We start from the raw sequence: 56,213 nt of genomic DNA, 5'->3' as shown, positions 1-56,213 counted from the left end.
GGCGCCGCCACCGCGCGACATTGCCTGGCCGCGCCGCATCGCGCTGGGCCTGGCCATCGCCCTTCCCGCACTCGCGTTGGGCGCAGTGACTCTGATTGGAATGCGCCGTGACCGCAGCAACCCCTAACAACAGGCAACCTCGATGGGAGCCGGCCCGGCCTGGCTGGGTCAGGCTGTCGCTGCTCACCTCAGTACTGCTGATCGGATGGGCACTGCTGGTGCCGCCAGGACATCGGGCCCAGTGGTGGCACCTGGCGCTGGCACTGGCCATCACCGCCGCGTTCCTTGGCTCCTGGCACGGCCAGTCATTGTCGACGATCGCGCGGCGATCGGTTCCGATGGCGCTGCGTAACCGCCAGCGTCGGCGGCGGCCGCCATCGTCAGCGGCTCATCGCAACCGCGGCCTCCCACGCACATCTGATACCCAGACAGCAGAACAATCCAGCGGTGATGACGAAGCGACGATCGTTATCCATCTCCAACCGCACCCCTATGAACTCTCCGGCCCCAATGACACCAGTGATCAACTGCCGTGGGAGTTGGTCATCAGCTGGCTCGACCGCTACGGGATCCGCGCCAACGCCCTCACTGTGACCTCAGTGAACACCACCCCGCCCGCCAGCAGCTTGCGCAGCGACCACTCCTCGCTACTCAGCGCAGCCACACCACAGAACCGCCACACGTGGATCAGCTACACACTGGGCGCCGACGCCAACCTCGCGGCCATCTCGGCTGGACGTGTTCAGCGGATCGCTCGCCGCTCCTCGAGCGATCCGCAAACTGATCCGCAAACTTCTGACGACGACACCGACTCGCCCCGCACCGCAATAACCGAACTCGCCGCGATCACCGCACGCCGCCTCGTCGCCGAGCTCAGCGAGCAAGGATGGTTGGCCAGCGACGTCACCAAGACCCAACTGCCACGGTTCGCCGACGCCACACTGTCTGTGCGCCGCGAGTGCTGGACCGGAGCCGAGTACGCCGACGGCTTCCGCGCCGTTTACCAGATCGAACCGCACGCCCTGGGCACAGCTCTTGACGCCATCACTCGTCTACACACCAAATCCTCGTGGGTCTCAGTGACGGTGCGCCAGCACGGCTTCCAGCCGCCCACCATCGAGGCTGCCGCTGCCTTGCTGACCACGGCACGCCCATCACGACGTGTCGCGGCGGGGATGCATGGTATGCACGGCCTTCATGCCCAGAGCGCCGAGAGGTTCACCGTCACCGGACTGGCAGGCGTGAATCTGCCGCGGACACCGGTCGTCATGGACGACCTGCGCGCCGTGTTGTGGCGCACCAGCTCTGCCGGCGTCCCTCTGGGATCCGACCAGCACGGCGACCCCTTCTATTTGACTCTCGACTCTCCAGAACCGACACGCATCACCATCACCGGTACCCCGGAGTTTCAGTGGGGAATATGCAGCCGTTTGGTGCTGCTGGGGCGCCCGACAGGCATCTATGCGCCCAACGCGCGACCGTGGGTGTCCCTCGCCAATCTCGCTGCCCCCCACCAAGTCTCGCTGAACCCTTCCGAGCTGCCGCCTGATGCGATCGCCATCGGCGCCGACGGTGCGGCGATACCGCCGGCGGCGATCGCAGTCATCCTGCGGCCCAGCACGCCCACTTACGCGACATCGACCCCGATCATGATCACTCAGCACCCGCGCCAACCAGACTGGTTCACTGTCAGCACGCCGCGCCTTCGTGAGCGCTCCTCGCCCCGTCTGGGCGAGCTTGTCAATGACTTCCGCGCCAAGTACGACCGTGACCCCGACGCCGCACAGCGCAGAACGCTGGCCATCCAGGCCAGCAGCGTGTGGCTCAATACCCGATTGCCGACAACCGGGTTCTGATCGCGCCACACGTGCAGTGCATGGTCGCCCGGCTTTCGCGCTTGTCGATTTAGGCCTGAAAGGGTCTTCTAACTGCTGCGAAGATGCGTGTGGGGCGGCCACCGGAATCGGTGACCGCCCCACACGTCTTCAACCGCGTTTGGTTAGCCCGCCCACTTCGCGCCCTCGGCCTGGTCGCGGGCCGCCATCTGGATGGTGCCGTTGCGGTAGGCATCGGTCATCGCCCGGTAGCCCATCCGCATGTTCTCTGAGGCTGAGTTCCACTGCTGCTGCCATTGCTGGTAGCTCATCCCGGTGTCACCTTGCCAGCCGCCGGCCAGCGCGGCTTGCTCGGAGGCGACTGCGGCCGATGCCGCGGCCAATGTGCCGTTGTGTGCGTCCATGGACTCGGCGAGCGCGAGCATCGCCGGGTAGGTGAACATGATCTGCGACATGAGAAAGTCCTTTCAGTAGTTTGCCGCCGTGGGGTGGAGGCTAGAACGCTCCGCCGGTTTGCCCAATGTTTTCCGACATTTCCGCATCTGCGGCGGTGTAGGTGCTGGCGGAATCGCCCATGTTGGCCTGAGCGATGTCGAGCAGCTGATTGATCTGCTGGGCGGCATTGACGAACCGCGCGTGTCCGGCTTGAAACGCCGTCGACGACTCGCCCATGTGGAAGCCCTGCGCGGCAGTCGCATCAGATTCGGCGCTGGCGATCGCCCCTCGCATCTGTGCTGACGCGTCACCCACTCCGGCCTGACTTGCCGCGAGGGTAGGGATCGTCACGTCTAGGTGTGTCATGATTTGCTCCTTTTGTTGTATTGCGGTCTAACCGTTGGTCATTGGCTGTCGTTTTGTTCACAGGGTCATAGCGGTCCCCTCACGCCGACCGCCTCGTCGTCGCTCTCATCGACAACGGCGTCTTCGGGGTAACCGCTGGCGTGGCTGGCGCGTTCGCTGGTGCGTCGCTTGCGGGCGCCAGGCCCCATCATGGCCCCACCGGCTCCTGCTCCGCCGGGTGTCGCGCCGCCGGGCAGCGCGCCGCCGACCGGCGCCGGGCTGCGTGTGCTCGCCACGTCTTCTGCCGGGGTGGCACCCCAGGTTGAGGGAGTCAACGGCCTACCTGGGCCTGACCCAAACGCGCCGCCGGCCAGCGTGGTCAACCCGGCAGGGTTGATCCCGCGCATCGCGGTGGTGCCGGCGAACCCGAGCGGCGTCGCGGCGGCGCTGGGGTTCGCACCGCTGATTCCGCTCAACATTCCGCTCAACGTTTGAGGGGCTGAGGACAGCAGGGACGGCACTGAGGAGAGGAGTTGGGCAGGGGCCTGAGTCGTCGACGTAACGGCTTGCCCCGCTGATGAGCCGACCGACATGAGGGGGCTCAGGGCGCTGCTGAAGCCGTCTGAGGATCCCAACAGTTGTGCTGTGCCTTCGACGTCGGTGGCGGTGTTCTCGGCGCCGTCACCCGGCGACGCCGACGCTCCGTCAGCCAGTGATGACGGGCCGGTGGCAGCCTTGCCGACCATCAGTTTGGTCGACATCAGATCGGCCGCGGTCAACCCGGAGCCAGCGAGTTGCCCTTCGCCGACGGTCTGAGCGCCAGCAGCATCGGCCGCGGCACTACCGCCCTCGCCGACACCGGGCGCGATGATGAACGGTGAGGTGGGGGTCATGGGGATCGAATCGGACGCGGCGCTCGACGCCGAATCCCAGCCCAACATCACGTCACCGGCTTGGATCCACATCCGCGCGTAGTCAGCCTCGTTGAGCCCGATCGGGATCGTGTTACAGCCCAAGAAATTGGTGCCGACCAATACGCCGTGAACGACATGGTTGGTCATCAGCTCAGCCAGCGTAGGCATCGTGGCGACCGCCGTCTCGTAGGCCATCACCACCGTTTCATGCGCCAACGCCGCGGCCGCTGATTTACCCGCCACAACCTCCAGCCAGGCCAGCATCGGCGTGTGAGCACGCAGGAATTGTTCGGCTGACGGACCGGAGTAGACGCCGGAGACCTGGCCGAGAATGGCGCTGAGTTCGGCAACGCCGGCCTGATATTGACCGGCCAGAGCGGTCCACGACGCCCCCGCTGCAGCAATACCCGCTGAGGTGCCACCGTAGTTGAGCAGGGTGGAATGCACCTCGGGCGGAGCGGCATGGTAGATGGGGGTAGGCAGCATGGGGGGTGTTTAGACCGCCGCGGCACCCAAGGCGGCTGCGCTGAGCGCATCCCCGGTCAGGTAGCTGACCCCGGATTCTGCGACGCCAGCGCCGGAACGGCCTAGCTCCTCGTTGCCCATCATGGCCATCGCCTGGTGTTGGGCGTGGTGGCCGTGCAGTGCTGCTGCCACCTCCAGCGACGGCTTGTCCGATCCCGGTGGCAGGATCGCGGCGCACGCAGCTGCATGCGCGGCACCTGCGGCCGACAGCTGCCCCGTCAACGCTGCAACCTGTGCGGATGCGGCCAACAGGCCTTCGGGTATCACATCCAATTCCACGGTAAACCCCTCCCGTTAGCTACTTGTGCTGATGTGGCTGTCATCCGGGCCGCAATGCCCGGGATAATTCACGCTAGCGCTGGTAAACAGTCGTTTCCAGTGAAACCAGCCCAGTTACACGTGTCAATAATGCACCCCAATTCTTTTAACGTGTTGGTAACAATGTGTCGGCTTCGGCGATTTGTACAAGCAATCCACCACCGCCGCCGGCGGGCAACCATCGACCGCGCCCCGGAGGCAGTTCTTCGAATTTGTGGCCTGCCACATTTTCTTTCGTGGCGCTCGACCTGAGAAGAATCCGGTTGAGCAGTGCTGGTTGAGCCGCCATCTGGCCCGTCAAGGTATTCGTCGCCATGGCACTCATCATGGCGTTCACAGCGCCATGGGTCAGGATCACCCGCAGCCCGACCTCGTCGGCTTGCCCCAGATAGGGCAGCAGGGGCGCGAACACCGTCAAGGACCGCTGTTGTGCAGTTTGGCCCGGGGCTAGGACTCCCGCGCGGATCATGTCCTCGTCGGTGATGTCAACGGTCTTGGGAATCACGTTGACGTCGTCGACAAACAGGTAGATCTTGGGGCCTTCGTATGACCACGTCCGCGCACTTTCCCAGTCATCAGGTGCCCGGCGCTTCTCGAGTTGATGGGCTAGCTGCAGGATGCGCATCGCCATGCGCGCCGGGCTGGTTTCATAAATGTCGACCTCTTTGCGCATTCGGTTCGTCTCGTCACGCAGCCGACGGTTGATGTCGAAGACGACCACCATCGGATCGTCCCCGTCGCCGCGCCGATCCGTGACGGCCCGCGACAGCACACGCACCAGGTTCGTCTTGCCGCCTTTGTCACCGTAGACCGCCAGAAGCGGAGCGGCCGCGAAGTTAATGACGGCCGGGTCTAAGGTGTCGCCGCGCTTCCCGAACGCATAGTGTTCACCGCTCAATCCGTCTTGGGTGATCTCGTCGAGGGCCAGGGTGGAGGGCAACAGCATCGGCGCCGGCATCGTATCGGTGTGCCGGGCCGCGATCTGAGCGACGGCCTCGCGCAGCTTGTCGTCGAGACCCTCGACACTGTCGACGTCGTCGAGGCGACCCACCGCGAAACGCAATGTGTCGCCAGGTCTTTCGCCGCTGGCGGTGATGCCGCGCCCTGGCTGGCCGACCGGGATGGAGTCTTGCGGTCGACGCTGCCAGTTGTCGTCGGATGAGGGTTTCACCATCGACTGGGCCATCGGCTCGAGTTTGAGCTCCCACCGGCACGTCAGCTTCAAACTGTTCACCTCGATCCAGTCTGCCGCGGTGACCAGTACGTGCACCCCGTACCCACTACCGCCCTTAATCAGCCTGTCGACTTCGTCTTTCAGCGGGTTCTTGCGCGTCATCTCTGAGAGGTTGTCTCCGATGAATCCTTCCCAGCCGTCGATCACCAGGAACACATCAGTGGGGTACGCGTCGTGCACGCGCGGGTCGCCGGCCCGGCGTAGCCGCCGGAACTCACCTGTAGACCCGATCCCGACCTGGGTATACATCCGTCGGCGCCCGGCCACCATGGCGGTCAGGTCGTGCAGGATCCGCTCGTTGAGTTCGGGATGGTCTTTGCCGCCGACTGCGCCGACATGCGGAAGCTCGCGCAGCACGTAACTGGCAGGGCCCCCGTAGGCCAGGCAATAGAATCCCACCTCGCTTGGGGCGTAACGCGCCGCCGCGGCCAGCACGAAGGTCTGCGCCGCCGTCGAACGTCCCGACTTCTCAGCGCCCAGAATCAGTGCGTTGCCTTGGTCGATGTTGTAGGTCAGCAATCCGTGGTACAGGGTGCGGGGCCGGTCGACCTTTCCCAGCGGCCACCACGGTGCACCGTCTGTATGACCGTTGCTGTGGGCGGCCTTCAACACCGCGCCAAGCGCAATCGGCTCATCTAGGGGCTCAGACCACACCGTGTCCCGTTTATCGCCCCAGTGCGCGCGGAGTTGCGGGCCGACGGTCATCACCAAGGACCGGGGCGGCCCTTCAATTTTCGACGGCGCTGTCGTGATTTGTCTTTTGACGGTGCCTGGGTCGGGTTCGACACGTCCCGCGGTGAACAGCCGCGTCCGCGGCTTGGCGTTGATCACCTCTTCGGTGATGACCTTGGGCGGGTCGTAGCGCGCCGGCAGCAGAAATCCTCTGAACTGCTGCGGGGTAGCGCCGGGAGACCGAACGAAAACCCTGTGCCCTTGTACTTTTCGCCAGCCATGATCGCGCTGTAGGCGTCCTCAGTCCCGATGATTTGCCGCGAGATGGGGGCACTGGCCACTTTCAGGCAGATCTTGTAGGCGATGTTTTTGTCGATGTCTTTGATCTTGCCGATATCGAGGGTTTGGCTGGCGAAAAGGACGTGGACGCCCAGGGTTCGGCCTTTGCGGCACACCGTGTCGAAGACACCGACGATGGCGGGGCGCGCATTGATCATCAGCGTGAATTCGTCGGCGATGATCAGCAGGGTGGGCAGCGGCGGGAAATGCCTGCCTTTCGCGGTGGAGCGGGCCTCGTTGTATGCGGCCACCGATTTGAACGCGGCGCCCTGGTATTCGCGGCCCGCCTCACGCAGCAAGGTCTCGCGGCGGTCCAGCAGGCCCAGCATGGTGTCTGCGAAACGCTCGACTAGGGACACCTTCTCCTGCATGTTCGACAGCACCGCCAAGACCTGCGGGAAGTTGACGAACTGGTCCATCTCTGCTTCACCTTTGAAGTCACCCAGGATCACCAGCAGCTCGTCGGGGGAGTGGGTCAGCAGCAGCGATAACACCAGCGAGCACAGCGTTGTGGACTTCCCCGAGCCGGTCATACCGACCATCAGTCCGTGCGGACCCATACCCCCTTCAGCCTCATCTTTGAAGTCCAACCACACCGGTGATCCGTCAGGTTGCAGACCCAATGGCACACGCAGCCTGTCGTCAGGGGATCGGGGCTTGCCCCACAGCTCGTCCATGTCCAGTGCAGCGGCATTGGATATACCCAGAAGCTCCAGCAGCGTCTGCGTCGCCGTGGACTGGCGGTCTTGGCCGCCGCCCCCTGCCAGGAAATCCCACCGCGACATTCGTTGCGCCAGGTGGCGGGCCGCCGGCGCCGCCATGGCGTCAGGCTCCGCGCAAAACATCGCCCAGTCGAAGTTTTCCCAGCGGCGCATCACCAACGCGCCACCGGAATCCGCGCGGTCCAGCTCCAGCACCAACTCCCGCTCATGCGGTATGTAGTCGCGGCCCGGGCCGGCGCCGTCGCGGTAGCAGATCAGCGTCACCGCATCGAGCGCGGAAATTCTGCGTAGCTCAGCAAAGTCGACGCCGGGGTCATCGACGACGATGACCAGGTGCCGCTGTTTGACGCTGGAGCGGGACTCCTCAACGATCTCGCGTCCCTGCTCGATTTTGACCAGCGAAGAACGTTTCTCCAGTAGCGGGGCCAATACCCCGGTGACCTCGGCAAGCGAGGGCGCTAAGCACCGCACGGCACCGACTGCGTCGACAGCATCAGCGCGTTCGGTGTGCGGCAACCACTTCACCCAGTCCCACCGCGACTCGAGCTCGGGGGATACCACCGCAAGGCATACGTCGACAGGCGTGTGCCAGCACGCCAGCTGGCCGATCCATGCACGCATCGCCGCCCTGAATTGCTCCCGATCACCGTAAAACGCGATCCGCCCGAAATTAGGGAAGTCAATCGCCTTGGGGCAGTGGTGAATCGACTGCCCTGATGTCAACAGGTTGTGCAGCGCTGTGCGAGCGACCGGTTCGCGGTCCAGCTGGGATTCGACAGGTTTCACGCTGAGTTTGGGGTCAAGCGCAACTTCGTCGAGCCCCGCCCGGATCATCAGATAATCAGGATCGGTAGGTCCTCGCTCCCACATGCGGTGTGACCCCACGAACGCGTCCAGAATCTCTGGATCGGGATGAGACCATTCCCGATTGGCGCGCAACGCTTCTAACTGTTCACGGATGAGGACCGAGCTTTCCGACAGGTACCGCAGATAGTCGGCCCTTTCAGCGTCGACCTCGTCGGGTGAGATATCCCCTTGCCCGCCCCCTCCTAACTGACCGCCCAGCGCAGCGGCGATCATGCTGAAATAAAACAGGAAATACATGGGATTCTGTTGGCGCAGTCCGGTCGCGAACATGATGACGATCAGCACGAGCACCCCACCACCAATGGCCCATGGCAGCGCCTTTTTCCACCACCGTTGTTCGATGATCCGTGGCAACTCAGCGGGAGGAACGAACACAAATTTGTCGGGTTTGTATGGCGGGATTTCACGGCGCCGGCCACGCTCGAACGGTTCACGCATCGTCTGGTTCTCCGGTTCTCTAGTGCGCGATCAGCGCATCAGCTTTCGACAGTGGGGGTCCGGCCGCAAACAGGCTCAGCACCGACCAGGGCACCGGCAGCGGGTTGGCCAATCCCAGCGCTTTGGCGGGCGCGGCGGTTTCGTTGGGTGTCGACTCCAGCCCGTAGCGCACCCCCAGGTCTGACAACCAGAACAATGATTCCTTGGTCATGGATTTCGGTTGCTGACCGGTGACTTGCACGAAATATCCCCGCCCTTTGGGCATCACCACTCGCGCCGCTGCCCCCGGCCCGCCACCGGCAAGTGACACCGGCGCAGCATCGGCAGCCACAGGCAGCGACTGCCCGACCAGCAACGTCAACGTCGAGGTCGGGGCGCCATCCAATTTCACCCATTGCCCGCAGATGACCGGGTCAATTCCCGGATCGAGCACCGTCAAAGGCTGCGCGGGGTAGTCCTCGACCGGGATGGGGTGCACCGACGGGGCTTTGGCGACCTGATCGGGCGTCAACACTGGGGGATCGACCAAGCCATGGGCGTTGTCGGCGCGCAGGATAGCGGCGATGACCGGCGAAATCGGTTGCAGCCCTTGGATTGTGACCGCGTAGTGGCGCACCTGATCACCTTCGTGGTCGACGACGACCGCGCCGATCACCGGCGCCGCGCCGGGCGCAGGCCACACGAACTGCGGGGGATCACCCGCGTTGGCGATAAACGGCACCGTCAGCGGCGGTGACTCAGGAATCATGTTCAACACCTGGCGGTTGATAGGCCGCGGCGGCGGAGTATCGGTATTGATACCCAGCGCCGCGCTCACCGCGGCGTTGGTCAGATCGATTTGGCTGCGCTTGTTACCCCAGATCAGCCAAGTGGTTCCATCACCACGACTGGCCAGCACCGCTGAGGAGTCTCCCAGCGGCGACGCGTGCCCGGCCCCAGGCACCGGATCGCCCACGATCATCGTCACGCCCGGTGCAGCGCCCGCTACCGAATCGCAGGCCACCCAGCGGGCGTCACGTACCGGGCTTTGCACCATACGGGACGGGGCCCCCGGTATACCCAGAGTGTTTCCCAGCGGGAACTTGTCGATCTCGTTGGACTTGACCCCGGTGGGGTCGTCCGGCTTGCCGACAATCAACCGGGCGCTGGTGAGGTTGAGTACCGGGTGCAGTTCGTTATTGACCACCACATACAGCGCATTGGACGAGCGTTCCGCCAAGATCGGATGGGTTCCGCTCACCCCGGCCGGCTTGAGGATGTGAAGCAGCAGAGCCCCACCGCACAACACCACGACCCCCACCAAGCCTCCGATACTCAGCGCCCGGCCCTGCCTACGCAGCGGATCGGTGATCATCCCGGTGTCCTGCAGTGCCACCCCGTTGCTGATTCTGCGGATCAGGAACCGCCACCCCGAGATCTGGTGCTTGGTGACAAACCCCCACGGGCGGCTGCGCACCGCGGCGGGACGCTGGATCGCGCTGCGTGATTTGAATCCCTGCCGCTCATATCCCGGCGGAACCTTGGTCGTCATCGGCCCTCTCCTTCGTCGACCGGGATGAGGGTGTGGCCCTGAAGTAGCCGCTCGGCCGCCGCACGCACGTCAGCTCCGGTCAGCGTTTCCAAGTCCTCTTCGCTGCCGGTGTCGAGCAGCCCAGCCTGGTCGAGGCGGAATTCACGTTCTTCTTCAGCGAGCCCGACCAGCATGTTGACGAATCGCCCGTTGCCGACGACATCAAGCGCCGAGCGGAGCACCCCCTGGGTGTCCAGCAGTACAGAGCCTGCCAGCCGGGTGAACACCTCACCCAGAGGCTCAAGATCTTCGAACACGCTGGCCCCGCGGGCAGCGACCCGCACCGCGATCTCCACGAGCTCGTCAACGGTGTAGGCGGGCAGAATGATTTCGCGGCCAATCCGGGACCGCAGGCCTTCGTTGGAATCCAAAAATGCGTCCATCTTGTCGGCGTATCCCGCCACGATCACCATCACTTTGTCGGCGTAGTCGACCATTACGCGCATCAACTCCGTGATCACGATCGGACCGAAATCGTTCTTCGATCCCGAGTCGGTCAGCGCGTAGGCCTCGTCGATGAACAGAATTCCGCCACCGGAGTCGAGCAGGCGCTTCACGACAGCCGCAACCTTGTTTTCACTTCCGCCGATCTTGTTGTCGACAAGATCTCCACGCCCGACCTCAATGAATGTCGCGCTGGGCAGCACCTCCGCGGCGCACAGCAGCTTGCCGATCACTCGCGCGATGGTTGTTTTCCCTACTCCGGGAGGCCCTTTGAGGACCAGGTGCAGCGGTTTGCTCCGTGTCGGCATCCCACGCGCTTCACGCGCCTTCGCCGCCCGCACACTCGATTCCAGCCGCGCCACTTGGTTTTTGACGTCTTCCATGCCGACAAACTCGGCCAGCTCCTGCGCCGCTTCGGCTCGCAGCTCGGCGCGCCGGTCCGCGCCGAGCTGCCACTGATATTCGCGTTCCCCCGGCTCACTGGCCTGATCCCAGTAATCCGTGCGCGCCTCGATTCGGGTCGCCGTTGTCGGCTCGATCCCGAAATCGGGATTGGACAACGCATCGGCAATCCGTGAGCGGGTCTGCTGGCTGACATCAGGCACCGAGTAGGCATCGTTGAGCAGCCTGGTTGCCACCTCGGTTCGATCCAGCGCCCGCGCACTCAGCGCCGCCGTCAACAGGGCATCGGCGCTGGCCTCGGCGATCGGACCCGACCCCTGCTCGGCCAGCTCATTTGCTGCTTGGTCCCACATTCCCAGGTTGGCCGCGGCGATCCCGTGCGCCACCGTCACCGCCTGACGTAGATATGCATCCACCTCGCCGGTATTGCCGATCATCCATTCGCGCTGCGGCAGCGCTAAGAGCCGGCCCAGTACGCGCCGCACATCATGCCAGCGCCCCGAGAGCCAAAAGACCACACCCAGAACCCATCCCGCGTGCAGGGGAGAGGCGGCCAGAAGACGGTCGTCGAGGAGCGCGTGGGCGGCGTCGAACTCACGTGCCTTCGCAAGTTCTGCGGCATAGGCAAGCCGGATCCCGTCGGGACCGACGGCCGGCAAATTCACATACAAGCCCGTCGAGAAGGCGAAATCAAGTCCGTAGCCGGCGACATCGGTTTCCGATAGCAGCTTCCCGAAACTGTCCAGGGTGCGGTACGCCTGCTCGATGACTTCCCGGGTGGCCTCACCGGCAGCCGCTAATCCCCGCCAGCCGTCGCATTGAGCCGGAAATTCAGCGGTTAGCCGCGCGAATCCGGCGCGAGCTGCCCCCTGGTCGACGACTTGCCGCCGACCGAACACCTCCAATCCCAGCGCCGCGCAACTGGACGTGAATAGACGTTCAGCGGCAAAGCTACTACTCATGTCGCCGATCCTCGCAGGGCTTGCGCGATCGCGGCGTCAACGGATTCATCAATTGCGGTGTAACCCTCTTGGCACATCGTGGTCAGCTGCTCGCCGAGTTGATCACCGGGATAACGGTCAAAGATGTCCTCGACGAACACCGCGGCAACCACCATGCCATCCCCATCGAAGGTGATCGTGTTATCGCCATCGGGGCACACGACCGTGCACTCGGTCTTGGCCACCGCGCGCCGCGCCGCGGTGACCCGGTCGAGAAAGTCACGGCCGCGAGCCATTTCGGCGACCACCAGCGGATGCAGGGGGATATCCATGGGCGACAGGGTTACACGAAAGTAGGACATTTCTGAAACATGCAGATCGGCCTACAAATCCAGGGCGTCGTCGGTGCTCGATTTCTTCCTCCGGGCCACCCGCTCACGACGCGATTTGTCCTGCGCTGGATCCAGCACTGATCGGTCAGCCTGCGCGGGGTCGCGGCCGACTATTCCGGCACGTCCGGTACCGGCGGGCTGCGTCTGGATCGGCTCGGGGTAGATGTTTGGTTTTACGGACGGCTTGGCTCCCTTGCTGCCGGCGCCCATCGGCATCATGCCCGCACCTCCCATCCCTGACCCGGCCGCGGTGCTGGCGCCCTGCCCGCTGCCCGACGCACCGCCCGGGGGCGGGCTCGCGGGCGTGCTCTTGGCGGCCGCCGGATGCACCGAGGCGCCGACGTGACCGAGCCCGCCCCCGCCTTTTGCCGCACCGCCTCCAAGGTGTCCGGATCCGGGATGGTGCGGCGCGGCGTGCGTCAACGGCGTCAGCGGATGACCCTTGTGGCCGCCGAATTGTTTCCCGAGTTGCTGTTCCAGTGATTGCGCCACTTGCCCCAGCGATTCCAGAGGATTACCGCCACCGCCACCGCCTTTGCCTAATGCACCCATCGCCGGTCCGGCCGCACCCATGAGCGGGCCGAGGAGATTTTGCATACTGTTCGGCCCCGATTGGTCGCCGTCGTCACCGCCGGAATGCGATGTCGCATTGCCTGTCTGGTCGTCATCGTCGGGATCACTACCATCGATGGCTTCCGGGTCCTGGCCGGGATCTACCCCTCCCGGCTCACCGGCCCCAGGGTTCGGTCCGTTACTTGCGTTGGGGGAGTTGGGGTTAGGGCTGCCAGCAGGCGATCCCGCTGGCGCCATGCCACCGCCGAGCCCCGAGGCCGCCGCACCGCCTGGGCTGCCCGTAGGCGACGCGCCACCAGGCAGTCCAGCCGGGCGGAAAACCGCCCCGCTGCTGCCGGATGAACCGGAACCGCCTGCTGCCGGGATGCCCGGGCTCAGTGACCCACTGAGCGCTTGAACCGCGGAGCGGGCCGATCCCGCCGTCGCAGTACTTATCAGGCCTCCCAGGTTGGTCGTGCCGGTTCCGGGCATGCCCGCCGGCGGCGGCGCGGAAAGGATCTCCGGATCTGCTGCAGCAGCTGGACCGGGGTCCGGCGCAGCAGCCGGGCCATCAGGACTGACGTGGGGGTCCAGCAGACCCACAGTGGGGATGCTGAACAGTTCCCCGGCCGACTGGTAGCCACCCATCGCGGCGACGGCTTCCTGCTGCATCGAATCCAGCAACGTTTTGAGCGCCTCCACGCGCTCTTGCATCATCCCGCCGGTCGCTTGGTTTTCGGCAACCGCTTCGTTGAAGGAAGTTTTGGTCATTTCCCATTCCTGGGAGGACCTGACCGCACCACATGCGGCGATGTGGCTTTGGGCAGCCGCGGTGTAGCTCTCAGCGAGATCTTGCGCGTGCCCGGCCACTCCCTGCGCCCACACTTGCGCCCTGGCCAGACGCGCCAGCATCGGCCCGTGCGCTTCGGAGGTGCCCGACGCGGTCAACAGTGCTTGCGCTCCAGCGAAATGGGCTGCTGCCTGAGCAGCTTTGCCGGCCAGGGCGCTGCATTGCGCCGCCGCGCTCACCGCGGGGGCGGCTCCGGCGCCGGATTCCAATTGCCGGGCCAGCGATTCGCCGTCGCGGCCACTGATGTCGGGAATGGGGTTGACCGACGGCATGGGCGTCGCGCTGGACCGCCCCGGTCCGCCGCGACGTGAACTGCCGCCATTGCTCACGCCGCCGGCAGCGCCGCCGAGTATGTCGGCCATCGCCGCATCGCCGTGTTCGAAGGATGTTGCGGTGTCATCGGTCGCAGATGCAGCACCCCAGGCCTGCTCGTGCCCTGTGCGCACATGATCAGCCAACCATTTACGGCGGGCGTTGAGGTTGTCCATGATCGTCTGCGAGACTTCGTCGCCGCCGCAGCCTGGGGTTGCCGACTGGGTGGTGTCGATGAGCGCTGTTGCAGCGTCGCGCACCGACTCCGCGACACCCCGCAGAGTGTCGGGGTTGACGTCGAGCATCGGTCAGCCCCTGCGATTACACGGTGTCGAAAGCGATGCCACGCAGGCCGTCGGCGGCATCGGCGTCTCCACTGATGTAGCTTGCCGCGTGTTCACTGAATCGTTGCGCATAGCTGGTGAACGCTGCGGCCTTGGCGTTGACTTTCGCTTCTCGCGGCGCCAAACCGGTGAGGATTCCCACTGCCACCGGATATCCCATCACGCCGTGGGTGGCGATGATGCGGCTGATTTCCTCGGCAGCGCGGGGGCTGATCACCGCAGCCGCTGCCGCCAGCTGGGTGTATTCCTCGGCGGCGCCTGCCAGATCGGCGGGATTAACGTTGAGATGTGCCATCGGGGCCTCGCTCTCTTGACGGTGTGACCGAGACAGTCACGCTTGGGGTAGTGAGTCGTAGCGGCTGGCGAATGCCGCCTGGGCGCAGGCGACAAATAATTCACTGAAGCCGTCGACACCTAGTGGACGCATCCGCTGCGAATCGACGTCGACGTCGACGATTTCCCCGGTGCGTAGCACCGACACCGACAGCGCCTCAGGATCGGTGCTCGCAGTGGTGATCACGTCGTCATCGTCGTCGACAAACTGGCTGAGGATGATTTGGTGCATGTCTTATTCCGCCCTTCCGATGAGTTCATGAACGACCGGATCACGGTCGCAGACAGGCACTTTGGCAAGGTAGTGCGCGCGTAGTTCACGGAACCTGACGTGGTTGCCGCTCTCACCGGCTGACCGCAGCGCAACGGCGAGCAGATCTTGACGCAGGGCGTCGTACCACAGCCCTTTGCTGGCAACTTCCAGTGCCGCGCTGTAGTTCCGGGCTTGGTAGAAACGTTGCGCCAGCTCAGCGGCCGCCTCGGGGACTCTGCTCCGCAATTGGTCACGTAGTGACGCAGCCCAGATCCAGTCGTGGTCGCCGATCCCGCCTAACGGCGGCCCGGTGACGAGTTCCATTGCGGCGACGAGATGTTCGGTTTCTGACCGGGCGGGGATCAAGTCGACGAGCCGATCGAATTCCATCCAATCCGAGCGCACCTCTTTAAGGAGATGGTAGTAGCCCTCGCGGTCAGCGCGGGGGAACGCGTCGCTGCCGCCGGGATGTATCGGCCCCAGTCGCCGACGCAGCATGGACAGTTGCTGGGTGACTGTTCTTGTTTCAGCGGCCCCACCGCAGACGTCGTCGACGATGTCGCCGATCTTCACCGAGCCCTGATCTTGCAGATACACCGTCAGCTCGCGTAGCCGCGCCTCGCGGGGCAGTTCTCCGGGGCTGTGTGGGGGGCACAGGGTTACCGGGCCCAGGATGCGGTTCCAGATCACCGCGACCCGTGGCGAACTCCCCGCCGCTGACCTGCCGGGGTTTGAGGCTGCGGGAGGCTGCTCGGCCGGCAGGTCTGGCGCGGCGGGCACCGATGACGCCCGATCGATATCACCGGGCCCGGCTTCCACGGCGGAATCGTCGACAGCCGCCTCGCCGCCTGCCTCTATGACGGTGTCGTCGACGGCGCTTGCTTCAGCCGTGAACACGCTGGGCGGCTCAAGGGATCGCGTATCGATGTGCAGGTCATCAGAGGGCGGTGGACTCATCGATGCCAGCTCTGACCACTGCGGCGGCGGCCCGTTGTCGGCGGCCTCACCGTCAACGGGATCGTCGGTGTCAACGGGATCGTCATCCTTGTCGTAGCCGAGGTCGACGTCGTCGACAGGCGTCGGCTTGGTGAACGCCGCGACGGGCGTCGGCGAGGGCTTTGTCAGCAGTTCGCGGCACATGTCGATGACATCACCGTTGGGAATGATCAGCGTGGCGCTGACCGTGCTGCGACCGTTGCTGAGTTCGCCGCGCTGATCGGCCCCACAGTTCACCACCCACGTCGTCGTGACGGCAGCGTCGGCGCCCAGGTCGATCAGGATACGGCTGGAAGCCGACGACACGATTTGCGCGCGGTCGGCGTAGCTGACGTCGGGCCCGCAGATCAGCACATCGACATCGGGGACCTTGCCGGCGGTCACCGACCGAACCCAATGGGTCGTGGGACCCGGCCAGATGTCATCGGTGATGCCCACGGTCGTTGCGGGATGGGTGGCGATCAGCTCGAACACCCATCGCGTCACCAACCGGCGCGCGATGTCGGGATCTCCGCAAATCCTGATGCGGGAGAACGCCCCCAGGTTGAGCACGACCAGCGCATCGGTGTCCTCTTGGACTCCCAGCACCACCAGATAGACCGGGTGATGGGGATCGGGCGGGCTGCCGGAATCGACATCACCCCAGTCCAGACGCGCCTCGCCGCCGGCGGGCTGCCAGGGTGTCGGCAGCGGCGAGGCAAGGGGTTTTTGAAATGCCACGCTCAAGTGCCCACGCGACACCGTGACCGCCCCAACCGGTCCCGGCGCCGGGGTGAGCTCATGCAGTGTCTCCAACCGCCGCGCGACCTCGACCGCGCGTCCCTGCCCATACCACCAAGAGGTGACAGCGGTGTTGACGACCGGCGCGGACATGACAGCCATGGCAGTGGTTTCGGTCGTTACCCTGCCGCCGGGTCGGCGGGCACCGAGGTGTTATCGCCGGTGGCGAAGGCCGACAGGTCGGTGCTGGTGGCGCCGGTGGTTTTCGCCTCCGAGTTTCCACCGTTGTTCTGCGCACCACCGCCGGCGGCCGGCTCACCGCTACCTGCGGGTTCACCAGAGGTGTTGCCCACAGTGCTGGCACCAGTCGATGGGGTAGAGGCGAACGGGTCGGCCGAGGTGCCCGCTGAAGCCCCCGTGGTGTTGCCGGCCGCGGCACCGATGGGTGTGCTGGCGAAAGGGTCAGCCGCAGCAGGTGCGGCTCCGTTTGCTCCAGCGGTCATGGCGTAAGGGTCAGACCCGTAGGGGCTCATACCGCCGCCCATGCCGCCCATGCCCTCGGGGCTCATCATGCTGCCCAGTCCGCCCATTCCGCCACCCCCGAGCAGCGAGGAAAGAATGTCCATCAGGCCGCCCCCGCTACCTGATCCCATGCCTCCGGAGTCGTCATCATCGTCGTGGTGATGGTGATGGTGGCCGTCATCATCGTCGCTGCTGTCGTTGTCGCTACCACCGGTCGCGGCCTGCGCCCCGTTGGCTTGCTCGCTGGCCGACGTGTCGGCCACGGTGCCTGAACTCTGTGATTGGTATTTCTGGATGATCGCCAGGATCGACGCCTTACCGGCGGGGCTGTTGGGGTCGGGCACGGCGGCGATCTCAGCGGCTTCGGCGTCGGCGTTGCCGGCGACAGCGTTGCCGCCGTCGACGTTGTTTTGGGCGCTGCCATCGGCCGCGATGCCGCCACGGCCGGCCGCGCCGCCGAACCCATCCAAAGGAAGGTGGTCCCACCCGGTCTCCTGGGCGAAGGGGCCCATCACATTCGTGGAGAAGTCCAGCCTCATCACCCCGTCACGGACGCTGGTGGCCTGCTTGCCGACCGAGCGGCTGTAAGTGCCCAAGTCCCGCAGCCCGTCGCCGCCGGCCGGGTTATGCCCGAACAAGCCGTGATAGCGGCGGTGCTGTTCCTGGGATTCGATGATCAGGTCGTCAATACCACCGCCCATTAGTGCTGCCCTCCATCTGTACCTGCGCCGACCCCCGCCAACACGTCCGTCCTGGCGTCGCCTCCATCTCCACCAGTGTCCGCCGCAGGCTCGGGTTCACTCACGGCATCAACGCCGGCCCTATCTGTGATGCCGCCCTCGTCGTCACTCGTGGCGCCTCGACCTGCCTTGGCGCTTGAATCCTCGGATGCGGGCAGCGTCACCGTCTTAGTTGTCTTGCGGTAGCCCAGTTGATCTAGTTGTTCACTGGTCGCCGCGCCGTTCTTGATCGCCGCCGCCCGAGCCTGCTCATAGCGCTCACGCTGCGCAGCAGCCGCCGTCAACGCCGCCGTCAACGCCTCGAATGTGTCACCGACATCGCCGACAAGCCGCGTCTTGTCGCGGATCAAGTCCGCGTACGCCCGTTCGGCAGCGGCACGACCGGATCGCTTCTTGGGCATTCAAGTCCTCCTGTAATTGTCGGTCGACACATCCCCCACAACCATCGCACGATGCGCGGACAGTTGACCCACCGTGCACAGTCCGGGGCCGCGCTCAGCACAGACTTCGGCGGCTGTGTGCGGCCGGCCAACAGAGCCGGCCAACGCGCCCCCCATCGCCGCGCCTCCCCTCGATCACTGGATCAGTTCATGTGCAGTTTGCGGACCTGCATCTGCTCATAGGGATCGACCTCGATGTCGCTGGCAGCCTGCGTGTCCTCAAGATCCCGGTACGGGATGATCAGCCGGTCTTCACCGTCTTCATCGTCGCTGCGATACGGCTCAGCGTGAACGTATCGCCACTCACCAGCACCGTCAACGGAAACGTCCACTAAATCGCCGAATTCGACGTCGTGTGCAGCGACCGGAACCGCCGGCCCGTATTCCTCCTCAGGGTCGGGCATGTAGTCGTCATCGAACCCGTCCACCGGCCCGGCGAACGTTGGCGGCACCGCCTGTCCATCGCTGGTTCGCGGACCACCGCTCAGCCCCAGCGGCGCCCATGCCGCAGCCACTTCGCCGGGGTCGGTCTCGTCGTGGTCGTCGTCCATGGTGGGCCTGCGCACCCCCGAGGACGGCGGCACATAGTCGTCACTGAGTGAATCCAGTTCAGGATGTTTGGACGCCAGCACAATCGGCGAATTCCGGATCACCGCAAACGACATCTCCGCTTTCTGATCCGGGTCTTCGGGGTCGTAATTACGCAGCGCACTGTCGACAACCCGCCGCGGCCAGAAACTGTCCACCCGCCCCAACCTGTCCAGGACGGCCCGCTCATGATCGGATAGCTCGGCGCGCTGCTCAGGTGTGGCCGGCACCTTCGGCGTGTAGAAGGCCTGTATCTCCCGAAACGTCCCATCCGGCAATTGCACCGTGCCGCGCCCCTTGATACCCGGCTGAACCCGCGTCCCAGCGACCGGATCGTTGAACATCTGTTTTGCGTCTGACTTCGCGATAGAGATCGGTGTGTCGATCAGACGACATCCGACGGGTTCTCCGAGCTCTCTTGGAGGATCTGATCATGTCCGAAGCAAACTCTGGTGGCGACCGCTCGCACCGTCGCCCGACGGTTCTTGAGCCCGTCGCAGAAGTACGAGATATGGCTGCAGCTGGTACGCCAGGAGGTGACGATCGCCGAGGCCGCCGCCAACCATCAGGTGGATCGCACGACGATCATGCGCGTCCGCACGATCGCCAAGGAAGGTGCGCTGGCCGCGCTGGCGGCAGCCAAGCCAGGCGCGGCGGCCCGCCAACGCGACTACGAACTCGATGCCGCCAAGGCCGAGAACGCGCGGCTGTCCGAGGCACTCAAGGAGATGGCCGTGCGGCTGACGTTGGTCGAGGGAAAAGGGCGCTGGGGCTAAGTGGCCGAGTCCCACACCGTGTCGACGTGGCCACCAAGACGGCGCTGTTGGGCTTGCTCGACCAGGCGGTCGATGAAGGTTGGACACTGCGCCAGGCATGCCATGCGTTGGAGCTCGGCGAGCTGCGGGCACATCGCTGGATCGCTCGCCGAGCGATCGGCCAGCTGGTCGACAAGATCCCTGGTGGGTCGCCCATGCATGGGCTGCTCGACGAAGAAGTCAGCGAGATCTTGGCGTTGTTCGACCAGTGGGGCGAGACCGACCGCTCGCACCGCAAGCTTGCTCACCGCGGCTCTTATCTGGGCCGGGTATGGGTGTCACCGTCGAGTGTTCGTCGGGTCCTGTTCTTGGCGGACAAGCACTTTCGACCACTTCCCAAGCCTGGACGTTCTCAACGCAAGCCCTTCCCGGATTGGGTGGACTACAAGCCGAACTCGATCTGGATTTACGATACGACGCACTTCACCAGGGCGGGGATGGCAGTGTTGATCATTCAGGATTTGGTCTCGCGCAAGTGGATCACCGAGGTCGTCTCCGCTGAGGAAACCTCCACCCAGGTCGAGATCGGGTTCACCGACGCGCTCGACATCGAGGGACTCCTGCAGGCCGTTGAGCGACGCGCCGACGGCCTGGTCGATATCGGCATCGACGACCAGGCCCGGCCGATCCTGCTCGCGGTGTCCGATAACGGTCCCCAGATGACGTCGGGCTCGACGCGGGAGTTCATGGCCATGTCTGCGATCGCCCAGCACTTCGGACGCCCCGGAACGCCGACCGATCAAGCCTGGATCGAGAGTTTCAACGGGCACCTCAAGGCCGAGTTCCCGCACCTGCTCGCGATCGAGGACCCCGCCACCCTGCGCGCCGAACTTGCCGTCACCCGCCAATTCTGGAACGGAGTCCGGTTGCACGCCGGCATCGGCTATGTCACGCCCAACGACGAACACGAAGGACGAGGGGAGGCCATCCGCAAAGCACGCCAAGCCGGGCTCGAATCCGCCCGCAACCGCCGACTTGCCTGGCACCGCCAGCAAAGGCACACTCAACCCATACAGGATCCCGACGATGTTGTCTGATCAAACGCGAATGTCTATCGCAAAGTCAGAAACACCTCACATCATGATCGCGGCGTCTTTGGACCGCAGCCGACCCAACGCCACCCGCAACGCGGTGTTGTCACGAGCCTCACCAGCAATGAACATCGTGTCCGGCCGCTGGATACCGATCGCCATGTGGATACCGACCGCGCGCGCCGTGCGCAGGATGATCCCGACGTCCCTGGTGGTGGGCGGCACACCCTTTCCGCCGAATTCCTTGAAGAAGTCCGCCAGCGCCACGACCAAGTTGGAGAACTCGTCGGTGATGACCACGATCGGGTCGAAATCGTCGGCCTTGTTCGGATTGATCTTCACCTGCGAAAGCCGCTCGAGCATCGTGTCCGCGATGAACCTCAGCGCCGCAGCGTGCCCGACCATGCCGTCTTCGTCGGTGCCGGCGGTCACCAGCGAGGTGTTGGGCCAGTTCCGCATTCCGGGGGAGTCGAAACCTTTCGGGTCGATCCACACCACATTGATACCGCGGGCCGCGCACTGGGTGGCCACGGTCATCAGCAACGACGTCTTGCCGACCGAGGTAGGCCCGGCGACCAGCAGATGCGGCGACTGCCTGAAATCCCACTCGATGTAGTTCTCATAGGCGTCGATCGCGAACGGGATCCGCGCGGTCTTATAGATGGCACGCAGCGTGGCTTTGGTGACGACCGGGAAGTCCAGCGGCGGATCGACCAGCGTGGGAAGTCCGGGGCAGCGTTTGAACTGTGCGCGCCGCGAGGGGATCGACCACTGCACATCCCAGGACCCTTTGAGCGCCTGGGTGACGGCCGCTTCGATCATCCCTTGCCGGTATTTGGTGCCGACTTTCTGGCTGTAAGCGAACGCAACGGTGAATTCACGGATCCTGGCGGCGAGTTTGTCGTTGTCGGTGTACGCCGCCTTGTCCTGCTCCTCGGCGTCGCGCGAGCCGTCGTCGATGATGGTGCCGTCCCGGTCGACGATGTTGCCGTCACCGTCGATGATGACCGTGGGCTCATCGACGGTGACGGACACGATGCTGGCGGTGGCGTCAAACCAATTGGCCACCAGCGGTTCAAGTACCGCGTGGGCGGTAAGTTCGGGGTCTTGGTCGCAGACCTCGACCTGCGTGGCCAGCAGCATCCGGGTCAACGGCTGATGGTCCACCACGTAGTTGCGGCCCGTGACCTGCTCGAGCACCTCGGCGATCTCGCGCAGTACGTCGTCGCCCATGTGTCGGGGATGCTGCCCGTAGAGCAGCTTCACCACTTTGGGGAACGGCACCGCTTTGGGCGGGTAGCTGCACCGCACCGCTTGGACCCGGCCCGCACGCACATCGGTCCACCCCAGGGCCGGCGACGCCAGAAATGTCACCCGGTTGATCTGCCGGTTGATCTGTCCGCGGGCCCTCGCCCAACTGACGAGTTGCCCCCAGCCCCAACCCAATACCGCGAAGACGGCCAACAACACCGCCCCGCCGGCCGCGGTGCTGGCCGCCGGCCCCACCCAGCGCAACAGCCCGCCACCTGCGGCCAGAACCACCGCCGCCCCGGCCAAGATCACCGGACCGACCGGATATGTTTGCCCTACCCATTCCTGCCCGGGCTTGACGTGTCCCAGATGCCCGGCGCGGGCCCGGTGGTTTCCCCACGCCGCCGCACCCCACCACAGACCTGCGGCAGCAGCGATCGCCAGTGGCGCGGCCACGAACAGGATCCACACCCATCCGACGCCCACGCCGGCGATCACATACACCGGGTCCGCCGAGGGCGGCAGCAGATAGTCGCGTAGCGGCGACGGCTGATACAGCAGCTGTCCGACCAGCGGCCACACCCGCGTGTATCCGATCAGCACCGCCACACCTAGCGCGGACAGGATCACCCACTGCCAGCTCTGGGCGGCCTCCTTCTGTTCAGCCGGGCTTTCACCAGCAATGTAGGGCCGTGTCAGTTCGGCATTCGGGGTGGCATACGCGCGGCCGGCTGTCGCCGCTGACGACGGCTTGCTCTCACCCTTGCCGCCCTTGGTTTTGCTGGCGGCGATCATTGGGCACCTACGCCCGGGATCGTGCTGCCGGCGGTGCCGCCGAGTGCCGGATCACCAGCAGCGGATCCGCCCGCGCTGTCGAGAGGTAGGACGTTGATGACTTTCCATCCCTCTGTGCCCATCTCGACGCGGACCTCGACACGGGTGGAGTCGCTGTAGGTGATGTCGAATGCCATCGTTCCGGGCATTTGGTTGAGCGGGCCGGTCACCGCCTGCACCGTCGCCTGTGGGACGTTGCGAAGGTCGGTGAGCCGGTACTGCTCCTGCAGTTGCGCCGACAGATCCGGCGCCAGGCGTGCATACCAGTCCTGCGCGCTGGCGCCGGGGGAGGCGAAGTTGGTGGCGAATCGCTGCGCGGTCGCCCGGGCGGATTCCACTGAGGAATCCACCACAGGGGTTGGCCCCAGGCCTGGCTCGTTGGCGAACGCGCCAGGGTCGCCGCCTTGGTCGCCGCCGCCGGGCGGGGCCGCACCGCTGGGCGCCGCGCTACTCGGAGTCGAGCTGCTCGAGCTGGCATCGTGGCCTGCCCCGGCATGGTCGTGGTGTTGCCACGCCAGCCCGCCCAGCGCGATCACCCCGATCACCAGCACCCACCGGGCGCGAGCCGGTACCCGCCGCACCTGACCGCGAATCCGCCACCACAGCAACGGTATCCGGCGCATCATCGCTGCCACCCTTGGCTGGCGCCGATCGTGCAGACACAAATCCCGTTCTTGAAGAAGCCTGTGTCCACCGCCGTGTAGGTTAGGCCACCCATGAGCGCGGCGATCACCGCGAGCGTCGTGAGCTGCCGCGCACACAACGCCCACCATGCGGCAGTCACCCGTCCGGGCCGCACCTCCACCGGCGCCGAGGCAGGGCAGCCGTCCGCCATCGCGCCCGCGGGCCCGCTCCGGTGCACCAGGGCCGTGGTGGTCCCCAGTCCAGCCCACACGCACACCGCTGCGACACCGAGCACCGCGCCGATCCACAGCTGCGTTTGCGCGGTCACCTCAGCCCAGGGCCGAATGACCTCGGTTACGTGCCACATCGTGACTCACTTCCTTTCAGTTGCTACAGGACTCGTTTGATCGCCATGTAATGCGTGGGGAACGGCGACAGCTTGACGGGGATCCCGAAATCGAGGGCTTCGACCACGGTGGACGGGTTGACCACCATCTGGACGTGACCTGGGCCGATAATCCCGGTGGAGGGGTTGGCTTCGGGGTTGGAGAACACCAAATCACCGGGCTGGACAGCGTTTCTGGGCACCAGCCGCCCAGCGTGGGCCATGTCCCAGGTGACCCGCGGTAGCACGATCCGATGCCCGGATGCCTGATAGATGGCGAATCGCACCAGTCCCGAGCAGTCAAACCCGCCGCCGGTCGGCCCATCTAGTGACCCTCCGCCCCACACATAGGGCAACCCGATCTGATGTTCGGCGTAGCGGACGGCAGCCACCCCAGCTGCGGTGCCAGCACGCGGTTCGGCGGTAGGCGTCTGCACGGAATTGGGATCCACCAGCACCCCGCACACGTCGCGTCCGTGGTCGTCACGGGCGGCCTCCGGCGGTGCGCTGCCCCCGGAGGTGGCCAGGACCTCGTGGACGTGCTGGCGGTAAAACACGGTCGCGGGCGCGATGAAGGCGGCGTAGGCGTCCGGGAACGCCGAGCCCTGCACCGCTTGGGCGGCCTGGGTGGGTGCCATCGCTTGCCACCCACCGACCTTCAGAAGCTTCTCGAAGAATTTCCGGGCGGCCACCCCTGGTGTCATCAGGTCTTTGATCGGCCCCCACCACGGCTGCTGCTGGAAGATGCCGACAGATAGGTGATCCTGGCCGGTACCTTCGTGGGGAATCGACATCGATTCGGGCACATGGGGATTGGCTTTGTTGTTGAGCCCGGATTCCTCCAGGGCGGTCGCCAAACCGATGACAATCCCTTTTTCCGGGATCTTCATTTGGATCCCGGTGGCGATGACCGCTTTGCCGTTGTTGACCGGGCCCGCACCGAACGACACCCCGGGGTCTGCGCTCACTCCCTGCGACTGCAGCTGCTTTTGGCACTGCGGTGTGACCATGGCATCGACCTGCGGGGCCCCGCCGCCGGCAATGACCACGACGAACACCAGCACGGCAGTGAACGCGATCGGCGCCAGCGCTGCAGCGACGGCGAACAGCTTTCCCCGGTGCTGCCACAGCTTGCGGGCCGCAGCGACCCATGTCGTCGGTTCCATCAGATGCCGCTCGTTAGGCAGCTTCAGACATCGAATGCCGCCCGCCGCCGTCCCCGGATGGGCCTGGGCCTCCACCGTTTCTGCGGCGCTGAGAGATCCGGATCGCTTCAGAAAGGCGGTCGTTTATTTTCGCGGAGGCGCCCGGGCTCCAGGACGGCGGCGCGGCCTGCGCCGACGTCGATCCGCTGGGCGAGCCCCCACCAGAAGGCGACCCGGCCGACTGCTGGCTCCCGCTGCCGCCGGCGCTGCTGTCAGCACTGTCAGTGGCGCTGACCGATACCGCCCCGTCTCGCTGGATGTTGACCACCGCGTCGGGCTGCAACGCTCCGGCATCGATGCGGACCGGGTCACGCCCTTGAGCGCCGCCGCTTTGGCCTTTGCGATGGGGTAACGCATTTCTGACCTGTGACAGGTCAGCGGCCTTGCTTAACCAGCCCTGCCCGCCCGAACTCAGCCGCCCGCCACCGAGTTTGGCGGCTGCCTTATCGCGCTGGTGGTCAAACATTCGCCGCAGCGGCCCAAAGAACGCGAACCCGAACGCCACCACCAGCGCGGTCAAAAACAGCGCCTCGAAGGCGTTGGCCGTGGATTTGAACACCTCGTCGAGCACCACGTTGTAGCCACCGAAACCCGCGGTGTAGATGATCATCGCGAGGTAGGCCATCGCACAGTCCAGGACGGTTTTCCACGCGAAGGTCTGCGGCCCGCCCGGGATCACACCGACCGCAAACGCCGGTGTAGCTACCGCCGCGAACAGCATGGCCTGCACCGCCGAGCGCACCACGTGCCACACGAAGTAGCAGGCGAACAAGATCAGCCCCAAACCGAGCAAGCTGACCATGAGCAGGCCACCCAGAATGGCGGTCGGGTACCGCATCGCCTTGCGATGCATTCCGTCGCCTTTCTGGTCATCGCAGTCCTTCATGTCGTCTTTGAGCGCGTCGCCGTGACCGTTGTTGATTCCGTTGGTCCACGCCTTTTCGCACTTTTGCGAGATAGAGTCGGCGACCCGCCCGAAATTGATCATCTGAGTGGGGGAGCGCAGGAACCGATCCGCCAGGCGGGCGACGACGCCATCAACGTCGGCGCTGCCGCCCCGGTCACCCATGGCCCCGTCAGACACCGTGGCAGCGATCTGCAAGCCGGTGTCGCGGCCTTTGGCCAACATCCCATCGGGACCGACGAGCTGGCTGAGGGGATGAGCGAAAATGGTTGCCGCGACGCCGATCATCAATAATCCGGTCGCGATGTTGGAGCTGGCTTTGGCGACTTTGCCCGCCAAGACGGCGCAGACCGCGATGATCGCCAGTACCGCAAGTGCCATGGGCGCCAACCCGAATCGGTTCATCGCAGTGTTGATCCCGTCACCGATCCGCTGGAACGGGCCGGTGAACAATGACAGCCAGCGGAATTCGAGGGTGTACTTGATCAGCCATAACGCTGTCGCCACGCAGTTCCGATACTGCTCATACATCACGTAGTCGATCCACGCGAACGCTTTAGCGATGGGATCCATACCGCCCTCGTTGATGGTGATCGTGTACTTCGCGACCGAACCGCCGTGGGAGTCTTTGATGCCCATCCACGAAATGAGCGGATCACCGCCGCCGGTGGAATCTGCTGTCCCGGTCCCGTCATCGGCCCACGCTCGACCGACTCCCCACCACAGGACCGCCAGCACGAATCCACCTACGGCACTGACCAGCCGGTGCCGGCGCACCCAGCCCACCAGCAGCCACGGCGTCCACGCTCGTATCCATCGGCTGTAGCGCCGCAGCTCCTCCTCGCCGGCATCGAGCCGCTCGGCGGGCACCCATGACCGAATCCGGGTCGCGACGATGTGGTGAACTCGCATCGGCTGTTCCTCCGCTCCCGCTCAGGCCGCGTCGGCGTCGACGTAGTCGGGCGGGGTGGTTGTCATCGCCGCGCGCCGCTCCGGCGAGGACGGACCCAGGACCTTGATGCGCCCAATTCCGCCGTGGGCGTCCTTGAGGTATCCCTCACCCTCACGGCCTGGGATGACCCTGTTGTCGCGACCCTTCGGCGAGGTCCGGGTCATCAGGTCACGCAGGATGTGCTCGTTTTTGTCCGGGTCGATGCCCAGCCAGCCCAGTGAGCGCCGCGCCAGCGACTCGTCACGGTGACGCATCACGATGCGCACCGGAATCAAGTCCAGGGCGGTGCCGGACCCGAAGTGGTAGTCATTGACCGGGTCGTGCGATCCCAGCAGCAACGCGATGTTGTCTTTGCGGCCATCGCGTGCGATCCGCGCTGTCCGGGCCAACCCTGTTGGCGTAGAGGTGATGTGGTAAGCCTCATCCAGTGCAACCGCCGACGGCCGCGACTTGTTGAGCTGAAAGGCCTGCCGCCCCAGCTCCATGGACAACCCGTAGATCGCACGCCCGAACAACTTGCTCGGCCCGAGTTTCTCCCCGCCGGCGACTTCCTCCTGTGTGGGAACTTCGACTCGATTAGTGCGGATGACGATCCCCTCGGCCGTCAAATCCAGCGGATCCAGGTTCGGGTCAAACAGGGCGCTGGCGTATTTGCGGCCCGACCAGTAGCTCAGGTGACGGTGCAGTTCATCCCACCCGGCCGGAAGTCCACGCCCGTCCGGCATCGCCCGCCGATCGATTCCGCATTGCAAGAAGGTCAGCAACTCCGGCAGCGATGTCACATTCCACGTCGGATGTAGGCACTCACCCAACGTCATTCCCATGGGATCGTTGGCCTCGCAGTCGAACAACGGGGTGAGCAGTTCCACCGCGGCGTCCACGCCGAGGTCCGCGGGGAATGTCCGCAGCGGGTCCAGCGTGTATGCGGGCCGCATCAGATCGACCAGCTGCGCGGTGCGCAGCGTCGCCGCCGGCCGCGCATACTCACCGGAGTCGGTGCGGTCGATCGCCAGGAACTGGCCCCGGGCAGCGTCGACCAGGTTGAACAACAGGCTCATGATCAGCCAGGTCTTGCCGGCGCCGAGCTCGCCGGCGACCGCCACAGACGGGGAGGCGTCTTTGACCGCCTCACGCCACCACTCCAGGTGCACCGGCTGATTGCGTTTTCCACTGAGGTTGTAGGCAATGACCGGGCCGGTCGCATCGCCGACATGGTCCGCCGCGCACGGCACACAGCTGGCCGCGTATTCACTGATGGTGTTATGCGAGTAGTCAGAGACCACCCGTAAGTCGTTGCCGCCGGGGTTCATCGCCGCCCACAGCTCACGCTGCCCGCCCAGTGCGGCAACAACCTTGATCCGATTGGAGGCGAACTCCCGGACCAGCGCCAGCGCGCCGCTTTCACACTGCGATCTGCTGGTTGCGCCGACCGCGAAGATCGGGCACAACGACACCTCGACTTCATCGTCGTTGGTTTCCAGCAGACCGTTGTATTCGCCGAGCAGCTGCACTTGGTCGCTGAGGGTGTCTTGGGCGAAGGAAATCTCGGTGTCGCGTTCATCGACCTGCTCGGAGAGCCGCCGCAAGTTCTTGGTGTTGCGCGCGATGGCCCGTTCCCGAGGGATCCGGTTGATCCGCACTGCCCAGTCGACGTCGAAGCCCGTAATCCGGTCGGCAATAGTGAAGAACTCCGATCCGGGAAACTCGAGACCTTCTAGCGGAAGCGATTCGATCGCCAACAGCGACTGCCAGGACGTCGGCGCACCGAGGCGCCCGGGCTGGGTGATCTTCACCAACGGCGCGAACGAACTCGGACGCCACTTGCTGACCTCGCCGCGCCGCTCACCCTCATCAAATTCAGCGGCCGCGAAGGCCCCCGCCGGCGAAGCCACATTCGACGTGATCGGCGACGGGAAGATCTCTGCCATCGCGCCACGCGACAGCGCCCGGTTCCACAGCCACACCATTTGGGCGGCGGTCAACGGCTCAGGAACAAACACCGGAGGAATCCGGGAGACGATCGCCGCCGCCCGTTCGGCGGCTGTGATCATCTCCGCACGGTCACGCGCCCGTGACCGCCGCGACGCACCAGACCAGTCGGTGACGACGTCGGGCTCAACTACCGGGAATGACAGCGTCAGGATGCGTTCGGTGGCGCGTATCCCGTTGGTGAAGTACTCCAGTTTGCCTTCGCACTCTTCGCGCCAGCTCGGGTTTCGCTCGTCGGTGCCTTCCAGCGCATTGGCCATGATCACGTCGGGATCCATGGCCGCGACGAATCCGGCGAGGACCGTGTTGTTCGGCACAGTACGGAACAGGTTTCGGTGATGGTTGAGGGCCGCTTTCTTCAGCGTCAGGCCGGTGTAGCCGTACGGCAGACCCGCGAGCCGATAGCAGGCCCAGATCGATCCGTCCCGCATCCGCCGCAGATTCCCCATCACCGACACGGTCGGTTGAAGGTTTTCGTCGAGCTTGCTTGCCATCGTGGTGTGCTCCTAACTCACCCGAAAAGATCGGCTACGGGACTGGGCTGCTGATCGAACATTCCGGCCAACCGGCCCTGCGGCGGCGGGGGAGAGGAAACGTAACGTAGTTGCGCCGGCGCGTCGGCGTCGTCAGTGAGCGCGTCTAAGAACTCGATTTCTGGGCGCACCACCGACGTGGTCGCCGCCGAAGTGATGCGGTCGTCGATGCTCAGGCTGCGAGGCGCGGTGTACAGCCGCCAAATCCGATGTATCCGGGTCTGAAAACGCACCGGCGAGTAGGGCATCCGGCGCATCACCGCCACCCCTACCGACGTCACCGCGATCCCGACGACACCGGTGGCAATGGGGTGACCCAGGCGCGGCAACGCCATCAGCGTCCCCAGAATCCCTCCCACCACCGCGATCAGTTCGGGGATGGGGTAGGGCCCCCCGGGTAGCCGCCACCGGCCGTCGAATTTCGCGATGACAATCCGGACTCGCGACGCCCGCGTGTACCACTTGACGATCACGATGAATGACCCGCCCGCTTATCTGTAGCCGACTTGGGTCAGCCCGCTGACGGTCTGCGTCGACACGATTCCCAGCGCCGGGAGGGAACTCACGACTCCCATCAACACGACGCCGATGGCCGCGGCCTTGAGCGCCTTGGTCTTGTCGTGACCGATGAAGAAGTAGCAGGCGGACACCAGCGCGGTACCCCCCATCAAGAGGAACTCAGCGAACTTGATGCCCTGGGTTTTCAGGTTGGCGCCGATATCCCACAGCGGGGCCGCAAGGGTCGTCACATGCGCCGAGGCCAGCGGTGCGCCACCGCCCATCGCAGTAGCGATCATGGTGATCATTGGAAATTAACTCCCTTCCTGGAGAGCGTTTGGTTTGTCACTCGTGGTCGAGCTGGGCGGCGTCGGTGCCGGCGTTGAACCCTGATCGGGGATGGTGATTTTCGGAGCGTCATTGATGCGGTCGACCTGCCAATGGCCACCGGCCACCGACATCAGCAGCGGGTACTGCATCGGCATTGAGGCGCCGTTGCCCGACAACACCGACACCGATGCGGTGACCTCAATCCCGTCGGCTTTGGGCGGCACGACCTGGGCGACGGCAAGGTCGGAGTTGGCGGTGATCCGCTCAATGGCAACGGACGCGAATTCGGAATGCTCGGCAGCCCTCATGGGCGACCCGGCAGCAATGAACGGGGTGATGTCGGAGTGCCCGATCAGCAATGCGTTCAGGAATCCGCGGACTGTGTTGTAGACGTCAGAACCCGGAACGACCGCCGTTTCGGTGGCAAGCTCAATGGCCGAACCGTCCGGCCTCTCTGAGCGCGTGTGAGGCAGCGTGAACGCGCGGAATAATCCACGTTTGTCTACCGCGATATCGACCTGCAGCGGCACGTAAACCATCGACGCCGAATGCGCCTCTTTGGGAAGCTCGCAATCGACGACCACCGACCATGTCTGAACCTCACCGGTGAACATCCCCGGCAGCGCCGAGGACACACCCGTTGCGTGCCCGCCTGGCGGCAGAGCGGAGCCAGCGTTTCGCTGCGGAACTTCTCCGTTGTAGAAGTGCTTGATCGCGTCGCTGTTGGCGGGGTTGTTCAGGTACGCGTTGAGGTAGCGCACGGCATACGCTTTGACGGCGGTCTCTTGGTCGTCATTCTGCGCCGCCGAGGACTGCCCACTGTGGTGTGTAAAGAGGTAAATCACCACCAGCATGAGCGGGATGTAGGTGACCACGATGAGGCTCATCAGGACCGCCAGAATCCGGGAGCGCATCGCGTCAGCGCGGATCGCGTCATCGCCGCTGAACTTCAACAGCACCGAGTCGATGAGTCGCTGCAAAGAGTGGGTCAGCATGGCAGTCCCACCCGCCGGTCTTGCAGCGCCTGCATCGACCGTGCCGCCGCCGCGCGGTTGTTGAGGATGTGCGCGACGAAAGCGGCCGACTTCGCCTCGTCGAGGGGATCGATTTCGAGCTGATGCCATAGAGCGCGCAGACGGTCGGCGTAGGCACGGACGTCCGCGCCGCTGCGGCGGATCTGCTCACTCATCATCAGCGGGCCCTCCCGTAGGTCGTAGCGATTCGGCAGCTACTAACTACTGGTCAGGGCCCGTTTTCCCGACAGACCGCTTGGTAACGATTTGATAACGCATACGTGCGTATGCGCCGAAGCCCTATTGCCTGATGCGCACCAAGGGGATTACGCTCGGCCGAGTTCTCGCCGCTAGGCGGGGGCGACAGTCGAGCGTCCCCCCTAGCCGAATACTGCAGCGGCAACATACGCGCCTACCGCCTACCGCGTTATTCACCCCGTAGGCACCGCCCACATACGGCCCGTCACCGCGGCGCATCCCATCGCCACCACGCGTAAGCGGCACCGCAGCACCGCATGCTCAACCAATCAAGCCCCGCCAGGCCGACTCACAAGGCCGCCTACCAGCAGCTTGATGCTCGAATCAGCCGGCAGGCCACAAGCTGCAGACACACTCACTGCGCCGGCGAGCACCCCCGGTAATCCACCGCCGTCAGCAATCCCGACAGCGGCGCATATCAATTTGCCGACAACCCCACCGACAACCCCAAATCCTCAGGTCGTCGCTCCATAGCGTGACGTAAATCACTCGCAAACGGGGCCGTCGACAACCCCAGCGACAACCCGTCCGCAAACTCTGCTGACAACCATCACGGATTCCATAAGCGCGTCCCGCCACCGCGACGCCAAGGAATCCGATGAACATCTGGGATCAACTCACCCACCAGGCCTACGACCTGCTCACCCACCCACGCCGCACCGAACTGACCCCCGCCGTCACCCTTGTGCAATCCCTGCACAAGCAACCCCCTACACACCCCGGCGCGATCTGCTCCCACTTCCCGACGGCCACCACCGTCCTACCGACCCTGGCCGGCTACGCCCGTAACGGCGACCGCCACGCACTGCTGATGGCCGCCGTCCTCATGCGCCATGCCTTACGCCGAATCGCCGAATACGCCGACCCTGACGGCTACCACACCAGCGACCAAGACGTGCGCGCCAACTTCACCCTCACGGTGTTTTTCACCCTCATCCGTACCGCCGCTGAACCCCAAACCCTGACCGCCAGATACTGCTACGCCACCACCCTCAAACGCGTCCTTACCGCCCGCCCGCGAACCGGCACACTAAACGCACCCATCCGTGTCGACCCCACCGATCCCGTCCTCGACCACACCGACCACGGCACCGACTACAGTCGCGCCGCGCAGCTGCTCGCCAAGGCCCGCGAAAACGCCGTCATCACCGCCCTCGAACACGAGACGCTGGCCGCTCTCTACCTCCGCGCCGACGTGTACAACCTCGCCGACACCGCCACCGCCCTGGGCGCCAAAACCGGCGCCGTCGAACGCCGCGCCCAACGCGCCATCAACAAACTCGCCCGCTACCAACGCGAAGCGGTGGCCGCATGACCACACCACGCCGCATCGCCTGCGTGCTCCTTCCCCTGATTGCCGCCCTCACTGTCACACTGGCGACACCCCCACACGCGCTCGCCGCAAAAGACTGCCCGGCTATCGATGCCGTAGCGATCCCCGGCACCACCGAAACCAGCCCAGACGCCGATCCGAACCACCCAGTCGGCGTCCTCGGAACGATCCTCGAATCAGTCAGACGTCACATCAAATTAGCCTTGTCGACCTACTACACGCCCTACCCAGCCACCATCATGGGCGGCTCCGACAGCGGCGGCTATCGCGGTTCTAAAGAAGCCGGAATCGACAACACCAACACCCACCTCAAAACCGTCGCCAGCCGCTGCCCGAAAACCCGTTTTCTACTCACCGGCTACAGCCAAGGTGCAGATGCGGCCGGCGATGTCGCCGCCGCCATCGGCAACAACCACGGCGCCATTCCCGCCGACAAACTCCTCGGAGTCGCACTACTCGCAGACCCCTCACAAGCCCCAACAGGACAACCGACAATCGGCCTATCCCACCCCGGGATGGGCTTCGCAGGAGTCCGCACCGGCGGCTTCGGATCCCTCACCCAGCGCAGCGGCATTCTGTCGCTGTGCGCACCCCTTGACTACTACTGCAACCTTCCACAGAACGACCTTGTCATGCGGTTCATCGGACACCTCGGCTCCGCACTCGACTTCACCGACCCCGCCGGTTCCGCGCAAAAGCTCGCCACCATGTTCATGGCCGGACTCATAGCACCCGCCACCGCCGCAATCAGTCAGATACTCAAACTCGTCGCCGACCCCGGCCTAATTCCACACCTCATCCAACGCGGCATCATGTTCGCAAAAGCACTCGCAGAACAACTCTTCTGGCTCGCCGGCCCACAGGTCGCCGCCACCGCCAGCGCACTCATGGACACCGCAACCCAAGTCATCAACCTCATCCGTGACCGCCAATGGACCGCCATACCCGCCCTCATCACATCCATCGCCACCAAAGCCAACGCCGTCGGCACCGCCCTCAACGACATGCAGCGCAAAACCAACACCATCAACACCAGCGGCTTCGCAACCGTCGGCACAGGCCTGGCCACCGCCCACCCAGACTTCGCCAGCCTCACCACCGCAGTCCTCAACGCCATCACCATCGCCACCGGCGGCATCGGCCTGAAATCCACCGGAATCTTCGGCCCCACATTCGCCCAATTCAGCCCCGCCACCGTCATCTCAGCCTTCAAACACTTCGCCGAATTCATCGACGGCAACTACCACTGCAACTACGACACCACACCCCTCGACAGCTCCGGACACACCGGCGTCCAGCTCGTCGAGCGCTACTTCATGGACCAGCTCAACTCGATCGTTTGACGTCCTCCGTTGCAAGTGAGTGATCTTTAGTGGTCACGCGACTTGCACCCCATCTCGGGGTTGTTCGGCAGCCTTACGGCTGCGTCCCTTCCGCGCTTCACGGCCACCTGCCCGGCTTGGCCGGGTCTTACGGTCGGCTCCACGCTTAACGGCGGCCCCAACTGGGCCGACGACGCTAACTGTTGCCTCGTAGCGCGCGAGGGTCACGGCGGCGTTGTCATCGCGTTGGTGGATGACCGAACAGCCGTCGCATTGCCACTTTTCGTCCCAGCCGATGTCTTGAACATGCCGACATTCATGGCAGGTTTTCGACGACGGGAACCAGCGGTCAGCGACCACTAGCTGCGACCCGTACCAGCCTGTCTTGTAGGACAGGTGCCGGCGCGGGGTTCCCAGGGCGGCATCGGAGAGTCCGCGCCGTCGGGCGCGGGCACCCGGCAACCCTTTTTGCCGCAGCATCCCCGCAGCGTCCAAGCCTTCGACAACGATGCGGCCGTGGGTTTTAGCCAATCGTGTTGTCAGGACATGCAGATGGTGGGTGCGGACATCGTTGACCCGGCGGTGCAGCCGGGAAATCTCGGTGGTGCGCTCACGGTAGCGCCGTGAACCTTTCGTGCAGCGCGAGCGGGCACGGCTGGCGTGCCGAAGCTCTTTGAGCGCCGCATCGAGTGGCCGTGGATTCGGCACCTGCTCGAGGAGGGTGCCGTCGGCGTCGGCGACCGTGACCAGGCGGCGCACCCCGACATCGACACCGACCCGTGAACCGGGGTGCGCCACCTTCGGCTGCTGCGGACGCTGCATCAGTACCCGCACGCTCGCATCCAACCGGGTGCCGTTGCGCCGCACGCTGATTGCCAGCACCCGCGCCCGATCCTTGGCGATCAATCGCGCAATGCGGCGGGTGTTCTCCTGCGTACGGACCGTCCCGATCACCGGCAACGTCAGGTGGCGGCGATCCGGTTCGACCCGCATCGCCCCAGTCGTGAACGTGAGGCGGTCCTGGTCGCGGCCCTTGCGCTTGAACCGCGGGAAACCCACCCGCTTGCCCGCACGTGTGCCGGCACGACTCCGCTGCCAGTTCCAGTACGCGTCCACCGCCCCACGAACTCCGTCGGCATAGGCCTCTTTTGAGCATTCCCGCCACCACACCTGCCCGGTGTCGGCGTTGACACACACCTGGTCCTTGACTTGGTTCCACCGGTCGCGCATCACCCGAAACGACGGCGATGTCGGCTTTCAACGTCGCGACGGTCCAGTTGAACGCCTTCCGCCGGGCACCGAAATGCCTTGCCAGCGCGCGAGCCTGATCCTCGGTCGGGTCCAGCGTGAACCGGAACGCCTGCACCGTCCACCCTTCAGGAACCTCGAACCGGGCCATCACGCAGCCTCACAATCGTCCGCGGCAGCAGCCGCGACAGCCCGTCTGGCTCGGTTCTGAGCGGCACGTTTGCCATACAACCGGGCACACATCGAGGTCAGAATCTCTGTCATATCCCGCACCAAGTCGTCATCCACCTCAGCGGTGTCGACGACCACCAACTCTCGACCCTGTGCGGCCAGCGCCGCCTGAACATACTCCGAGCCGAACCGGCAGAATCGGTCTCGGTGTTCCACCACAATCCGCTGCACTGATGAGTCGCGCAACAGTGCCAGGAACTTACGGCGGTGTCCGTTCAGCGCCGACCCGACCTCGGTCACGACTTTGTCGACCGGGATCTGCCGGGTAGTGGCCCACGCGGTTACCCGCGCCACCTGCCGATCCAGATCCGCTTTTTGATCAGCCGACGACACCCGCGCATACACCGCCGTCCGGCGATCCACGCCTGCATCCGTGGTCGGCTCATCAACCAGGATCAATCGGCCCACCTTCATCGCCGGAACCGGCAACAGCGCGCCAGAGAGCCCCGGTCTGATCCTGGAGGAGATCCGGCCGGGGCCTCCGGGGGCGCCCGTGCGGCCAGGCATCTGGCCTGTCCGTACGACCGCTAGCAAGAATAATTAACTTCGCGCGCAGCCGACACCTCGGGTCGTCTGGGAGCTGGAATGATGCTCTTGTCGCGCCAGGATTTGTCTGTCCGTCTTTTGCGTCACAATGGCCCACATGCACCTCAACAAGGTGGCATCGCAACCTCGAACACGCGGGCGTCTTCACCGGCCCGCACTGCCACCCTGCCGCGATGCCGCAACCCGCTTCGGAGGTCAACCATGCTTCGCACCCTGATCATCGCCGCGGTCTTCACGGCGATCGCCATCCACCTAGGCGCACCCCTCGACATCGCGGCCGCCTGGATCTTTGTCGGCACCTTCACCGCGCGGTTCACCACACCCCTGATACGCCGCATCATCCGCCGGCGCCGACGTCGCCGCCCCATAGCGCAACGCCCCGCACCAACGATGCTCACGCAGATCAATCACTACCACTACTACGCCCCCACAGCGCCTCCCGTAGCGCACACTGTCACCCCGGGCCAGCGTGCGCTACCTGAATTCAGCGAGCAACAAATCGCCCACAACCGTATCTTCGACTCCCAGTGAAACATGTTGTCCACCAGGAACACACTTGCCATGACGGTGTTGGCCAGCTCGCTTCGAGAGCGGCCTTAATGAGCGCCACGACCGACACGACTGAAGACGCACAGCCGCAGACCAATCACGGCTGGGACAACCGGCGCACCATCCTGGCCGCCCTGGCACCGCGGCCCAGCTCCAGGCCCGCGCGCCGCGCAATATCCCCTGACGAACCCGCCGCCGGGATCGACAAGCCCGCGACTCCAGGGGTCGTCTCCCGTTGCTTTCGGGGCTCTGGCCGTGCGGCCCGCTGGGTTGTCGACCGAGTCAACAAACGGATTCCGCCGCACCACCGCGTCCGCACTGCCCTGATCACCGTTGCCGTCCTGATTGCTCTCTTGGCCGCGCTCGGCGTCGTCCGCAGGCTCGCCACCGACAACAACACCGGATCAGCCGTAGCCACGCCGCAACATGGCCCCCCGCCGACGTCTCAGCCAGCATCCGCGCCAGTGCCCGCAGAAACCATCCTCACGGGCATCACGGCCAGCGACCAGTGCCCCAAAGACCACGGACAGCAGTATTCGCCGATCGCTAACGCCTTCGACAACGACACCAACACCGCCTGGATCTGCACTCGCGCCAAAAACAGTGACGGACAACATATTCTCGTCGACTTCGGCCGCGAGGTAACCCTCACTCAGTGCCGCATCGACCCCGGCTTCGACGCGCGTATTCCCGACACGCCCGACGGCGTCGACCAGTGGACCAAACACCGCATCGGCATGACGTTCACCATCTACTATCCGAAAGAGCTCAACCGAAAGCCCGACGTCATCAACACCTACGGCAAGCGCGGGTACAGCTTCATCCCCGGCGGCATCCCCAATCCACCTAAGCTCAGCAAACTACTGATCATTGTCACCAAAACCATCGATCCGCCCCAGTCTGCTACTGACACAGCGCAAACCAGCGATTCATCACCAGCTAACGACGTCACCACGGTCGCTATCAGCGAAATCCAGTTCCTGGGCTTCAGCAGCTAACGCCAGCTCCATAGTCAGTCCCACAGATCAACGCCCGTTCCTTCGATGTGGCGAGTGTTGCGGGTGGCCACCGTTGCGCGTCGGGATGCGGCGATGCCGGCGATCTGCACATCACGAATTTCCATCGGCTGCCCAGCTCGTTGTTGAGTGGCGGCGATGGCCCCGGCGGCGAGCGCCGCCGTCAGGTCGAAGGATTGGACACGACCATCAAGATCTTCGTAGAGGAGTTGAGAGAAGGTTTCGCCGAGACGCTTGCGTCGGCGGCTTGGTGTCAAAAATTCAATGCCAGTGCGTATCTCGAATACTGTGACCGATGTCGTGGATCTCAAATTGATGCACGGTGCATCGCATACGGGTCACAATTTGTCGCCACGCCGCCCAAAATCGATGCACGGTGCATCGAAGCCCATCCCAGGTTGTCCTCACACCGTGGAATACTCCGCCACGTGGTCGACTCACCTCTGTGCTGCATTAGTGCCGTTGATGATTCACCGGCTCGCGTCGGTCGCTGCCACATCGCAGTCAATCCACCACGCTTCGCCGATAGCCACGACTGCCACCTCACCAGCCGTGAAGCTGGCGCCCGATGATCATTCACGACGACCTCACCTCATGGACTGTCAGCACCGCCCACCACGAACCCCACACCTGGGTCCCCACCTGGACCACGCCCACCCTTGCCGAACTACGCGAAGACGTCCTCACCGCAGGCTGGGACTGGGAACTCGTCGACACCCCAACAAGCCGCGCCGGCCGCCGCCGAACCAACCGCTCCCAACGGCTCAACCCCCCATTCACGACAAAACCGGGAAACGAAGAAACGGTCGCGCAGCTGCGCGCCATCGCCGCCGACCGCTACCAAAAGTTGCGCACGGCCAGGCATAAGCCACCCCGCCGGACACTGCTCGCCATCGGCCCCAGCTTCAACGGCCACAACCCCGACCTGCTCCAGATCGCCCGACTCGGCCACTCCACCGGCATCCACCTCGCCGTCGCCACCGACCTAGCCGAACCCCACCGCACACCCCAAGAACTCATCGACAACATCCACGGCTACTGGGAATGCTGCACAGTGACCATCCATCCATCCGGGGGAGTCAGCATCCGCCTAAAACGCACACACCCGGTGCGCCGAGAGCGCCTCGACGACACCGTCACCGTCGGCGTCGACAACACCGGCGCCGCCACCCGAATCGATCTCGCCTCCGGGCTCATCGCCGACGTCGACGCCATCCTCGGCCGCTACGGCGACAGCATTTCCGGACCAACGGCCCAGCTGCTGCGACATCGCTTCACTGAAGTGACCTAAACCAGCGAATATATATCGCCATCAGTGCGCCCCGAGGGGACCGGCGGCTTTAGCCGTCGGGGGAATCGGGGCTGGTGACCAGCGTGTGACCGTTCGTTTTGTCGGTGTCGTTTCGTAAGGTGCTCTCATGTCCGAGCGCCGGTTTCGCCGCACCCCGGGTGGGGTGTGCTCGCTCGGTTTGCATCTGGTGTGGTGCCCGAAGTACCGCCGCCGAGTCTTGGGTGGTCGTGTAGCGGCCCGCTGCGGCGAGCTGTTGGTGCAGATCGCCGATGAGCACGGCTGGACTGGCCCTACACGCCCAAGCAGCGTGAAAAGAAGCTGGCGGCTTCAGCCGCCAGAGAAGTCACAGGCAGCGACAACACCTGCCCGCAGCTCCCAAGTGTCCGTTCTCACCGAATCTGGGGGCCATACCAGTGAGTATATATCGCGAGGATTCTCGTATATACTGAGTTTGTGGGAAAGCATCTGATCGACATTGATGAGCAGGCATTGGAGATGGCTCGAGCAGAACTGGGAACGTCGACGATCAAAGAGACGGTGAACGCGGCTCTGCGCCGCGCGACATCGCACCGACTACAGCATGTGACCGCCGCGCTAGACGCACTGGCCGCCGCACCATCCGAAGATCGCGCTGAGGCATGGCGCTGACGTTTCTCATCGACACCAGTGTGATCAAACGACTCGGTCAGCCCAACGTCCGGCAAGCGGTGGAACCCCTCGCGGCTTCGGGCGAAATTGCGAGAGCCCGTATCACCGATCTCGAGGTCGGCTATTCGGCGAGGAATGAGGCCGAGTGGGACCGCTTAATAGCGGCGTTGGACGCATTCGAGCCTTTCGAATCGACCGAATCGCATCATCGTCGCGCGCTTCAGGTGCAACGGCTCCTCGCTCAGCGAAGCCAGCGCGGCCGCAAGATCCCTGACCTACTCATCGCCGCCGCCGGCGAAGAACACGGACTGACCGTCTTGCACTACGACTCAGACTTCGACCTAATCTCCGCAGTGACCGGCCAACCTTGCCAGTGGGTGGTGCCTTCTGGGACCGCCGATTAGAGCCTCCCCGACGGCAACGCCCGTGTAAGTCGATCGGCCGTGTAACCAACCTCCTGGAACACCACAGCTAAGGTACCGAGAAGATTGATTCGCTCGTCGGCGGATGTCGCCTTGCCCCACGGACTCCGGCACGCCTGCTCCAGATCCGATGAGAATATTGCCCCAGGTTCAGCGAGAACGGACACCAAGTACCGTCACAGTGACGAAACCGCAGGGCGGTCGTAATAGGAGTGCGAGAACTACGGCAGCACGCATCGCTGTTCGTTCTCACGGAATCTGGGGCAATATTCTCATCGGATCTGGGGCACCCGCTCCGGTGCCGGCGATCGCCGGAGTTCAGGTACGACGATTGTCCTACCTAAGATCAGAAGCGAGGTAGCGCATATGGCTTACTTCTGGCTCGACATCGACGATGCCCCGTATCCGCACGCCATGCGCGACAACCCCGGCTGCCCGCTCGCGCTCAACACACTTCGCCGCCACGGACACTTTGGGTGGGATCCGAAACCGGATGTCTATCGCCGGTTGTACGCCGATCCGGCCTTTCGGCAGCGCGCCAGTCGCTGTAGCGACCATCGGGGCGATTGGAAGATCGTAATACCCGCTGTCGCTTCCTTGCTGGCGATTACACCAGACGATGCCAGTCTTGAGCAGATCGCTGACCGCGCCAAAGCGTGGCCGGCGATCACGGCGCTAGGCTCCGACGATCGTCATCTGGCACTCGCACTGCTGGACTGGTACAGCCCAATCGAGATCGCCCTACCCTATGAACGTGAACTGATCGCCGGGTCGGGCCAGCATCGAATCTGCTGGGCGCGCATCGCCGATGCCGAACGGGTCCCGGTGTGGTGCAAGCCGTACAACCCTCCGCCGCCCGGCGCTGTGCCTGCCCAGCCGGCCGTACAACAGCCCGTTGACTCGCGGCGGCGGAAAGGTTGGAGGATTGCTCACCGCCACCGCAATGCCAGGTGACTAATTCCATTGCGCGGGAGGATGTTTCGATGGCTCCGCTTTTGTGGAGGCGTGTTCGGCGGCCATTGCGGGGGCCAGGGCTGGCCGGGCGGGGGTCCGGCTGGTGGCAGAGTCATCCGTGATCCTTCTCGCCGCCACAGAGTTGCTGCAGCGTCGCAAGGCTTACTTCAACGGCCGCGTCGTCAGCTGTGGTGATGGTGTGATCGACCAGTTTGGACATGTCTGCCCGCTTAGTGGCGATGTAAGACTTGGCCGCCTCGACGACTTGCTGTGGGTCGCCCGCCGCAACCCTGGACTCGAAGATGTCGAGCACTTTGTCTACCGCTGTTTTTGCATTCGAGCTCAAGGTGTCGATGTTGGGCGTGTTCCAATCCCACCCTTCCGGCAGTGCGGGAATCGTGGCTAAGGCAGCGTCTGCCGCACGCCAGGCCTTACAGGTGGCGGTCGCCTCGGGTGGCTCCATAGCCGGTTGTGCCGTTGTGATTGGCGCGGCAGCGGGGTGGGATTTGTCGCCGCCGGCGATCACAATGGCTGCGGCGATGAGTGCGCCAGCGACGAGGATCGCGGCGATGACGGCGATGGGGAACCACCGTCGGCCTGGCGGCGGCGGAGCGTAGGCAGGATATGGCGGCTGTGGCTGCTGCCATGGATGGGGTGGCGGCGGGCCCTGAAAATCCATTGCCTCATTTTACGGCGGCCATCGAATCGGCCGAACCTCATGTAGGTTGACGCGGCGAAATTCGCACACGAAAGCTGTGCGATATGCGCGATGACGTAAACCGCCGTCGCCATCACAAGATCCATGTATCTGTCGATGGATTGGTTTTGGCGCCGCCACACCTTCGGAGCTACTGATTACAGCGGTACGTACGCTCGGCGCGATCACGTACCCGCAGCGCGGCACCGTGCGTGCGGCGGACATCTTGTTCCCGAGGGTCGAAGCTCAGAAGTAGCCGAACGGGGAGGTGTGTACGACCGGGTTGGGCACGAGGTACTCGTCAACGGACAGCACCAGTGTTTCTGCGGGTGTGGTGATGTCAACGTAGTTGTGGCGCAACCCCTTACCTTTCATGCCGTCGAGCTTGTCGATCATCTCTTGAATGGTTGTCGGGTCGAGACGCCACAGAACATAATCGTCGCGATTGTCGCGGAGATAGATGTCGTTGGTGCCGACATGGGACTGCAGCGTGTGGGTGCGATCGCCGATATGCAGGTGTGAGACCTGCTTGTCCAGAGTCTCACGCAGGGCCGCGGTCAGGGTGTCCAGGCCGGCGGGGTTCATCGCCGCCAGCACCGCGTCGTGGCCATAGTCGAACGCTGCGAGCAGCGCGACGCGGATGATGACGCCTCCCGGATCTTGCGGCATCTCCGCAACGTACACACTCGGTGAGCCAGAGCGTGGTAACCGGTGGCCCGTGAACGCTAAGCGGACACCAGCGCGGTCCTCCGTAGACGACCAGGGCGGAGGTGATCAGAATGGGTGGGGCGATTGGGTGATGCGCCACCAGCCTGGGTTGAGGGTTTTCGCCCGCTCGGCCAGGTCTTCGACGAACTGATCGGCTGCCGGGCCTGCGATGTAGTAGGTCACGTAGTCGTTTCCGCCGCGGGAACGTGTGAGGCGGGCGCCGTCACGTCCACACCGTGCGGCGGCGTCGAGCTGCTCGAGGCGGCGCACGTCGTCGTCGGATTCAAGATCTCCTGTCACGACGGACAGATGTCGGATACCGGCGGCCAGGTCCTCGGCCTCATCGACAAGTGCTGCTTGCCGAGCCTGCGCCAGGTATGCCTCAACGGCGTTAAAAAGGTTGTCGCTCATGGCTTTCAGTTCCTCGCGCTCGTCAGGTAGGCGGTGATGCCGCGGACGACGGCATCGGCGTAGCGTTGCCGGCCCGCCGGGGTTTCCATCTCCGCCGCATCGCCCGGGTTCTTCATGTTCCCCAGCTCGACGAGGATAGACGGGTAGCGGGCCAAATTGAGCCCAGCCAGGTCGGCGCGGCCGTAGAGCCCGTCGCGGCCGATGTAGTCGGCCGGCGACATCCCGCAAGCTTGGAGTTGATCGCGCATGACTCGGGCGAATTGCACCGACGGGCCCGCTTGCGTCGCGTTGAGGGGCGGCGCGGAATAGTTGACGTGGAAGCCGCGCCCGCTGGGTGGGCCGCCGTCGGCGTGGATGCTCACAACAGCGTTGGGGTGCAACGTGTTAGCCATCTCGGCGCGCTGGTCGACGCAGGGACCGATTGTGGTGTCGTTTTGGCGGGACATGGCGGTTCGGGCGCCGAGCGTGTCGAGCTTCTGGCGGATCCGCAGTGTGGTGTCCCAGGTGAAGGTGTGCTCGGGGTAGCCGTTGTCGGTTTTTGTCCCGGTGGCTTGGCAGTCTTTGGTTCCGCCGCGGCCGGTGGGGACCTGGCGGCCGATAGAGGCGTCGTTGGCGCCGTTGTGGCCGGGGTCGAGGAATACGACCTTGCCGGCGAGCGGGCCGGCCGCGGCAGCGGTCGGGATGTTTATCGGTGCTGCGGTGAGGAGCAGGCCAACCGCTGCGGTGGCCGCGACTTGCAGACGGGCCTGTGTCCGACTGGCTGGTGGTTTACCGGACATGGGCGTCCTTCCAGCAATCAGGCCAGATTTTCGGACGATCGCACGCACTGTAGACCGCTTCATCGACGTCGACGAGTCCGGTCCAGTTAGCGTCGACCATGTCGCGCACTGTGACCGACCAGATGTCGGGCACCCACAGGAAGCACGCCTTGCCGCAATAGTTCCAGTGGGCGGGCATGTAATCGTGCCGGAGCACGAGGCCACGTTCAGGCATCGAATGGTGTCCACAGCCCGCGATGAGCAAAGATGCGATAGCAGCGAACAAGACGCTTATCGTCGTGCGCTGGGCCTTGACGATGATTGCGTCGTGCTCGTTAGCGGCTCGCAGGCCCAACATGGCCACCTCAGTCGGTGATGTGCGGTGTGCGTGATGGGCGAACTGTAACGCGGAAGGCGGACAGTAAAGGACCGCAGCTTGGTGTCCGGTGTCGCCGTTATCCTTCGGTTGAGACGGTGGCGGTGTGGAAGGGCTCCTGATGGCTGACTTGAATGTTCGTCCGGATGATCTGCTGAAGGTCGCGGATCAGTACGGTGACTTGGCTCAGCGGTGTGCGGTGATCAGTCCGCGGGCTGTCGAGGAAGTGACTCGCATCCTTGAGACGCACGGCCCGATGGGATATCCGGTGGCGGTGGGGATTGCCGCCGGGCTGGGGTCACGGGAAGCGCAGGTGGCGGCGAAAGCGGCCGATTTCGCTGAGTACTCAACGCGATTCACCGAGCATGCCGCGACGTACACGAGTCAGGATCAGGCGTTTGCGGGTCAGATTCAGGAGGTCGATTTCACTGAGGATCGGACGCCTGGTGGGATTAAGCAGGGGCCGTCGTCAGGGTCGTCGGATGCGCCGTGGAAGCCGGGCATGCCGCGGCGGATGCCGTTCAACGCAGGACCCGGGGGTTTGGGGCCTCCACCTGCGCCGGATGACCCGTATATCCAGGTGGGGCCGCGTTCAGGGATTTTCGTGCCGGAAAACGAGCTGCCTGGCGTGAAAGTGCTGGCACCCGGTGAGCTCGGTCCGGCCATGACCGGTGATGGCGGGACGTACATAGAGTTGATCCGTGGATCGGGTGTGTGGGCGCCGAAGAACGATTTTCCGCACGCTACGTTTCTGTCGCCGGGCGCTTTGGGGCCGGCGATGTATCGGGAGTGGCTTCCAGGGATCTGGCTTCCCTACGATGAGGTCCGTTAACGGTCCGAATACTGTTATTACAGACGGGCATTCACTCCCACGGTCGGCGAAAATCGAGGTTCTCGACCACGATCGCGGTGATCGCCGCACGGACCCGCCCATCACGCCGCGACGCCCGCAACCCGGCAGTCTCGACCGCGATGGTTTCTGGTTCATCGATCGGATTTACTGCTGCCTACGCCGAGCGCAGTGGTGAGCGCGTGGACATGGTGGGCGGCGTCGTGGAGCGCCATCGCGGCGAGGTAGGTCGGCTCCAGCGCCTCTTGTAGGCCTTTGCGCACGGGATTGATGGCCCGGCGGTCTTCGAGTGGCCATCGAGCGGATCGTAGCGCTGTCGAGGTGAGTGTGGCGTGGTGGGCGGCGAGCGTGCCCCAGCGGAGGATGTCGGCGGTTTCGGCGAGCGCACCAATTAGACCGGCGAACTCGGCGGTGTTGTCGCGTAGTAGCTGGGGGGTGTAAGGGTCCGGGCGGTCGCCGGCCGGTAAATCAGGCAGGTGTCGTACTGCCTCGTGCAGACGTGGGACTGGCGCGGCGGCGGTCATGGAAGTACCTCTCAGCTAGTTGAGTGAGACTGTCAGCTTGCGGCTGATAGTAAATCAGCAGTGCGCTGATAGGCAAGCGTCGCATGTGTGCACTATGGTTAAGCCTGTGTTTGATGATTTGACCGACGAAGAGGTGCTGGCGTCGGCGACGGAAGCCGCTGCAGCGGGACTCGATGCAGTCCGGTTGGCTGCTGCGGATCGGCTGGTGCAGGGGCCGGCGGCTGGCCTGGGCGACCCGGCGGCAGTTGTGCAACTGCTGATGACGCGTGATGTGAGAGACCCGCGATGGGAGCGGTTGGCACCGTTTGAGCAGCGCTGGGCAGCGTTGGTGGTGCGTATTACGGCGGTCGCGGGGATGGACCCGGTGGCGGCGGTGGCTGATGCGCGTCGGCGAGATGTGTCGTGGGCCGCACTGGCGACGGCGCTGGGTGTGACGGCGCAGTCGGCGCACCGGCGATTCGCGGATCGTGTCCGAAGCATGGCCTCAGCAACGGATTGACCTTGAGTGAGCGAATGTGAGTTCCGCTCTCATCAGGCAGCCCTACAAGGCCAGACCATCGACCGCGTAGCCCGAGGAAAACTGCAGCGTAAACACGGGTTTTCATTGTCCGCGCGACCTGGGAGAATGCCCACATGAGTGGTGACGACAGACTCAACATCTGGGACGACAAGCTGGCGACCACGGCCTGCGAGGCGGGCTTGACAGCAGCCGGCAGCGCCCCGGTCGCATTGGCGCAGCCCCCGGCCACGGTGACCTCCAAACTGGACACCGCGCTGGTCGCGCTGAGCCAGGCCATTGAGACCAGGCGGACCGCGGCCGACACCAAGCACGCCCAGGCGGCCAGCAAGCAGTCCGCCGCGCTCGATGAGTCACCGCCGATCCTGGTCGCCACCGACGTCGAAGTCGCCCAGGAGGTCGACGCCACTATCATTCAGTTCCCGACCGCCATCATGGGCCGGCCCACTGAGGGAGTCGTGTCCACCTAAAAAGAGGTCCTGATCATGTCGATTGCTGCGCCGCCACCTGCGTGGCCGCCACCGCCATACCCGCCCGGTCCGCCGCCGCGGGTAACTCGACGCTGGCCACTGCTGGCTGCCGCGGCCGCGGCCGGCGCGATCATCGCCGCGACCGCCGCCACATTGATCACCATCCAGGCCACACCTACTCCGGTAGCGGTGCCGGCACCTCCGGCACTGACAGTGACGGAGACGGCCAAGCCCCCGGCCCCCCCGGCACCGTTGCCGGCCCCGCAGGCGGACGCCCAAACCTGCCACGGCTGGGGCGACGCGACTGCGCTGATCAACGCCGCGAATAAGGCCCAGTCCGTGCTGCCGGACGGGATGACGATCACCAACCCGGAAGTACGGGCCAACCCAGCATGGACGGCAGCGGTCACCCAGTCCGGCCACCTACTCGGACGCGCCGGCGACACCCTGGCAACCCAGCTCGCCCCCGGAACGTCGCCGATGCTCGCCGACATGACCAACACCACGGTGTCCGCACTACACACACTGAGCATCGCCTTCACCACATTCGACCCAGCCAACGGCGACGCCATGACCGTCTTCCAGGCCAACCAACAAGCCATGAACGTGATGTGCCACCAATGACCACCACCACGCACGACGACGACAGGGGAGGGGCCCGATGACGCGCTACATGCCGACGGGCACCGTCCCACCTCCACCGACGATCCCCGGCCCCCCGGCCCCGCCGTACCAGTTCCCACCCGCACCACCCGGGCCGGGCCGCCGCCGCGTATGGCCGTCCGTGCTGGCCGCCGGCGCCGCCGGCGCCGTCGTGGCAGCCACCATCGCCACCCTGATCACCGGATCTGTGCGAGACACCGCCACGCCGGCACCCAAGGCTGCACCGGTGGTAACGGTCACCGTCGCCCCACCAGCACCAGCACCGCTCGGGGTCGACGAAGCCAACCGCCACACCTGCGAGGACGGACTATTGGCGACTGTGGCGCCGGCGCGCGCTGCAGCAGCTGCGCTGAAGACACTTCCGCCCGGGGTGAAGATTGCCGATCCACAGGTGCGAGACAACCCGGAATGGGCGGCGGCCGTACGCCGCGCGGGCGATTACAGCCTGCAGGTCAGCGACATTTTGAGGAACAACATTGCTCCGGGTACAACGCCGATCCTCGCCGCCGCAGCCGAGACCGCCGCAAATGCGTTCCACGCGAAGGGAGACGCTTACAAAGGCCTTGATGCGCTGAACGGCAACGCGCACGATATCGCCAAGGCCACATCTGACGAGATGGCGGTGTTGTGCAAGCGGTTGGCGCCGTAAACGGGAAGGGTTGTCGCGCGTGAGTTTTGGGGAGGCTTCGTTTCCGGCGAGCCCGTATGCGCCCGAGATTCTGGCGCTGTCGTGGCCGTCGCAGTCGTCGACGTTGTGGGGCGGACTTGCGATGGAATTCGAGACCGAGGTGTCGCGTCTGCGTGGTCTGCTCAACACCCAGATGGACATCATCGAGGTATTGATGACCATGAGCGGCGAGTTCATCAAATCCGCTGTGCGACTGGGCCGTCTGGCTGAAATCGCGCTGCGGGATCGCATCGAGCTGTATGAGACTGCGGCTCGTCTCGCTCACGCTGGGGCCACCGAAATCAGCATGACCAAGGACGATTTGACGCAGATCGTCAAGCAGGCTGATGACGCGATCAAGCAGGCTCAGGAGGATGCCGCCAAGCAGGAGGCCGCGGCGATGGGCAACCCGATCGCGATCGGCGTGATCGAGGGCGCGCTGGTCGGCACGATCGAGGGGATCGTCGCGAACGCCGCTGCTGAGGCGCAGCTGCGTGACGGCGAAGCCGCGGCGAAAGTGGGCGGCTACTCGATGGAGCTCGCCCAGCTGAGCAGCACCGGAGACATGCTCGGCCAAGGAACCACCTCGGAAATGGGCTCAGGGATTCCCGCCGCGCCAGCGTTCAACGGCGGCGGCGTCCCTGCATCGCCAGCCCCCAGGACGGCGGCGGCTTCAAAGCCCAGCCAGCCTCGCGATACGACGAAGCCTCAGAGGCCGGCGAAGATGAGTCTTCCGCTGTCAATCAGTCGCAGTCGAGCACTACCACGCCTGATGGGTCGAAAACGGGGGCGCAACAGGGTGCCAAGCCCGCCGCGTGGCACAACGACGCGCCAACGAGTGCCACGAACGCGGCGAACTCGTCATCGAATAACCCTCTCTCACAGAGTTTGTCGTCGTTGGGGTCGATGCCGGGCAGTGCGAGTTCCGGGGGAGCGAGCAACCCTGGCTCGATGGTGCAGTCGATGATGTCGCCGCTGACGTCGTCGATGAACCCCGGATCGGCTATGAATCCGGCGTCGTCGATGAACCCCGCCTCCGCGATGAATCCGGCATCCGGTGGCATGCCCGGTGCCGGCGGTGCGAGCCCGCTGGGCAGCGCCGGGGCAGGCTCCGGCGGCGCTGGTGCTGGTGTGGGCGGGCTGGGCCAGGGTGCGAGCGCGGCCGGTGCGGGTGCCGGTTTGGCGGAGTCGGCGACCCGGATGGGTGCCGGGGCGGTGTCGGCGGGTGCGAACGCGGTGGGCGCCGCCGCGAGTACAGGCGCTGAGGTCGCTCAGGGGGCTGTTGCCAGCAGTGCGGCGGCGGCGTCTTCTGCGCCGGCGTCGACGTCGCCGGCGATCGCCGGCGGTGCCGGCGGTGCTCCGATGGCGATGATGGGCTCCGCCGGAACAGGCGGAGCCGCGGCAGGGTCGGGGTTGCCGCTGGCATCCATCCCAGCGCCGTCGAATACGCCGCCCAGCGTGGCCGGCACACCCAACGTGCAGACCGGTGGCGCTGCGGGTGCTGGCGCCGCACCTGGTGCGGTCGCGGGATCTCCACCGGCTGCGATGGTCATGTCGAAGTCGCCGATCAAGTCGGTGGGCGGCGGCGGGGCCGGGATCGAAGCCATGATCGGCCAGGCCGCCGCGGCCTCGGCGCGCGTCGTGCAGGCCCTTGTCGCGCAAACCCGCGGTGTCGGATATATGGGCTTGGATTGGGCTGTGTCACTGATTTTGGAGCGGTCCGGGCAGGTGACTGGGTGGTTGGCCACCAATGAGGGTCCGTCCTATATTCCGTTTGGTGTGCGGGTTCCTGCCGACGTTCGGGTCGCCGTCGCGGATAGGGCTATCGGCACTCAGTTGTGGGAGAACTCGGCAGGCGGCGGGGACCCGCTCGAGGTCCTGGCGCGCCACGCCCGCCTACGTCTGGACGGTGCGCCTGGTAGCCGGGTGTTGGCGTTGGCGTCATCGCTTCCCGCGCAAAGGGTTGCGGATTGGGCTGGTGAGATCGGCGCCAAGCCGATGCGGGTCGATCCCACCTTGGTCGACCCGCGTGACCGCTCACACGTTGAGGGGGCCGGCGGGTTGATACATCGGTGCGCGGCCGCGATGTCGTGGGATTGGCGGCAAGCTTCAGCGTTCGACGTCGAGCAGCGGTTCCAGGTCGCTGCCCGGCACATGCACATGGCCGTATCGTCAGGGCACCTCAGCGGCGTCGCCGTCGAAGAAACGATGCGGCTGTTCGAGGACCACCAACCCATCAGTGACGAGCTGTGGGCTGGTGTGCGTAAGGAATGGAACACCGCGGTCTATGAGTATCAGCATGCGATGCGGATGCGCGGGCACGGCGGGGGAGGGGATCCTGTGCAGGCGTTTATGAAAGCGCGTGCCGCCGAAGTTGTTATGGCGCTGCGTAACTACGACACCGTTGACGGTTGCGCGGACATCTTGTATGCGACGCGGCTTGCGGGGGCGCCGCTGAACCCGGCGGCCGCCGTCGCATGAATTCAGGCCTGGTCAGACGTTGAATTCCTTCATCACGTGGTCGCCGGCAGTCCGTGAGGTTATCGGCGCCGAAAGGCTGGCCACGCTGTGCCGCGACGCTAACGAATACGTGTGCGTCCGCTGCGACAAGCCCGGCAAAGCCACCAGGGAACCCACTAATGTGATCGTCAACGTGGGCCCCGGCTCGCTCGTTGTTCGATTAGCGCATGCGCGATGTGCTGCCTCTCAGATCGTGCACGTCGACCAGCCGCTGACAGCGAGCCCGGGCGGGGAAGATGTGGTCTGCCGACAACTCAAGTGGCAGTTGCCGTCTGGCCTGTTGGCCGGGCTGCTGATCGATCACTCAGGCGGTCTTGTCGGTGTCCACCCCACTGGGGATCTCGAGGATCCGTGGACGCAGGCTTTGCTCGAGCAGGGCTGGCAGCTCATCGTCGACAGTGAACAGCCATGTCAGCCGATCAGCACCGGCGTCCTTGAACTCAACGTTCAAGGCAAGGGGCGGTTGATGATCGACGCACCGTATGGTTCTCGGCTTCCCCTTCTGGACCAATTGCCGGAATTTGACCCCGATTGGACCCAGGCTGCGCTAACCAGGGGTTTCCTGAAGGTGTGGGCCGGCACAGTCGGGATGAGTGACGACTACACGCAGTTCGGCAACGAGGTCGACGCCGCAGTTCGACGCGGCCATCTGGTGGGCGCACTCGTCCCAGTGGCGCAGATCGTGTGATGGTGTGGCGGCCGTTTGTGTGGGCGATGATGGCCACGGCGGTGATCGGTGGCGGCACAGGATGCCACACCGAACCATCCACACCACCGTGGAGCGGCATCATCGACTCACACAACAACGAAGTCGACTTTTACGGCCACACTTTCGATAGCACAGACGTGAAAGTGTTGTGCGACAACACCAAACGCGGCCTACGAATCACCCTGATTGCGCCAGACGGGACCCGCGTCAGCGCCATCCACCCGGCCGATGGCTCGCAAAAGTCCGATATCAATGTCGAAAGCAGCAAAGACAACGGGAGTCAGACGTTGTCCGGTGGTGCTGTGTGGGTAATCCGTAACGACGCAACCGGATTCATCCTCGACACCAGCGGGCAATACGACCGCATCTTCTATTTGCATGACGGCGGCGTTCTATGCCCAGCCGCGCCACGTTCTTAGACAGGTCCGACAAAACCGCACGTCCAACGCTGACCAACAAAATCACCAACTGCTCACAACCCGCCGGCGCTTGTCCGGATGAATCCTCGAGTTGGAATTGCTATTGTTCCTCGCTCACGACGCGCCGCGCCGTGACGTCAGGGAGATAGCGCGACGCGAGTTCGTAGTCAGCGTCGTCGTGTAGCACGATGAGGCCCTTGGCAGCCGCCGTACCGCAGACCAGCAGATCAACAACCGATAGGGCACGAACTAAACCCAAGCTGGCGAGCTTGTGCTGCGCCGAATCGATCCACCGCCAAACGGATTTCGGCACGGGCACATCGGGATAGATGTCGTGGAACGCCTGGTTCATTTGATTGAATTCGTCCTCGTTGCGAGCCGATCGACGAAACTCGGCGCGTTGTGGTTCGCAGGATCCGATGGCCCCGCTCAGGAGCGAGGAGTTCCAGACCTCGGTGAGTTCCGGCTGTCGTTGGAGCCGCCAGATAGCGGAGGAGTCGGCGAGGAAGTAGATCAAGTCCCTGCTGCTTTTTCGTCGGCACGGGCTGTGAGCCAGCCCTCGTAGTCCCACCCTTTCGCATGATCGCGGGACTGGGCCAAGGCCGCGATGCGGCGGAAGCGTTCGACGTAATCGCGCATGGCGAGGTTCACGGCTTCCTTCTTGGTGTGCACCCCGGAGATCCGCATGACTTGGGTCAGCGCCTCGTCGTCTAGGTCGATTTGTGTCACCGACAACTCGGCCTCCTCAGCTATGTTGGTGATATACATGAGTCGTGTATGTAACCAACATACGCGCATCGGGGCCAAGCGCTGCGTGACCGGTCAACGCTTCGGGATTATCTGTCGGCAACTGGCGCGCAGAACTCCCGGATCGTCGTCGAAAAGGATGGTGTCGAGATCGGTCTTGACCTTGATAGATTCTCGACGACGAGCTGAACGGCTTCAGTAGTGGTGCGCGGGCGCGCAGGCGGCGCGTTGTCGTTGTCGTACTTTTCGACGGGAAGCCATGGAGCCCATCTTGTCGGGCTCGCTGGCTGATGGATCCAGGTGGATCACGGTTACCGTGTGGCCGCCTTCCACCCACGTGTGGGTGCCCGTCACTTGTTCGATCAGCGGTTCAAGTTCTCGCGCGCGCCGCTCCGTTTCGATCTCCTTGTCGCCCGTGATGGCACCGAAGTCGTGGAGTGCCCGCGTGAGCCATATTGCGGCCAAGTCGGAGCGTACCCAATCCTCGGCCGGTGTGTAGTAGCCGCCGATGTACCCAGGCCCCTCGATCTCGAACGCCCACATGAACTCAATTGTAGGACCGTCCTGCGTGAGAATGCTCGACTCGCGGCGCATCGTCTACTGGCGGGGCAGCTGAGACGTTTGGCTTGCAGCCGCTTCTTCGCCTGTCGGTAACTGTCTCTATTCGGGAGCCGTCAGGCCGTCATTCGGTTCCGCAGAGTGGTAACTCGGTCGGGTGTCATGCCGAGTTGGGTGGATAGGAAGTCATCGAAAGAGCCGAACTGTCGATCGATTGTTGCCCACAGGGTGGTGAGGTATTCGCGTCGGAGTTTGACTGCGTCGTAGATGTGCTGTGGGGTTTCTCCGAGTTCGGAGGCTACTTTGCGGAATTTGTTGTTGCTAGTGGGTTGTAGGTAGACGCTGGAGAAAGAGAAGCGCTCAAATGAGGTGCTGTCGGGGTTTTCACGTTCAGGTTGCAGGAGAATGTTTGACGCCAGGTAGTTCGCCTCGATCGTTTTCTCGGAGACTCCGAGGGTGCGCAGCAAGATCGCGGTACCAATGCCAGTGCGATCTCGACCGCCCGTGCAGTGCATCAACACTGCGCCGGTGCGACGTGGATCGAGCAGCTGGTCGAAGACGGTCTTGTAGGCCACCAGTTTGGGAAGAAAGCTGGGGTCGCCGTAGCTGTTGACCAGGGTGAACATCCGGTAGAACGGTCCGAACCTGTTGACCTTCTCGCGGTCGTGCATCTGCGGGGAGAATCGGTCCTGGTCTAGTAGTGCGTCGATCTTGGTGAAATCGAGTTCGTCCTGGTTGACCGGCGCACTGATCGTGGCTGTGCCCGCGGGCAGCCGGTCAGGGCCGTCGGCTTGTTCCTGCGGGCCCCGGAAATCGATCACTGTCCGAATATTCAGATCGGTTAGCGTTGCGAGGTCTTTGTCCGTCAGATACGTCAATGCGGAACTGCGATAAAGGATTCCGGGTTTGATGATGCGACCATCCGCAATCTTGAATCCCGCGACAGCACGAGTGTTAAGTGCACCCTCCATCGCAATGACCTCACCGGCATCCTTCAGGCCCACTGATGAGGAGACTGAGGAGGCCAACGGACCCGAAGAGTCGCCGGAAGACTGACACCCGTCGGCAACCGTCATGGCAGTGATCATCACAAGTATCAGAACCCGCCGTCGAGTTGACAGCGTTGGAGTAGAGCCCGACACCACACCTGCCACGCAGCTCACAAGCGCCGAGTTGGGTTGCTGCGAATGTCTTCGGCTCGGATCGGGTGATGTGCGGCGGTCGGCGATCAGACGGGGGTTCCGGGTGGGCGGCGGCGTGCTCGTTGGTAGGCCTCGCGGTATTCGTTGGCGGTGATGGCGAGTACTCGTGCCAGGGCGGCGGCGTTGGCGTCGGTGTGAAGCGCCCTGGGTTTCCCGGAGGCTCGGGCTATTGGATTCCGATCAAGGGTTGGTCGGTCCGGTATGCATCGTAGAACGCGGCTTCGAACTCCGTGGGTGGGATGTCGCCGAGGTAGCTGTGCAGGCGGCTGGTGTTGTGCCAGTGGACCCAACTGAGGGTGGCGAGTTCTACGTCCTCGACGGTCTTCCACGGTCTGCTTCGAGCCGGCCCGTAGATCAGCTCGGCCTTGTAGTAACCGTTGACTGTCTCCGCGAGAGCGTTATCGAAACTATCTCCAACGGTCCCAATTGACGGGACTGCGCCGATCTCAGCGAGCCGCTCGCCGTAGCGAATGGACGTGAATTGCGACCCGGCATCTGAGTGACATATCAAGTCCTGCAATGTAGTTCCGCGTGACCAACGCGCCATCTCCAACGCGTCGAGAACCATCGAGGTCCGCATGTGCGAAGCCACCCGCCACCCCACGATCATCCGCGAGTGTGCGTCAATGATGAAGCACACGTAGGCCACCCCGGCCCAGGTCGGCACGAATGTCAGGTCGGTCACCCAGAGCTGGTTCGGGGCAGCCGCGGCGAAGTTGCGGTGCACCAAGTCCGGGTGCCGCGCCGCGGCTGGGTCAGCTTTGGTGGTCCGCACCCGTTTGCCGCGCCGGACCCCCTCAATGCCTGCGGCCCGCATCAGCCGGGCCACCTGATCGCGACCGACGTCATGACCATCGCGACGAGCCGTTTTCCAGAGTTTGCGGGCCCCATAGACGCAGTAGTTGTCTTTCCAGAGCTGGCACAACGCCGGCCCGAGGACGGCGTCGCGCAGGGCCCGCGCCGATGGGACCCGGGCTTTGGCGTCGTAGTAGGTGCTCAGGGCCACCTGCAAGCCTGCGCTGCGCAGGACCGTGCAGATGGGCTCGACCCCGAACTCCCCGCGATTGTCGTCGATGAAATCGACTATTTCTTGTGTTGGCGGTCGAGCTCCGCCCCGAAGAAACTTGCCGCTCGCTTCAGAATCTCGTTGGTTATCTGAGGCCCTGATAAGGCCGTCCACGATGTAGACGACACGCTGTTCAAGGTGCCGGGAAATGCGTTGTGGACCAGTTATCTTCGGTATCTATGACGTGTCCTGGTCTGAGGGTGCAGCCGGTGGTGATGCCGTTCGGTGATCGGCAGTCGTGGACCCTGGTTGATCAGGATTCGGCGGTGGTGGAGCCGGTCGAGGGGTTCTTAGCACATCTGCACGCGGTCGAGCGCTCCCCGAACACGGTGAAGGCCTACGCCCATGATCTGCGGGATTGGTTCGAATTCCTTGATCAGCGCGATGTGGTGTGGTCGCGGGTGCAGCTGGAAGACGTGGGCCGGTTCGTGGCATGGCTGCGGTTGCCGGCATCGGCGCGGGTAGGCAACGTTGCGGTATTGCCGACCGCGGAGAGCGTGTGCTCGGAGGCGACGGTGAACCGGAAGCTGTCGGCGATCTCGGCGTTCTATGAGTTCCATCAGCGCCACGGCGTGGATCTGGGGGACCTTCTGACGACCTGGCAGCGGCGCACGGCGCATGGTGGGTCGTGGCGACCGTTGCTGGCGCACCTGGGATCTCGACCGGAACGCAGCAGGCGGATCCGGTTACGGGCTGAGCGGCGCATCCCGGAAACGCTGGACGGCGAGCAGACCGCGGCGATCGTGGCGGCGTGTGATCGGCTGCGGGATAGGCTGCTGTTTTCTCTGCTCGCTTCTTCGGGGCTGCGGGTTGGTGAGGCGTTGGGGTTGCGGCACAGCGACATTGACGCCGCGGCGCGGCTGGTATCGGTGGTGCCGCGGGTCAATGCGAATCGGGCCCGAGCCAAGGGCGGAGGTCGGCAGGTGCCGGTGCCGGGCGAGGTGATCCGGCTGTATGCCGATTACCTGCACGGCGAGTACGGCGAGCTGGACAGCGACTACGTGTTCGTGAACTTGTGGTCAGGTCCTACCGGGTGTCCGTTGACGTATGCCAGCGTCTACGATCTGGTCTGCCGATTGCGGGAGCGAACCGGAATTATGTTCGGGCCGCATACTTTTCGCCACTC

At 64.4% G+C, this 56,213-nt stretch carries 57 protein-coding genes, 6 pseudogenes and 1 other annotated feature (2 of these 64 only partly in view); of the genes and pseudogenes, 23 read left to right on the top strand and 40 right to left on the bottom strand.

Annotated elements, in window-relative coordinates:
- Both mycP and AB8998_RS31365 read left to right on the top strand, forming a co-directional pair.
- Positions 1-127: the 3' end of a type VII secretion-associated serine protease mycosin gene (mycP, locus tag AB8998_RS31370; RefSeq protein WP_369742213.1), read on the top strand. 1,256 nt of this gene lie to the left of the window's left edge; only the last 127 of its 1,383 coding nucleotides appear in the window; its start codon lies beyond the left edge, outside the window; its stop codon occupies positions 125-127.
- A complete protein-coding gene (locus AB8998_RS31365) occupies positions 108-1,856 on the top strand; it encodes a hypothetical protein (protein WP_369742180.1) in 1,749 nt (582 codons plus the stop codon). The genes mycP and AB8998_RS31365 overlap by 20 nt, the downstream gene beginning before the upstream one ends.
- Positions 1,857-1,999: 143 nt before the next feature.
- On the opposite strand, the gene AB8998_RS31360 is transcribed toward AB8998_RS31365, so the two are convergent.
- The 16 genes from AB8998_RS31360 to AB8998_RS31285 all read right to left on the bottom strand — a co-directional run bounded on the left by AB8998_RS31360 (position 2,000) and on the right by AB8998_RS31285 (position 19,387).
- A complete protein-coding gene (locus tag AB8998_RS31360; RefSeq protein WP_369742179.1) occupies positions 2,000-2,290 on the bottom strand; it encodes a WXG100 family type VII secretion target in 291 nt (96 codons plus the stop codon).
- A gap of 40 nt (positions 2,291-2,330) precedes the next feature.
- Complete coding sequence (locus tag AB8998_RS31355; protein ID WP_369742178.1) at positions 2,331-2,636, bottom strand: WXG100 family type VII secretion target; 306 nt, start codon at positions 2,634-2,636, stop codon at positions 2,331-2,333.
- Between the two features lie 65 nt (positions 2,637-2,701).
- Positions 2,702-4,015 (bottom strand): PPE family protein, encoded by a 1,314-nt coding sequence (locus AB8998_RS31350; protein ID WP_369742177.1) that lies wholly within the window; start codon positions 4,013-4,015, stop codon positions 2,702-2,704.
- 9 nt (positions 4,016-4,024) lie between these two features.
- Positions 4,025-4,333, bottom strand: a complete 309-nt coding sequence (locus AB8998_RS31345) for a PE family protein (RefSeq protein ID WP_369742176.1) — start codon at positions 4,331-4,333, stop codon at positions 4,025-4,027.
- Positions 4,334-4,478: 145 nt separating this feature from the next.
- Entirely contained in the window at positions 4,479-6,437 is a 1,959-nt protein-coding gene (locus AB8998_RS31340; RefSeq protein ID WP_369742175.1) for an FtsK/SpoIIIE domain-containing protein, read from the bottom strand.
- The gene (gene eccCa / locus AB8998_RS31335) at positions 6,434-8,644 is read right to left on the bottom strand and encodes a type VII secretion protein EccCa (protein WP_369742174.1); all 2,211 of its coding nucleotides are present in this window, start codon (positions 8,642-8,644) and stop codon (positions 6,434-6,436) included. The genes AB8998_RS31340 and eccCa overlap by 4 nt, the downstream gene beginning before the upstream one ends.
- 19 nt (positions 8,645-8,663) lie before the next feature.
- On the bottom strand, positions 8,664-10,175 hold the full coding sequence (gene eccB / locus AB8998_RS31330; protein ID WP_369742173.1) for a type VII secretion protein EccB: 1,512 nt from the start codon (positions 10,173-10,175) through the stop codon (positions 8,664-8,666).
- Complete coding sequence (gene eccA / locus AB8998_RS31325) at positions 10,172-12,022, bottom strand: type VII secretion AAA-ATPase EccA (protein ID WP_369742172.1); 1,851 nt, start codon at positions 12,020-12,022, stop codon at positions 10,172-10,174. The genes eccB and eccA overlap by 4 nt, the downstream gene beginning before the upstream one ends.
- Entirely contained in the window at positions 12,019-12,333 is a 315-nt protein-coding gene (locus tag AB8998_RS31320) for a hypothetical protein (RefSeq protein ID WP_369742171.1), read from the bottom strand. The genes eccA and AB8998_RS31320 overlap by 4 nt, the downstream gene beginning before the upstream one ends.
- A 51-nt stretch (positions 12,334-12,384) precedes the next feature.
- Positions 12,385-14,412, bottom strand: a complete 2,028-nt coding sequence (locus tag AB8998_RS31315; protein WP_369742170.1) for a PPE domain-containing protein — start codon at positions 14,410-14,412, stop codon at positions 12,385-12,387.
- 16 nt (positions 14,413-14,428) lie between these two features.
- Entirely contained in the window at positions 14,429-14,746 is a 318-nt protein-coding gene (locus AB8998_RS31310; RefSeq protein ID WP_369742169.1) for a type VII secretion target, read from the bottom strand.
- A gap of 36 nt (positions 14,747-14,782) precedes the next feature.
- Positions 14,783-15,016 carry a hypothetical protein gene (locus tag AB8998_RS31305; protein WP_369742168.1) on the bottom strand — a complete coding sequence of 78 codons (234 nt, stop codon included), beginning with the start codon at positions 15,014-15,016 and terminating at the stop codon, positions 14,783-14,785.
- Between the two features lie 3 nt (positions 15,017-15,019).
- Positions 15,020-16,906, bottom strand: coding sequence for an AfsR/SARP family transcriptional regulator (locus AB8998_RS31300; protein ID WP_369742167.1), 1,887 nt, complete (start codon positions 16,904-16,906; stop codon positions 15,020-15,022).
- 26 nt (positions 16,907-16,932) lie between these two features.
- A complete protein-coding gene (locus tag AB8998_RS31295; RefSeq protein ID WP_369742166.1) occupies positions 16,933-17,976 on the bottom strand; it encodes a hypothetical protein in 1,044 nt (347 codons plus the stop codon).
- Entirely contained in the window at positions 17,976-18,416 is a 441-nt protein-coding gene (locus AB8998_RS31290) for a hypothetical protein (RefSeq protein WP_369742165.1), read from the bottom strand. The genes AB8998_RS31295 and AB8998_RS31290 overlap by 1 nt, the downstream gene beginning before the upstream one ends.
- A 182-nt stretch (positions 18,417-18,598) precedes the next feature.
- Positions 18,599-19,387 carry a hypothetical protein gene (locus tag AB8998_RS31285; protein WP_369742164.1) on the bottom strand — a complete coding sequence of 263 codons (789 nt, stop codon included), beginning with the start codon at positions 19,385-19,387 and terminating at the stop codon, positions 18,599-18,601.
- Between the two features lie 108 nt (positions 19,388-19,495).
- On the opposite strand from AB8998_RS31285, the gene AB8998_RS31280 reads away from it, so the two are divergent.
- Together AB8998_RS31280 and AB8998_RS31275 are read left to right on the top strand one after the other, a co-directional pair.
- Positions 19,496-19,819, top strand: coding sequence for a helix-turn-helix domain-containing protein (locus AB8998_RS31280; protein WP_369742163.1), 324 nt, complete (start codon positions 19,496-19,498; stop codon positions 19,817-19,819).
- A gap of 26 nt (positions 19,820-19,845) precedes the next feature.
- A complete protein-coding gene (locus tag AB8998_RS31275; protein WP_369738131.1) occupies positions 19,846-20,895 on the top strand; it encodes a transposase in 1,050 nt (349 codons plus the stop codon).
- A gap of 36 nt (positions 20,896-20,931) precedes the next feature.
- Here the strand turns inward: AB8998_RS31275 and AB8998_RS31270 are convergent, their stop codons facing one another.
- From AB8998_RS31270 to AB8998_RS31225, 10 genes are all read right to left on the bottom strand, one after another.
- Positions 20,932-22,935 carry a cell division protein FtsK gene (locus tag AB8998_RS31270; RefSeq protein WP_369742162.1) on the bottom strand — a complete coding sequence of 668 codons (2,004 nt, stop codon included), beginning with the start codon at positions 22,933-22,935 and terminating at the stop codon, positions 20,932-20,934.
- The gene (locus AB8998_RS31265) at positions 22,932-23,600 is read right to left on the bottom strand and encodes a hypothetical protein (RefSeq protein WP_369742161.1); all 669 of its coding nucleotides are present in this window, start codon (positions 23,598-23,600) and stop codon (positions 22,932-22,934) included. The genes AB8998_RS31270 and AB8998_RS31265 overlap by 4 nt, the downstream gene beginning before the upstream one ends.
- Positions 23,597-23,965, bottom strand: coding sequence for a hypothetical protein (locus AB8998_RS31260; protein ID WP_369742160.1), 369 nt, complete (start codon positions 23,963-23,965; stop codon positions 23,597-23,599). The genes AB8998_RS31265 and AB8998_RS31260 overlap by 4 nt, the downstream gene beginning before the upstream one ends.
- 23 nt (positions 23,966-23,988) lie before the next feature.
- Positions 23,989-25,149: a C40 family peptidase gene (locus tag AB8998_RS31255; RefSeq protein ID WP_369742159.1), complete on the bottom strand. Its 1,161-nt coding sequence runs from the start codon at positions 25,147-25,149 to the stop codon at positions 23,989-23,991.
- Positions 25,150-25,162: 13 nt separating this feature from the next.
- Positions 25,163-26,962 (bottom strand): hypothetical protein, encoded by a 1,800-nt coding sequence (locus AB8998_RS31250; protein ID WP_369742158.1) that lies wholly within the window; start codon positions 26,960-26,962, stop codon positions 25,163-25,165.
- Positions 26,963-27,025: 63 nt separating this feature from the next.
- Complete coding sequence (locus tag AB8998_RS31245) at positions 27,026-29,527, bottom strand: ATP-binding protein (RefSeq protein ID WP_369742156.1); 2,502 nt, start codon at positions 29,525-29,527, stop codon at positions 27,026-27,028.
- A 17-nt stretch (positions 29,528-29,544) separates the two neighbouring features.
- Complete coding sequence (locus AB8998_RS31240; RefSeq protein WP_369742155.1) at positions 29,545-30,039, bottom strand: hypothetical protein; 495 nt, start codon at positions 30,037-30,039, stop codon at positions 29,545-29,547.
- Positions 30,040-30,057: 18 nt separating this feature from the next.
- Positions 30,058-30,372 (bottom strand): hypothetical protein, encoded by a 315-nt coding sequence (locus AB8998_RS31235; protein ID WP_369742154.1) that lies wholly within the window; start codon positions 30,370-30,372, stop codon positions 30,058-30,060.
- Between the two features lie 6 nt (positions 30,373-30,378).
- Positions 30,379-31,389 (bottom strand): hypothetical protein, encoded by a 1,011-nt coding sequence (locus AB8998_RS31230; protein WP_369742153.1) that lies wholly within the window; start codon positions 31,387-31,389, stop codon positions 30,379-30,381.
- Positions 31,383-31,583 carry a hypothetical protein gene (locus AB8998_RS31225; protein ID WP_369742152.1) on the bottom strand — a complete coding sequence of 67 codons (201 nt, stop codon included), beginning with the start codon at positions 31,581-31,583 and terminating at the stop codon, positions 31,383-31,385. The genes AB8998_RS31230 and AB8998_RS31225 overlap by 7 nt, the downstream gene beginning before the upstream one ends.
- A gap of 680 nt (positions 31,584-32,263) precedes the next feature.
- On the opposite strand from AB8998_RS31225, the gene AB8998_RS31220 reads away from it, so the two are divergent.
- Complete coding sequence (locus AB8998_RS31220; protein ID WP_369742151.1) at positions 32,264-32,980, top strand: hypothetical protein; 717 nt, start codon at positions 32,264-32,266, stop codon at positions 32,978-32,980.
- Positions 32,977-34,341, top strand: a complete 1,365-nt coding sequence (locus AB8998_RS31215; protein ID WP_369742150.1) for a cutinase family protein — start codon at positions 32,977-32,979, stop codon at positions 34,339-34,341. The genes AB8998_RS31220 and AB8998_RS31215 overlap by 4 nt, the downstream gene beginning before the upstream one ends.
- Positions 34,342-34,374: 33 nt before the next feature.
- Here AB8998_RS31215 and tnpB read toward each other — a convergent pair.
- Together tnpB and AB8998_RS31205 are read right to left on the bottom strand one after the other, a co-directional pair.
- Positions 34,375-35,719: pseudogene (tnpB, locus tag AB8998_RS31210) on the bottom strand (IS607 family element RNA-guided endonuclease TnpB).
- A pseudogene (locus AB8998_RS31205) lies at positions 35,719-36,231 on the bottom strand (IS607 family transposase); the annotation flags it as partial. The pseudogenes tnpB and AB8998_RS31205, both read right to left, overlap by 1 nt.
- Positions 36,232-36,546: 315 nt before the next feature.
- Between AB8998_RS31205 and AB8998_RS31200 the strand changes: the two are divergent.
- Both AB8998_RS31200 and AB8998_RS31195 read left to right on the top strand, forming a co-directional pair.
- Positions 36,547-36,876, top strand: coding sequence for a hypothetical protein (locus AB8998_RS31200; protein ID WP_369742149.1), 330 nt, complete (start codon positions 36,547-36,549; stop codon positions 36,874-36,876).
- Positions 36,877-36,944: 68 nt separating this feature from the next.
- On the top strand, positions 36,945-37,892 hold the full coding sequence (locus AB8998_RS31195; RefSeq protein ID WP_369742148.1) for a discoidin domain-containing protein: 948 nt from the start codon (positions 36,945-36,947) through the stop codon (positions 37,890-37,892).
- 14 nt (positions 37,893-37,906) lie between these two features.
- Here the strand turns inward: AB8998_RS31195 and AB8998_RS31190 are convergent, their stop codons facing one another.
- Positions 37,907-38,221, bottom strand: a complete 315-nt coding sequence (locus AB8998_RS31190) for a PIN domain-containing protein (RefSeq protein WP_369742147.1) — start codon at positions 38,219-38,221, stop codon at positions 37,907-37,909.
- A 257-nt stretch (positions 38,222-38,478) separates the two neighbouring features.
- Here AB8998_RS31190 and AB8998_RS31185 point away from each other — a divergent pair, with 257 nt between their 5' ends.
- The 5 genes and pseudogenes from AB8998_RS31185 to AB8998_RS31165 all read left to right on the top strand — a co-directional run bounded on the left by AB8998_RS31185 (position 38,479) and on the right by AB8998_RS31165 (position 41,225).
- The gene (locus AB8998_RS31185) at positions 38,479-39,201 is read left to right on the top strand and encodes a hypothetical protein (RefSeq protein WP_369742146.1); all 723 of its coding nucleotides are present in this window, start codon (positions 38,479-38,481) and stop codon (positions 39,199-39,201) included.
- A gap of 127 nt (positions 39,202-39,328) precedes the next feature.
- Positions 39,329-39,481: pseudogene (locus AB8998_RS31180) on the top strand (transposase); the annotation flags it as partial.
- A gap of 173 nt (positions 39,482-39,654) precedes the next feature.
- Complete coding sequence (locus tag AB8998_RS31175) at positions 39,655-39,849, top strand: hypothetical protein (RefSeq protein ID WP_369742145.1); 195 nt, start codon at positions 39,655-39,657, stop codon at positions 39,847-39,849.
- Positions 39,840-40,253, top strand: coding sequence for a PIN domain nuclease (locus AB8998_RS31170; RefSeq protein ID WP_369742144.1), 414 nt, complete (start codon positions 39,840-39,842; stop codon positions 40,251-40,253). Before AB8998_RS31175 ends, AB8998_RS31170 begins: the two co-directional genes overlap by 10 nt.
- A gap of 384 nt (positions 40,254-40,637) precedes the next feature.
- On the top strand, positions 40,638-41,225 hold the full coding sequence (locus AB8998_RS31165) for a hypothetical protein (RefSeq protein ID WP_369742143.1): 588 nt from the start codon (positions 40,638-40,640) through the stop codon (positions 41,223-41,225).
- 112 nt (positions 41,226-41,337) lie between these two features.
- Here the strand turns inward: AB8998_RS31165 and AB8998_RS31160 are convergent, their stop codons facing one another.
- From AB8998_RS31160 to AB8998_RS31140, 5 genes are all read right to left on the bottom strand, one after another.
- On the bottom strand, positions 41,338-41,904 hold the full coding sequence (locus AB8998_RS31160; protein WP_369742142.1) for a hypothetical protein: 567 nt from the start codon (positions 41,902-41,904) through the stop codon (positions 41,338-41,340).
- A 264-nt stretch (positions 41,905-42,168) separates the two neighbouring features.
- The gene (locus AB8998_RS31155) at positions 42,169-42,591 is read right to left on the bottom strand and encodes a hypothetical protein (RefSeq protein ID WP_369742141.1); all 423 of its coding nucleotides are present in this window, start codon (positions 42,589-42,591) and stop codon (positions 42,169-42,171) included.
- Between the two features lie 105 nt (positions 42,592-42,696).
- Positions 42,697-43,041 (bottom strand): hypothetical protein, encoded by a 345-nt coding sequence (locus AB8998_RS31150; RefSeq protein WP_369742140.1) that lies wholly within the window; start codon positions 43,039-43,041, stop codon positions 42,697-42,699.
- 5 nt (positions 43,042-43,046) lie between these two features.
- Positions 43,047-43,820: an Rv3717 family N-acetylmuramoyl-L-alanine amidase gene (locus tag AB8998_RS31145; protein ID WP_369742139.1), complete on the bottom strand. Its 774-nt coding sequence runs from the start codon at positions 43,818-43,820 to the stop codon at positions 43,047-43,049.
- Positions 43,810-44,154 carry a hypothetical protein gene (locus tag AB8998_RS31140; RefSeq protein ID WP_369742138.1) on the bottom strand — a complete coding sequence of 115 codons (345 nt, stop codon included), beginning with the start codon at positions 44,152-44,154 and terminating at the stop codon, positions 43,810-43,812. The genes AB8998_RS31145 and AB8998_RS31140 overlap by 11 nt, the downstream gene beginning before the upstream one ends.
- 142 nt (positions 44,155-44,296) lie before the next feature.
- Between AB8998_RS31140 and AB8998_RS31135 the strand changes: the two genes are divergently transcribed.
- Positions 44,297-45,007, top strand: a complete 711-nt coding sequence (locus AB8998_RS31135; RefSeq protein ID WP_369742137.1) for a type VII secretion target — start codon at positions 44,297-44,299, stop codon at positions 45,005-45,007.
- Positions 45,008-45,159: 152 nt separating this feature from the next.
- Here the strand turns inward: AB8998_RS31135 and AB8998_RS31130 are convergent, their stop codons facing one another.
- Positions 45,160-45,549 carry a hypothetical protein gene (locus AB8998_RS31130; protein WP_369742136.1) on the bottom strand — a complete coding sequence of 130 codons (390 nt, stop codon included), beginning with the start codon at positions 45,547-45,549 and terminating at the stop codon, positions 45,160-45,162.
- Positions 45,550-45,643: 94 nt separating this feature from the next.
- Between AB8998_RS31130 and AB8998_RS31125 the strand changes: the two genes are divergently transcribed.
- The 8 genes from AB8998_RS31125 (at position 45,644) to AB8998_RS31090 (ending at position 51,514) form a co-directional block, all read left to right on the top strand.
- On the top strand, positions 45,644-46,048 hold the full coding sequence (locus AB8998_RS31125) for a hypothetical protein (protein WP_369742135.1): 405 nt from the start codon (positions 45,644-45,646) through the stop codon (positions 46,046-46,048).
- 134 nt (positions 46,049-46,182) lie between these two features.
- Positions 46,183-46,536 carry a hypothetical protein gene (locus AB8998_RS31120; RefSeq protein ID WP_369742134.1) on the top strand — a complete coding sequence of 118 codons (354 nt, stop codon included), beginning with the start codon at positions 46,183-46,185 and terminating at the stop codon, positions 46,534-46,536.
- 15 nt (positions 46,537-46,551) lie between these two features.
- Positions 46,552-47,160, top strand: coding sequence for a hypothetical protein (locus AB8998_RS31115; RefSeq protein ID WP_369742133.1), 609 nt, complete (start codon positions 46,552-46,554; stop codon positions 47,158-47,160).
- A gap of 160 nt (positions 47,161-47,320) precedes the next feature.
- Positions 47,321-47,848, top strand: coding sequence for a hypothetical protein (locus tag AB8998_RS31110; protein ID WP_369742132.1), 528 nt, complete (start codon positions 47,321-47,323; stop codon positions 47,846-47,848).
- A gap of 19 nt (positions 47,849-47,867) precedes the next feature.
- Positions 47,868-48,833 carry a hypothetical protein gene (locus AB8998_RS31105; protein WP_369742131.1) on the top strand — a complete coding sequence of 322 codons (966 nt, stop codon included), beginning with the start codon at positions 47,868-47,870 and terminating at the stop codon, positions 48,831-48,833.
- The gene (locus AB8998_RS31100; RefSeq protein ID WP_369742130.1) at positions 48,818-50,347 is read left to right on the top strand and encodes a hypothetical protein; all 1,530 of its coding nucleotides are present in this window, start codon (positions 48,818-48,820) and stop codon (positions 50,345-50,347) included. The genes AB8998_RS31105 and AB8998_RS31100 overlap by 16 nt, the downstream gene beginning before the upstream one ends.
- Positions 50,348-50,366: 19 nt before the next feature.
- Positions 50,367-51,074, top strand: a complete 708-nt coding sequence (locus tag AB8998_RS31095) for a hypothetical protein (protein ID WP_369742129.1) — start codon at positions 50,367-50,369, stop codon at positions 51,072-51,074.
- A 17-nt stretch (positions 51,075-51,091) separates the two neighbouring features.
- Positions 51,092-51,514, top strand: coding sequence for a hypothetical protein (locus tag AB8998_RS31090; protein ID WP_369742128.1), 423 nt, complete (start codon positions 51,092-51,094; stop codon positions 51,512-51,514).
- A 100-nt stretch (positions 51,515-51,614) separates the two neighbouring features.
- On the opposite strand, the pseudogene AB8998_RS31085 reads toward AB8998_RS31090, so the two are convergent.
- The 5 genes and pseudogenes from AB8998_RS31085 to AB8998_RS31065 form a co-directional block, all read right to left on the bottom strand.
- Positions 51,615-51,999: pseudogene (locus AB8998_RS31085) on the bottom strand (PIN domain-containing protein).
- Positions 52,000-52,096: 97 nt separating this feature from the next.
- Positions 52,097-52,249, bottom strand: a pseudogene (locus tag AB8998_RS31080) (type II toxin-antitoxin system VapB family antitoxin); the annotation flags it as partial.
- Between the two features lie 207 nt (positions 52,250-52,456).
- On the bottom strand, positions 52,457-52,804 hold the full coding sequence (locus tag AB8998_RS31075; RefSeq protein ID WP_369742127.1) for a hypothetical protein: 348 nt from the start codon (positions 52,802-52,804) through the stop codon (positions 52,457-52,459).
- Between the two features lie 131 nt (positions 52,805-52,935).
- Complete coding sequence (locus AB8998_RS31070; protein ID WP_369742126.1) at positions 52,936-53,895, bottom strand: tyrosine-protein phosphatase; 960 nt, start codon at positions 53,893-53,895, stop codon at positions 52,936-52,938.
- 292 nt (positions 53,896-54,187) lie between these two features.
- A pseudogene (locus tag AB8998_RS31065) lies at positions 54,188-55,170 on the bottom strand (IS3 family transposase); the annotation flags it as partial.
- Positions 55,019-55,150, bottom strand: a sequence feature (AL1L pseudoknot). Its footprint overlaps the pseudogene before it by 132 nt.
- 96 nt (positions 55,171-55,266) lie before the next feature.
- On the opposite strand from AB8998_RS31065, the gene AB8998_RS31060 reads away from it, so the two are divergent.
- Positions 55,267-56,213, top strand: partial view of a tyrosine-type recombinase/integrase gene (locus AB8998_RS31060; protein ID WP_369742125.1) — the 5' portion only. The gene runs 172 nt beyond the window's last position; 947 of the gene's 1,119 nt are visible here — the first part of the coding sequence; its start codon is at positions 55,267-55,269; the stop codon falls past the right edge of the window.

The organism is Mycobacterium sp. HUMS_12744610, assembly GCF_041206865.1.
Taxonomy (GTDB): domain Bacteria; phylum Actinomycetota; class Actinomycetes; order Mycobacteriales; family Mycobacteriaceae; genus Mycobacterium; species Mycobacterium servetii.
The sequence above is the reverse complement of the archived record's forward strand: the minus strand, read 5'-3'. Positions and strand labels throughout refer to the sequence as shown.

What these genes read in the sequence shown, in the direction of transcription:
- AB8998_RS31360 (WP_369742179.1), bottom strand. Translation starts at nt 2,290, where the DNA reads ATGTCGCAGATCATGTTCACCTACCCGGCGATGCTCGCGCTCGCCGAG.
- AB8998_RS31355 (WP_369742178.1), bottom strand. Translation starts at nt 2,636, where the DNA reads ATGACACACCTAGACGTGACGATCCCTACCCTCGCGGCAAGTCAGGCC.
- AB8998_RS31350 (WP_369742177.1), bottom strand. Translation starts at nt 4,015, where the DNA reads ATGCTGCCTACCCCCATCTACCATGCCGCTCCGCCCGAGGTGCATTCC.
- eccCa (WP_369742174.1), bottom strand. Translation starts at nt 8,644, where the DNA reads ATGCGTGAACCGTTCGAGCGTGGCCGGCGCCGTGAAATCCCGCCATAC.
- eccB (WP_369742173.1), bottom strand. Translation starts at nt 10,175, where the DNA reads ATGACGACCAAGGTTCCGCCGGGATATGAGCGGCAGGGATTCAAATCA.
- eccA (WP_369742172.1), bottom strand. Translation starts at nt 12,022, where the DNA reads ATGAGTAGTAGCTTTGCCGCTGAACGTCTATTCACGTCCAGTTGCGCG.
- AB8998_RS31320 (WP_369742171.1), bottom strand. Translation starts at nt 12,333, where the DNA reads ATGGATATCCCCCTGCATCCGCTGGTGGTCGCCGAAATGGCTCGCGGC.
- AB8998_RS31315 (WP_369742170.1), bottom strand. Translation starts at nt 14,412, where the DNA reads ATGCTCGACGTCAACCCCGACACTCTGCGGGGTGTCGCGGAGTCGGTG.
- AB8998_RS31310 (WP_369742169.1), bottom strand. Translation starts at nt 14,746, where the DNA reads ATGGCACATCTCAACGTTAATCCCGCCGATCTGGCAGGCGCCGCCGAG.
- AB8998_RS31305 (WP_369742168.1), bottom strand. Translation starts at nt 15,016, where the DNA reads ATGCACCAAATCATCCTCAGCCAGTTTGTCGACGACGATGACGACGTG.
- AB8998_RS31300 (WP_369742167.1), bottom strand. Translation starts at nt 16,906, where the DNA reads ATGTCCGCGCCGGTCGTCAACACCGCTGTCACCTCTTGGTGGTATGGG.
- AB8998_RS31295 (WP_369742166.1), bottom strand. Translation starts at nt 17,976, where the DNA reads ATGGGCGGTGGTATTGACGACCTGATCATCGAATCCCAGGAACAGCAC.
- AB8998_RS31290 (WP_369742165.1), bottom strand. Translation starts at nt 18,416, where the DNA reads ATGCCCAAGAAGCGATCCGGTCGTGCCGCTGCCGAACGGGCGTACGCG.
- AB8998_RS31285 (WP_369742164.1), bottom strand. Translation starts at nt 19,387, where the DNA reads ATGTTCAACGATCCGGTCGCTGGGACGCGGGTTCAGCCGGGTATCAAG.
- AB8998_RS31270 (WP_369742162.1), bottom strand. Translation starts at nt 22,935, where the DNA reads ATGATCGCCGCCAGCAAAACCAAGGGCGGCAAGGGTGAGAGCAAGCCG.
- AB8998_RS31265 (WP_369742161.1), bottom strand. Translation starts at nt 23,600, where the DNA reads ATGATGCGCCGGATACCGTTGCTGTGGTGGCGGATTCGCGGTCAGGTG.
- AB8998_RS31260 (WP_369742160.1), bottom strand. Translation starts at nt 23,965, where the DNA reads ATGTGGCACGTAACCGAGGTCATTCGGCCCTGGGCTGAGGTGACCGCG.
- AB8998_RS31255 (WP_369742159.1), bottom strand. Translation starts at nt 25,149, where the DNA reads ATGGAACCGACGACATGGGTCGCTGCGGCCCGCAAGCTGTGGCAGCAC.
- AB8998_RS31245 (WP_369742156.1), bottom strand. Translation starts at nt 29,527, where the DNA reads ATGGCAAGCAAGCTCGACGAAAACCTTCAACCGACCGTGTCGGTGATG.
- AB8998_RS31235 (WP_369742154.1), bottom strand. Translation starts at nt 30,372, where the DNA reads ATGATCACCATGATCGCTACTGCGATGGGCGGTGGCGCACCGCTGGCC.
- AB8998_RS31230 (WP_369742153.1), bottom strand. Translation starts at nt 31,389, where the DNA reads ATGCTGACCCACTCTTTGCAGCGACTCATCGACTCGGTGCTGTTGAAG.
- AB8998_RS31225 (WP_369742152.1), bottom strand. Translation starts at nt 31,583, where the DNA reads ATGAGTGAGCAGATCCGCCGCAGCGGCGCGGACGTCCGTGCCTACGCC.
- AB8998_RS31220 (WP_369742151.1), top strand. Translation starts at nt 32,264, where the DNA reads ATGAACATCTGGGATCAACTCACCCACCAGGCCTACGACCTGCTCACC.
- AB8998_RS31215 (WP_369742150.1), top strand. Translation starts at nt 32,977, where the DNA reads ATGACCACACCACGCCGCATCGCCTGCGTGCTCCTTCCCCTGATTGCC.
- AB8998_RS31200 (WP_369742149.1), top strand. Translation starts at nt 36,547, where the DNA reads ATGCTTCGCACCCTGATCATCGCCGCGGTCTTCACGGCGATCGCCATC.
- AB8998_RS31195 (WP_369742148.1), top strand. Translation starts at nt 36,945, where the DNA reads ATGAGCGCCACGACCGACACGACTGAAGACGCACAGCCGCAGACCAAT.
- AB8998_RS31185 (WP_369742146.1), top strand. Translation starts at nt 38,479, where the DNA reads ATGATCATTCACGACGACCTCACCTCATGGACTGTCAGCACCGCCCAC.
- AB8998_RS31170 (WP_369742144.1), top strand. Translation starts at nt 39,840, where the DNA reads ATGGCGCTGACGTTTCTCATCGACACCAGTGTGATCAAACGACTCGGT.
- AB8998_RS31165 (WP_369742143.1), top strand. Translation starts at nt 40,638, where the DNA reads ATGGCTTACTTCTGGCTCGACATCGACGATGCCCCGTATCCGCACGCC.
- AB8998_RS31160 (WP_369742142.1), bottom strand. Translation starts at nt 41,904, where the DNA reads ATGGATTTTCAGGGCCCGCCGCCACCCCATCCATGGCAGCAGCCACAG.
- AB8998_RS31155 (WP_369742141.1), bottom strand. Translation starts at nt 42,591, where the DNA reads ATGCCGCAAGATCCGGGAGGCGTCATCATCCGCGTCGCGCTGCTCGCA.
- AB8998_RS31150 (WP_369742140.1), bottom strand. Translation starts at nt 43,041, where the DNA reads ATGAGCGACAACCTTTTTAACGCCGTTGAGGCATACCTGGCGCAGGCT.
- AB8998_RS31145 (WP_369742139.1), bottom strand. Translation starts at nt 43,820, where the DNA reads ATGTCCGGTAAACCACCAGCCAGTCGGACACAGGCCCGTCTGCAAGTC.
- AB8998_RS31135 (WP_369742137.1), top strand. Translation starts at nt 44,297, where the DNA reads ATGGCTGACTTGAATGTTCGTCCGGATGATCTGCTGAAGGTCGCGGAT.
- AB8998_RS31130 (WP_369742136.1), bottom strand. Translation starts at nt 45,549, where the DNA reads ATGACCGCCGCCGCGCCAGTCCCACGTCTGCACGAGGCAGTACGACAC.
- AB8998_RS31125 (WP_369742135.1), top strand. Translation starts at nt 45,644, where the DNA reads ATGGTTAAGCCTGTGTTTGATGATTTGACCGACGAAGAGGTGCTGGCG.
- AB8998_RS31120 (WP_369742134.1), top strand. Translation starts at nt 46,183, where the DNA reads ATGAGTGGTGACGACAGACTCAACATCTGGGACGACAAGCTGGCGACC.
- AB8998_RS31115 (WP_369742133.1), top strand. Translation starts at nt 46,552, where the DNA reads ATGTCGATTGCTGCGCCGCCACCTGCGTGGCCGCCACCGCCATACCCG.
- AB8998_RS31100 (WP_369742130.1), top strand. Translation starts at nt 48,818, where the DNA reads ATGGTGCAGTCGATGATGTCGCCGCTGACGTCGTCGATGAACCCCGGA.
- AB8998_RS31075 (WP_369742127.1), bottom strand. Translation starts at nt 52,804, where the DNA reads ATGTGGGCGTTCGAGATCGAGGGGCCTGGGTACATCGGCGGCTACTAC.
- AB8998_RS31070 (WP_369742126.1), bottom strand. Translation starts at nt 53,895, where the DNA reads ATGACGGTTGCCGACGGGTGTCAGTCTTCCGGCGACTCTTCGGGTCCG.